The organism is Cellulomonas sp. URHD0024 (assembly GCF_000426185.1).
GTDB lineage: Bacteria > Actinomycetota > Actinomycetes > Actinomycetales > Cellulomonadaceae > Cellulomonas.
This window is the reverse complement of the sequence record NZ_AUEW01000009.1, coordinates 57,672-112,266: the sequence shown is the minus strand read 5'-3', so window position 1 is coordinate 112,266 and position 54,595 is coordinate 57,672. Positions and strand designations below refer to the sequence as shown.

Genomic DNA, 54,595 nt, shown 5'->3' with positions numbered 1-54,595 from the left:
TGCGCTACCGCGACGACAAGACCGCCGCCGAGGCCGACACGATCGAGACCGTGCGGTCGTACGTCACCTAGGTCCGCACCGTGCGCCACGACTGCCCCTCGGCGCAAGCACCCCGAGGCCCCGGGAGCAGCGCTCGAACCAAGGCCCCGGGGGCGTGATCCGACAGTCGCACATTGTGCGTTTCGTCCGGATTTCCTCGGCTCCGGTCGGCGGGGTCGTTCTCGCGATGTTCACCTTCGGGTGCGAGCGCTACCGTGCGGGGAGGACCGAAGGTGGGCTCGAGGAGGCACGGATGGTGGCATCGCCGAGCGGCCACGTGGTCCTGCAGAGCGCCGACAGCAGCGACTACGCGTCGTTGCGTCGGCGGCCCGCGACGCGTGAGGTGCGCTACGCGACGGGCCGCGCGCTGCGGGGGTCGGTGCCGCGGTCGGCACTCGGCGACTGGTCGCCCGCGGACCGTGACCCCGTCGCGCAGATCGAGGAGAGCCATCAGGGCCGGCTGGGCTGGCTGGTGCCGATCCGGGTCGGGCGCATGGCCGCGTCACCGTACGGGTTCCTGCGCGGGTCGGCCGTCGTCATGGCCGACGACCTGGCGACGCTTCCCGCGACGGGTATCACGCCGGTGGTCTGCGGGGACGCGCACCTCGGCAACTTCGGGTTCTACGCCTCGCCGGAGCGTGACCTGGTCATCGACCTCAACGACTTCGACGAGGCCCACCCCGGCGCCTGGGAGTGGGACCTGCGACGGCTCGTCGCGAGCATCTGGGTGGCGGGTCGGCAGAACAGCGCGTCCGAGGACGCGTGCCGTTCCGCGGCGCTCTCCTGCAGCGCCGCGTACCGCGACGAGATCCGCCGCCTCGCCGATCGCCCGCTGCTGGCCCGCTCGTTCGAGCGGCTGGACGTCGACCGCATCCACGAGCGCGCACCGCACGGCACGCTCGCCGCGGAGATCGACCGTGCGGTCAAGCGCGCCCGCACCCGCACCAGCGACCGCGCGCTGCCGAAGTTCACCACCTCGTCGGACGACGGCGCCCGGCGGATCGTCGAGCAGCCGCCGCTCCTGACGCGGCTGTCCGACGTCGAGGCGTCGCACGTCGCCCAGGGGCTCGACGACTACCTGGGCACGCTCGCACCGCACTGGCGGCGCGCGCTCGGTGGCTACACGCTCGTCGACGTCGCCAACAAGGTGGTCGGCGTCGGGTCGGTCGGTCTGCGCGCGTACATCGCGCTGCTCGAGGGCTCGAGTCCCGACGACGTCGTCTTCCTCCAGCTCAAGCAGGCCCGCCGGTCGGTGCTCGCCCCGCACGTGCACGGCGACAGCGCCTGGCACGCGCACCAGGGTCAGCGCGTCGTCGAGTACCAGCAGGCGCTGCAGACCGTCAGCGACCCGCTGCTCGGCTGGACGACCGTCGGCGGGCTGCAGTTCTACGTGCGCCAGTTCCGCAACATGAAGGGGACGGTCGCCCTCGACGCGATCGACCCTCCGGCGCTCGCGGACTACGCGGCCATCGTCGGCCGCCTGCTGGCCAAGGGGCACGCGCGGACCAGCGGCGCGTCGATGATCGCCGGCTACGCGGGCCGCTCCGACAAGCTCGACGTGGCGATGGCCCGGTTCGCCCTCGCCTACGCCGAGCAGACGGAGGCGGACCACGCCGCGTTGGTCCGGGCCGTCGCGTCCGGCCGGCTCCCCGTCGAGCGTGGGGTCTGACATGTTCCGACGACGCACCGAGTGGACTCTTGCCGACGGCGAGGAGCGGCACCGGCTCTCGCCGGAGTCGTTCCAGATCCCGAGCGAGGCCGCGCGCGCGGACGTCCGGGCCGGAGACCTGGTCAAGCTGATGTTCGAGCCCACCACGGGCATCGCGGAGCGGATGTGGGTGACGGTGACGACGGGCGGCGACCAGCTCGTCGGCACCCTGAACAGCGACCCTGCCGAGCTGCACGGCCTGCGCGCCGGCGACACCGTCCCCTTCGAGCGCCGGCACGTCATCGCGATCGGCCGCCGCCCCCACGACTGACGAGGACGACGAGATCGGCGGCGCGAAAATCCCCACCGCACCGGCGCGGATGTCGGCACAATTCGACCCGAGCCCGTCGAGAGGGGTTGTCGTGTACGAGACCAGGCCGGCGATGGTCCTCGGGCCCGGCCTTCGGGACGGGATGGCCCGGGCGATCCTGGTCCTGCTCGGCGTCTTCTGCCTCGCGTGGTTCGTCGGTTCGGCGTACTTCCTGGCCGTCGAGCTCACGACGGGGCGCCACGGCGTGGGTGAGCACTGGGGGATCCGTTTTCCCACCTGGATCGCCTTCGCGGTGAGCCTTCCGCTCTCGCTGATGATCGCGGCGGACTGCTTCCAGAAGTTTCAGCAGGCCGGTCGCCACCGCGGCATTCTCGACTACGTCGACGAGCCCATGGGGCTGCGGCTCGTGCACAACCGGCTCTGGCGCCGTCGCCAGACGCTGCTCGTCGAGCGCGGTGAGCGGCTGGAGATCGCCGCCACCCTGACCTACAGCCGACGTGGCGGGCTCGAACGCGAGTACCGGTACGTCGTCACGGCGCCCGGCGGGTCGTTCCGATTCGTGCGCGGCGGGTGGATCGAGAAGTTCTCGCTCGCACCGTTGGACGCCGCCGCGCGCCTGCTGAGCATCACGGTCGTGACGACCGGCGCCGCCCAGGCCATCCAGCGCGGGTCGGAGGTCAACACCGGCTAGCTCTCCTCTTCCCGCCACGCCGGCGGTCGAGAACAACTCCAGGCACGTTGTCGGCGTCCATGGCGCAACTCAGGTTGTTCTCGACGACCGATCCCCGGCTCTGGGCGTCGGGTACGTTCGGCCGATGCGCAGCAGCCAGGTCGGCCGATGAGCACGGCGACCGTCGTCGGCGGCGGACCTGCGGGCCTCGTCGCGGCCGAGGTGCTGGCGCGCGAGGGCGTCGCGGTGATCGTGTACGACCGGATGCCGTCGCCCGCGCGCAAGTTCCTGCTGGCGGGCCACGGCGGGCTGAACATCACGCACTCCGAGGACCGCGAGCCGTTCCTGGGCCGGTACGGCGGGTCCGCGGACCGGCTCGCGCCCATCGTCGACGCGTTCTCGCCGCAGGACCTGCGTGAGTGGTGCGCCGGGCTCGGGGAGCCGACGTTCGTCGGGTCGAGCGGGCGGGTGTTCCCGCGGTCGTTCCGGGCGACGCCGCTGGTCCGCGCCTGGCTCACCCGGCTGACCGAGCTGGGCGTGGTGGTCGAGCGTCGTCAGCGCTGGACGGGGTGGACCGAGCACGGCCTGCAGGTCACGGGTCCCGACGAGGCGACGCGGGAGGTCCGGGGCGACGTGACCGTGTTCGCGCTCGGTGGGGCGTCGTGGCCGCGGCTCGGTGCGGACGGGTCGTGGGTCGACCTGTTCGCCCGTCGCGGCGTGCTGGTCGCGCCGCTGCGCCCCGCGAACGTCGGGGTACGGGTCGGCTGGGCGGCGACGTTCGCGGACCGGTTCCAGGGCACGCCTCTGAAGCACGTCGCGCTGACCGTCGGCGGGCACACGGCCCGCGGTGACGCGATGGTGACCCGGACCGGGCTCGAGGGTGGGCCGGTGTACGCGATCGGAGCCGCTATTCGGGAGGCCCTGGACGCGGACGGGTTGTGCACGGTCGAGGTCGACCTACGACCGGCCCTGACCCTGGAGCAGCTCACCGAGAGGCTGCGTCGTCGTCGACCCAAGGACTCGGCGTCGAACTGGTTGCGCCGGGCGATCGCGCTGGACCCTGTCGGCATCTCCCTCCTCCGCGAGGCGAACGGCTCCGTGCCCACCGACCCGGCGGCTCTCGCCGCACTGGTGAAGGCGGTCCCCGTCGTCGTGACCGACACCATGCCGATCGGGAAGGCGATCTCGACGGCGGGCGGGATCGCGTGGTCAGAGGTGGACGAGTCGCTCATGCTGCGCCGGCTGCCCGGGACCTTCGTCGCGGGCGAGATGCTCGACTGGGAGGCGCCGACGGGCGGCTACCTGCTGCAGGCGTCGTTCAGCACAGGCGTCGTGGCCGCACGCGGAGCGCTGGCGGGGCTCGGGTCGTGATAGCGCGCCGACGGCGTGCCGTGCGGAGGCCCTGTCGTATGCGGCTTGTTACGTTCGGGGGATGGCCGAGACCAGGAGCACGAAGAGCGGGTTCAGCGCCGAGGAACGCGCCGCGATGAAGGCTGCCGCTGCCGAGCGGAAGGCCTCGCAGAAGCAGCAGGACCTCGACGAGGCCCTTGCGGAGGTGATCGCGAAGCTTCCCGACGACGAGCGGGCGATGGCGGAGGCGATCGACGCGATCGTCCGCGAGCACGCCCCGGGCCTCACCTCGAAGACGTACTACGGCATGCCGGGCTGGGCGCTCGACGGCAAGGTCTGCCTCTTCATGTCGCCGGCGAGCAAGTTCAAGGTGCGCTACAGCACGATCGGCTTCGAGCAGGTCGCGAACCTGGACGACGGCGACATGTGGCCGACGTCGTTCGCGATCCGCAGGATCGGGCGAGCCGAGTCCGAGACGATCACCGCCCTCGTGAAGAAGGCTGTCTCCTAGCCGCAGTCGTCGCAGATGCCCGTCGCCGGCAGCGTCATCAGGCACGTCGGGCAGATGGCGGCCGGAGCCTCCCGGGCGGCGGTGGAGCGGGTGGTCGTGGTGCGGGCGGCCGGCGTGCGCGTGCGCGTGGCCTTGACCGGCACCGGCCGCGGGGCGGAGGCCGGCACGGTGACCTCGAAGCCTCGTTTGCGCAGGATCATCACGGCGTCCTGCATCCCGCCGTGGAACTCCTCGGCGGTGGCGAGACGCCCCGTGGCGAACCGGTGCGCGACGCCCAGGACGGCCCGCGAGTCGTAGCTGTGGCCCTCGTGGACCAGCGCGTAGCCGAGCACCGGCTCGAAGCCGTACAGGTCGAGGAACTCCTCGCTGCCACGCTCGTCGTACTCGGCGATCGCCTGGAGGACGTTGTGTCTCGTCACGGAGGAGAAGGTGGCCACGAGCATCGAGCCTACGTCGAGCAAGCCGTGTGCCGTCACCCGTTCGAGCAGCCGACCGGGGGCAGCCGACGTACGTCGCCCCGAGGATCGGCGCCGGCCGACCGTTCCCGCCGCGGCACCGGGCAGCGTGACGTCGGCACGGTTGCTCGGACCGGGCTCGGTGACCGAGGAGCTACGACCGCCGGTCGTCACGCCGCTCGGCGCGCCGACGGTGGCGTCTCACCACGCCGAGCCCGAACCAGACCAGCGCCCCGAAGACGGCGACGACGATGGTGTACAGCCAGAGCGGCCAGGTGAACGTGATCCACAGGAACTGGAATCGCACGTCCTGGGTGTTCTGGAGGACGAAGGTCACGAGGACCGCAGCACCGACCAGGATCGCGATGAGACCACCGCTGCGGCGACCGCCGTCCGAGGCGGGTTGCTGCTGAGTCATCGGTGTCTCCGTCTTCTGCGTTCGGGACAGCTCTGTGCGGTTCCACCTCGGGGGCCACTGTGAAGCCTAGGGGTGTCGGGGCCCGCGTGACCCGTTCCGACGTCAGAGCCGCTTCTCGACGAGGATCACATCGCGCCACTGACCGGCGAGCGGTCCGTAGGTCATCCGGCCGAGTCGTTCGCGGGTGCCGACCACCCGGAACCCGGCGGCCGCGTGAACCGCGAGGCTCGACCGGTTCTCCGGGAAGATCCCCGACTGCACCGTCCAGAAGCCGCGACTCTCGGCGTTGGCCGCCAGGGCCTGCAGGAGAGCGCGACCGACACCCCGGCCCTGGGCCGACGGGTCCACGTAGACGGAGTGCTCGACGACTCCGGAGTACGCGCACCGGTCGGAGACGGCAGCGGCCGCGGCCCACCCGACGACCCGCCGGTGCTCGTCGAGAGCGACGAGTCGGTGGTCGGGGAGCTTGCCGGCGTCGAACGCCTCCCAGGTCGGGGGCTCGGCCTCGAACGTGGCGTGACCGGTGGCGATGCCGGCGGCGTAGATGCGCTCGACGTCCGGCCAGTGGTCGGCGGTGAGCGCGGTGATCGTGAAGGTGGACGACTCCTGCTCGGTCATGCGAGGGCTCCGGCCGTCAGGTGGGTGCCGAGCTGGTGGGTGATGGCGTCGAGGGCGCCAGGGATGAGCGAGTAGTAGGCCCAGACGCCTCGCTTCTCCCGAGCGAGCAGGCCGGTGTCGACGAGGTACTTGAGATGGTGCGAGACGGTCGGCTGCGAGAGTCCCACGGGCTCGATGAGGTCACAGACGCACGCCTCGCCGCCGTCGTGCGCCGCGATGAGGGACAGCAGCCGCAGCCGGGCCGGGTCGGCGAGGGCCTTCAGCTTCTGCGCGAGCTCACCTGCGTCCTGCTCGGTGATCGCGGCACGGGCGAGCGGGGTGCAGCACGCTGCGTCGTCGGGCGTCGAGATCACAGGGAGCAGGTCCAGGGGCACCGCTCCAGTGTCGCGCATGCATCGATCGCTGTCGATATTGACACATGTCGATGTCTCCGCCAGGTTAGACATCGACAAGTGTCGATACGTATGGAGATCGAGATGGACGAGGTGCGTGAGCAGGTCCGGCAGCGGTACGCGCTGGCGGCGGTACTGGGCGGCGACGCCGGTTGTTGCAGTGCGGGCGGGTGCGCTCCGGAGTCCATCGCGGTCGACGAGCGGTTCGGCGCCGGGCTCTACAGCGCGCAGGACGCGGTCAGCATCCCGGCCGAAGCGCTCGCGGCGTCGTTGGGCTGCGGGAACCCGATCGCCGTGGCCGAGCTGAACGCCGGCGAGCGGGTGCTCGACCTGGGCTCGGGTGGCGGCATCGACGTCCTCCTCTCGGCCCGGCGCGTCGGGCCGGACGGGTTCGCCTACGGCGTCGACATGACGGACGAGATGCTCGACCTGGCACGTGCGAACGCGACCAAGGCGGGCGCGACGAACGTCGAGTTCCTCAAGGGCACCATCGAGGACCTGCCGCTGGGCGACGCAGTGGTCGACGTCGTCATCTCGAACTGCGTCGTCAACCTGTCCACCGACAAGTCGGCGGTGCTGTCCGAGGCGTTCCGGGTGCTGGTTCCCGGTGGTCGGGTGGGGATCTCGGACGTCGTCGCCGAGGACCGCCTGACGCCCGACCAGCGCGCCGAGCGCGGCTCGTACGTCGGGTGCATCGCTGGCGCCTTGTCCCGTACCGAGTACCTGGACGGCCTGGTCCGCGCCGGCTTCACCGACGCGGAGGTCACCTTCACCCACGAGGTCGCCGACGGGATGCACGGCGCCGTCGTCCGCGCACGCAAGCCGCTCCCGCAGCCTCGGGGGACCTGACCTGATCTCGCGTGTCGAGGCGGGAAGCCCCGTCGTCGTCAGAGCCGCGCGGGCGCTACACCGAGCTCGTCGAGCAGCACGAGGATCCGCCGCTGGATCTCGTCGCGGATCGGTCGGACGGACTCGATGCCCTGGCCCGCCGGGTCCTCGAGCACCCAGTCCTCGTACCGCTTGCCGGGGAAGTAGGGGCACGCGTCACCGCAGCCCATCGTGATCACCACGTCGGAGGCCTGGACCGCTTCGGTGGTCAGCACCTTGGGCTGCTCGGCTCGGATGTCGATGCCGACCTCGGCCATCGCCTCGACCGCCACGACGTTGACCCTGTCCGCGGGCATCGAGCCCGCGGACAGGACGTCGACGGCGCCGCCGGACAGTGCGGCGAGGAAGCCGGCGGCCATCTGGGACCGACCGGCGTTGTGGACGCAGACGAACAGGACGCTGGGCTTGTCGGTGGTGGTGCTCACGGGTCTCCTTGGGTTACGCGTCGGCGAGGCGGGGGGCGAGGACGTCGACCCGGCGGGCGATCTCCTCGAAGGCGGCGTCGAAGGCTGCGTCGTCCGCTGCCGGGACGGGGTCGGGCACGGACCAGTGCAGGTCCGCGACGTCGCCGATCTCCTCGTGCGCGTGGTCGCACACGGTCACGACGAGGTCCCCGTCGCGACGCACGTCGCTGAACAGGCGGGGCCTCGCGTCGAGCAGCGGCACGTCGTGGCGTTGGGCGACGGCCACAGCGCCGGGTGCGACCGAGACGGCGGGATGAGTGCCCGCGGACGCCGTGGCGACAGGGCTGGTCCGGCGCCACAGGGCCGCGGCCAGGTGGGATCGCGCGGAGTTCGCCGTGCAGACGAACAGGACCCGCCGGGGCCGAGGCATCGTCCACCCGGCCGGGACGATCGCGGCGTCGGGGGTCAGGTGCAGGTAGGTGCGACGCCGGTCGCCCTCGGAGCGGCGGCGGGAGACCAGACCGTGCTCGACCAGGACGCCGACGTGGTGGGCGATCAGGTTGGAGGCCATGCCGAGCTCGGCCGACAGCTCGGACGGCGAGTGGTCGCCGAGCGACAGCAGCTCGACGACGGCCAGCCGCCCGGGGTCGGACAGCACCGCGTGCGTCGCCGCCCGACGCGCGATCTCGGCATGCCACTCAGTGTTCATTGAGACAATTTTGACTGAGTGACCGTGGACGGGTCAAGATGCCGACGTCCCGAGCCTGGCCCCTCTCCGAAGGAAGGTTCCGCATGACCACCTTCCTGTTCGTCTGCGTCCACAACGCCGGCCGGTCCCAGCTCGCCGCCGGCCTCGCCGCAGCGCGCGCCGGTTCCGACGTCACCGTCCTGTCCGCCGGTACCGAGCCGGACACCGCCGTCAGCGCGACGGTGCTCGCCTCGCTCGCCGAGATCGGGATCGACCGCAGCCGCGAGGTTCCCCGGCTCCTGACCGCTGGTCTCGCCGCACGGGCCGACGTCCTCGTCGCCCTCAAGCCGGGCCTCGACCTGCCCGCCCACCACCGCGTCGAGCTCTGGCCCCTGCCCGACCCGGCCGCCTGGGACGTCGACGGCATCCGCCCGCTCCGGGATCACCTCGACACCCTCGTCGCAGACCTGCTCGGCGAGACGTCCTCGTCGCACGTGGCTCCGTGCCGCGGCCGATCCGGGAACTCTGTCCCTCGTCAGGCAGCCCACCGGCGGCAGGACGCCAGCCCGGGCGACCAGTGTGCGGACACGACGAAGGGCCCGTGACCTGCATCTTCTGCAGTTCACGGGCCCTTCGACCGGCGGAGGATGGGGGATTCGAACCCCCGAGGGCTTTCACCCAACACGCTTTCCAAGCGTGCGCCATAGGCCACTAGGCGAATCCTCCCGGCCGACTGAGGATAGCGGAGGTCGGCGAGCGATCCGAATCCCGCCTCCTGACGGCCGCCGCCACGGCGGGATCGGCGTGCGTCGTACGGCGACAGGAACCGCCGGCGACGGCCGTGCAGGGATGTCGCGCCGTCCCTCGCGGTCCTAGGCTCGTGGGGTTTCCGGGCCTCGCCACCCCGTGAGGCCTCCGACGACATGCGAGGAGCGAGGCCATGGCGCACGGCGACATCACGCACATCGACATCCCGGCAGACGACCTCCAGCGGGCGACGAGGTTCTACTCGGAGCTGTTCGGCTGGGACATCAAGGAGTCGCCCGGCTACGAGGGCTACCCGATGTGGAGCGCCCCGAACGGCATCAGCGGCGGTGGGCTCGGGCTGCGCGAGGGCAACCTGCTGGTGCCCCGCAGCTACGTCGAGGTGGACTCGATCGACGACACGCTCCGGCGGGCGCAGGAGCTCGGTGGCCGCACGGTTCAGGAGAAGACGCAGATCTCCCCGACGAGCTGGTGGGCGTCGTTCGAGGACTCCGAGGGCAACCAGCTCGGCCTGTACGAGGGCACGACTGCCTGACCTCGGCTCGTCCGTCGGGTCCGACGTCGGTCCGGGCGCCTGCTCGGACGTCTGCTCGGGCGCCTGCTCGGACGTCTGCTCAGACGTCCCACGAGTACCAGAGCAGGTGCGCGCGCTCGTGGTCGATGTAGAGGTCGATGGTCAACGGTGCGGCGGACCCGTCGAACCGGGTGCCGACGCCGGAGCAGCTCATGACGAACTCCTCGGCCCCCGCAGCGGGGACCCGGATACCGTCGCGGCCGTCCCGGACGACGGCGGTGCGCGTGACCGACTCGAGCGGCTCGAGGCCCTTCTCGCCGCGGGCGAGCGTGATCACCTCGTCGGCCACCTCGTCGCAGGTCATCTTGGCGACCGGTGCCAGCATGGCGCGCTCGTGCTGCTCCCGGTACACCGGGACCGCGGCCGCCACGAGCATGCCGAGGACGACGACGGCCGCGGTCGCCCCGGTCGCGGCCAGGACCGTGGCGCGACGACGCGCCGGGCGCTGCACCGTGGGCGCGACCGGCGCATCTGGGGCCTGACGGTCGGTCCAGAATCGGCCGTCGAACCAGCGGACCGTCGACGGGTCCTTGGGGTCCGGGTACCAGCCGGCTGCGGCGTCATTCATGGTGCGTCCCGGGTCACTTGTCCCAGGCGTAGGCGACGAGCTTCTCCGGCGTCGAGTCGATGTAGAGGTTGGCCGTGACCGGCGCCGTGGTCCCGTCCGGCTTCGCGCCCGTGCCCGTGCAGCTCATGACGAAGGCGGGGTCCTCGCCCTCGGCCGGCGCCCGGACGGAGCTGCGGTTGTCCTGGGCCAGCGACACCCCCGTCATGGAGACGAGCGGACCGGCGTCCTGCGCCTTGCCGGCGGCCGAGATCTGGACGGCGTAGTCCGCCACCTGCTCGCAGGTCACCGCGTCGAGGCCGAGGCCGGCGGCCTCCGCCTTCGCGCGCTGGTTGAGGAACACCGGGATGGCGATCGCCGACAGGATCCCGACCAGCATCATCGCGCCCAGGGTGATGGCCAGGACGATCAGCACGGTCTTGCCGGTGCTCTTCTTGGCCGGAACGTCCCACTGCTGCGGGCCGCCCTGCCAACCGCCCGTCGGCTGCGGCATACCGGGCGCGGACGTGGGCGGTGGGTAGCCGGCGGGCTGGCCGAACGGCGACGGTGGCGGCCCGAAGGAGGCCGGGGGCTGCCCGAACGGTGCGGGGGACTGCCCGAACGGTGCCGAGGGCTGCCCGAACGCCGGGGACGGTTGCCCGAACGGCGCCTGGGCGGCGTACGGAGCCGCCTCCTGAGCCGGCGGCGCGTACTCGGAGCCGTACTGGTGGGGCGCCGGCGTCTGGGGAGCGAACGTTCCGGCGGCAGGCGCGAGCTGCTGCGGTGGGCTCGGCAGCGCGTACCCCTGGCCGAGGTGGGGATCAGCCTGTCCGAACGGCGGCTGTGCCGACGGCTGGCCGTACGGCGGCTGCGGTGCTTGTGCGCCGTAGGGCTGCTGCGGTGCTTGTGCGCCGAAGGGCTGCTGAGGTGCTTGTGTGCCGTAGGGCTGCTGCGCTGCCGGTGCACCGTAGGGCGGCTGCGGAACCGGCGGGCCGTACTGCGGTTCGGGCACGACGGGCGACTCGTCGACGGGCGGCTGAACCGGCTCGGAAGTCGGCTCGTCGACCACGTCGTACTCGTCGTACTCGTCGTCCTCGTCAGGCTCGAGCAGCGGGATGACGAGGGGCACGGACGCACGCGGCGTCGGCACGGACCCGGCGCGAGCGGGCCGCGTCGCCACAGCGGCGCGCGGTCGAGCCGCACCCGTGTCGGCAGCCGCCGGTGCAGAGGGCGCAGACGGCGCAGTCGTCGCAGTCGTCGCAGACGGCGCAGACGGCGCGGACGGCGCAGGCGGCGGAAGCGGCGCGGATCCGGGTTCGGGCGCGGGCTGGCTGTTCGCCGTCCACGTCTGGCCGTCGAACCATCGCACGCGTGTCTGGTCCGCGGGATCGCGGTACCAGCCCTGAGGAGTGGTGTTCATCGTATTTTGGGCATCGGCACCTGGGTGCCGCGGCTGAAGTGTGATCTTGTTGTCATCGCGACGGCTCGTCGGCGGACGCAGGGTCAGCGTCGGCGTCGGACTCCTGAGAGCCTTGTCGGAACGCTCGTCACTGGCTGAACCGCGCCACCTGCCGGATCTTGTTCGTCGCGTCCAGCGCCGCCACCTTGTACGCCTCCGAGAGCGTGGGGTAGTTCAGGACCGTGTCGACGAGGTAGTCCACCGTCCCGCCGCAGGCCATGATCGCCTGGCCGATGTGGACCAGGTCGGTCGCCGACGTCCCGAAGATGTGCACGCCCAGCAGCTCGCGGGTCTCGGTGTGCACGAGCAGCTTGAGCATCCCGTAGGAGTCGCCGACGATCTGGCCGCGCGCCAGCTCGCGGTAGCGCGCGATGCCGACCTCGTAGGGCACGGCGGCCGTCGTCAGCTCGTCCTCCGTCCGGCCGCAGTAGGAGATCTCCGGGATCGTGTAGATGCCGATGGGCTGCACCGACTGCAGCTCCCGGGCCGGTTCCCCGAACGCGTGGTACGCCGCGAGGCGGCCCTGGTTCATGCTCGTCGCCGCCAGGGCGGGGAAACCGATGACGTCGCCCACCGCGAAGATGTTGGGGACGACCGTGCGGTACTGGTCGTCGACCTTGATGCGTCCGCGCGAGTCGGCGGACAGGCCTGCCTTCTCCAGCTCCAGGGAGTCCGTCTGCCCCTGCCGGCCGGCGGAGTACATGACGGCGTCGGCCGCGATCGCCTTGCCCGAGGCCAGGCGTGTCACCGTCCCGTGCGTGTTGCTCTCGACGCCGGACACCTGCTCGCCGAACCGGAACGACACCGAGAGGTCGCGCAGGTGGAACTTCAGCGACTCCGTGACCTCGGGATCGCACATCTCGAGCATCGCGGGCCGCTGGTCGATGACGGTCACGCGTGAGCCCAGCGCAGCGAAGATCGACGCGTACTCGATGCCGATGATCCCGGCACCGACGACGACGATCGAGGCCGGCACCTTCTCGAGCGAGAGCACGCCGTCGGAGTCCAGGACCCGGCTCTCGTCGAACTGCACGGACTCGGGCCGGTGCGGCTTCGAGCCGGTCGAGATGACGACGAACTTGGCGGTGACCAGCGACGGATGGGACGCGCCGTCCTCGGCGACCGCGAGCGTGTGGGCGTCGACGAACGAGCCTGTGCCGTTGAGGATGTCGACGTGGTTGCGCAGCAGCTGGGCGCGGATGACCTCGATCTCGCGGCCGATCACGTGGTGCGTGCGCGCGAACAGGTCGTCCATGGTGATGTCGGACTTCACGCGGTAGCTGGCGCCGTACATCTCGCGCTGCGACATGCCGGTCAGGTACAGGACCGCCTCGCGCAGCGTCTTGCTGGGGATCGTCCCGGTGTTGACCGACACGCCGCCCATCATGTGCCGTCGTTCGATGACCGCGACCCGGTAGCCGAGCTTCGCCGCCGCGATCGCCGCCTTCTGACCGCCCGGCCCGGAGCCGACGACGACCAGGTCGTAGTCGAAGGGACCTTCGTCGGGATCAGGCACGTCCGGCACGTCCTCAGCGCTCATACACGCAGTCTGCCCACAATCGTGTCCACGCGTGAGTCCTGCGAATCACCGGCACGTGAACAGAGCGACCGGTCAGGCGTCGACGATCAGCACCTCGACGCCCGCTGCGACGATGCGCGCCAGCTCGTCGGGGTCGGCCGAGGTGTCGGTGACGAGGACGTGCACCTGGGACAGGTCAGCCATCTTGGCCAGCGTGACCCGCCCCACCTTCGATCCGTCGGTGACCACGACGACCCGCTGCGCGTGACACACCATGGCGTTGTTGGTCCTGGCCTCGGTCTCGTCGTGCGTCGTCGCGCCGCCGGCGGCGCTGATCCCGTCCGTCCCGAGGATCGCCGTGCTGACGTTGATCGCGTTGAAGGTGTTCTCGGCGATCACGCCGACGGCCTCGAAGGAGTTCGAGCGCACGACCCCGCCGGTCATGATCACCTTGAGGTTGGGGCGCGACGCGATCTCCATCGCCGTGGTCAGCGCGTTCGTCACGATGGCGAGGTCCGGGCGGCTGGCCAGCACCTTGGCGACCTCCGCGGTCGTGGTGCCGCCACTGATCGCCACGCTGTACGGGCCGTGCGGTATCAGCTCCGCCGCCCGCCGCGCGATCCGTCGTTTGGCCTCGCGGAACTGCGAGTCCCGCAGCCGGACGGGCACCTCGGCGCGCGGGGCGCTGGCGAGCGCACGCGCGCCGCCGTGGGTGCGCACCAGAAGGCTCTGGTCCTCCAGGTCGGCCAGGTCGCGACGGATGGTCGCCGGGGAGACGCCCAGAGAACGCGTGAGGTCCGCGAGGGTGACCTGATGGCCTCCGTCGAGCATGGCGAGGACGGCGAGCATCCGGTCGGACCGCTTGCGCGACGTCGCGCGGGGCACGTCGTGAGGGTCGGGCATCCGCGTGGTCCTCCGTGTCCGCTCAGCCAGAATGATCACTTTGAGTGATCGCCCCATGGATTCTTGCACGGATCGCTCAGCCCGACGATCATCCAGGCATGGCCAAGATCGCTTTCGTCGGCGCCGGGAGCGTCGTCTTCACCCGCCAGCTCGTCGCCGACCTGCTGCGGTACCAGGACCTGGAGCTCGAGCTCGCGCTGCACGACATCTCGGCGGACCGTCTCGCCGTCGCAGAGGGCACGGCGCGCCGTCTGGTGGAGCAGCTGGGGTACCCCGCTTCGATCACCGCGACGCTCGACCGCCGCGCGGCACTCGACGGTGCCTCGTTCGTCGTCAACATGGTCCAGGTCGGGGGCATCGACGCCACGATCACCGACCTGTCGATCCCCGCGCGGTACGGCCTGCGGCAGACGATCGGCGACACCACGGGCGTCGGCGGGGTGTTCCGCGCGCTGCGGACGTTCCCGGTGCTCACCGGCATCCTCGAGGACATGCGGGCCGTGTGCCCCGATGCCCTTCTGCTCAACTACACCAACCCGATGGCGATGAACGTCTGGTGGGCGTCCGTGGTGGCGCCCGACATCCGCACGTTCGGCCTGTGCCACTCGGTGTACTGGACCGCGCACGACCTGGCCGCGCTGCTGGGCCTCGAGGTGGACCAGACGCGGTACCGCGCGGCCGGGGTCAACCACCAGGCGTGGCTGCGCGAGTGGACGCTGGACGGCGAGGACCTCTACCCGCGCCTGCAGGCACGCATCGCGGCCGACCCCGAGCTCGAGCGGCGGGTGCGCGTCGAGATCTTCCGCCGCATCGGGTTCTACCCGACCGAGACGAGCGAGCACTCCGCCGAGTACCTGTCCTGGTTCCTGCGGTCCGACGAACAGGTCGAGCGGTTCCGTATCGAGCCGCTGCAGTACATCGGGATCAGCCGCGAGAACGTCGCCCAGTTCGAGCAGGCCAAGAAGCTGCTCGACGCGGGGGAGCCGCTGCCGCTGGAGGGCGGCGCGTCCGAGTACGCGCCCCAGGTGATCCACTCGATGCTCACCGGCACGCCGCGCGAGATCCACGTGAACGTCCCGAACCACGGGCTGATCGACAACCTCCCGCACGGCGCGGCCGTCGAGGTGCCGGCGCTGGTCGACTCCTCGGGCGTGACACCCATCCCGATGGGCGCCCTGCCGGTGCAGTGTGCCGCCCTCAACCGGACCTACCTGTCGGTCGCCGAGCTGACGGTCGAGGCGGCGCGCACCTCGGATCCGCGTCTGGTGCGCCAGGCGGTGCTCGTGGACAGCAACGCGAGCTCGACGCTCACCCCGGAGCAGATCTGGGAGCTGTGCGACGAGCTGGTCCTCGCGCACGGCGAGCTGCTGCCCGAGCCGCTGCGCGCCCTGCTGCCCCCGGGCACGTCGTGACCGCCGCCCGCACGCGTGACCTCGTCGACGACGCCGTCCGCAGGGGCACCGCCGTCCTGTGCTTCAACGTCATCACGCTCGAGCACGCCGAGGGCATCGTCGCGGGGCTCGAGCGGTCCGGGTCGCCCGGGCTGCTGCAGGTCAGCGAGAACGCCGTCCGGTACCGCTCCGGCCGCGCCGGGCCGCTGCTCGCGGCGTGCCACGAGCTCGCGGAGTCGGCGACGGTCCCGGTCGGGCTCCATCTCGACCACCTCCAGGACTCGGGTCTGCTGGCCGACGGCGTCGCGTCCGCTGCGCAGTACGGCGTCTCGTCGCTCATGGTGGACGCCGCGCACCTGGGCTACCAGCAGAACGTGGCGACCACCGCGGCGGTGGCCCGGTCGGCGCACGCGGCCCTCCTGTGGGTCGAGGCGGAGCTCGGCGAGGTGGGCGGCAAGGACGGTGCCCATGCCCCCGGGGTCCGCACCGACCCGGGGCAGGCGGTCGCGTTCGTCGCCGCGACCGGGGTCGACGGACTGGCGGTCGCGGTGGGCTCGTCGCACGCGATGACCAGCGCGACGGCACGCCTGGACCTGGACCTGATCGCGCGCCTCGCGGCCGTGGTCCCCGTCCCGCTCGTGCTGCACGGCTCCTCGGGGGTGCCGCCGTCGGTGCTGCAGGACGCCGTCCGGGCGGGCATCCGCAAGATCAACGTCGGCACCGCGCTGAACGCCGCCCTGACCGCGCAGGTCCGGCTCGCGCTGGCCGCCGACGATCGGCTGACCGACCCGCGCCGCTACCTCGCCCCCGCGCGGGAGGCCGTCGCCGACGTCGTGGCGGCGAGCTGCGCGACGATCCACGCGGCCTGACCGAGAGCGTGTTCAGAGCGCCAGGATGCGCTCCGCGTTGCCGGCGTAGACGGCCGCGAGCGCGGCCGCGGACAGGTGCAGGCCCGACACCGTCCAGCGACCCTGCGGGGGCACTGCCTCGCCGGGCGCGTAGTCGAACGCCTCGTCGGCGGACTCCAGGAACCGGAAGTGCGTGGTCAGGGCGTCGTCGTCGAGCGGGAACGCGTCGGTCCCGAACAGCACGCGGTCCGGGAACTGCTCGACGAGCCTGCGGGTCCGGCGCGGTTGCCGACCCAGCTCGGCCATGCGTCCTGCGATGTCGATGTGCCAGTTCGGGGCCGCCCGCAGCAGGCGTTCGACCCGGTCGAGGTCCTCCGCGACGCAACCGGCATGCGCGCCGATGTACGTGGTCCCCGGTGTCGCGAGCACCAGCGTCTCGAGGGCGTCCAGGAGCCGGTCGAACGTCGGGTGCACCGCTCGGTCGCCGAACCACCAGTCGGGGTTCGCCCGCAGCTCGTCGATGCGCTCGTTGTGGGCGTCGACGGGATCGAAGAACGCGACCGGATCGGCCACGTGGATCAGCACCGGGAGCCCGAGCGTGCCGGCGAGCGCGAGCGTGCGCACGACGCGCTCGTCGTCGGGCAGGACGAGGGCGCCCGAGGCGTCGCGGACGTCGAGCCCCAGGTTCTTCCAGACCTTCAGACCGCGCGCACCACGACGGGCGCTGTCCCGCAGCTGCTCCGCAAGGAGCGCCTCGCCGTCCGGACGGGCGAGCAGCGACCAGTCCAGCTGGCAGAAGGTGACGAACCGCGCCGGGAACGCGCGGTCGTAGCGCGACAGGTTGGCGTCCAGCTCGTCGCCGTGCATCCCGTCGAGGTTCACCACGGTCGCCACGTTGCGCCGGTCCATGAGTGCGAGAAGCGCGTCGACGTCGGGTGCGGTCCAGCCCGGTGGCGTGAGCCAGCGGCCGAGGTGGTTGTGCACGTCGACGCACGGGACGGCGCTGCGCTCGACGTCCGTGCGGACCGCGGCGAGCCTGCTGCGCGGGTGCCAGTCCGCCAGGGGAAGGTGGGCGGCGGCTGTCCAGTCGGCCATGCGGTGGTCCTCTCTGCGCTCACTCAGAGTGAGCGTTTGCCGCAGTTTCATTGCGGATCGATCACTCCGCTACGCAGTATTGCGCACACGGCGTCGCGGTCAAGCCCGGCTCCGGAGACGAGAGGGCAGCACAGTGAGCAGCAGCATCACGGCGCGAGAGATCGCCAGCCAGCCGTCCGTGTGGGCTCGGGCCCTGCAGGAGGCGGCGACCGCCGGAGCGATCTTCGGCCGGCCCGGCGAGAGCGTCCTCGTCCTCGGCTGCGGCACCAGCGCATTCGTCGCGGAGTCGATCGCGGTCCTGCGCGAGCAGGCAGGTCTGGGCCTCACCGATGCGGCGTACGCCTCGGAGTGGCGGCCGGGCCGACGCTACGACCGGGTGCTGGCGATCAGCCGTTCGGGCACCACGAGCGAGGTCCTCGCGGCGCTCGAGCTCGTCGAGCAAGGTACGCGGACGGCAGCCATCGTCGGCGTCTCGGACAGCCCCGTGGCGCAGCGCGTCGACGAGTTCCTGCTGCTCGACTACGCCGACGAGCACTCGGTCGTCCAGACGCGTTTCCCCACGACCGTTCTGGTGATCGCCCGGGAGACGTTCGGCGACGACACGTCCGACCTCGTCGACGCCGCGGCCCGTGCCCTCGCCGCGCCGCTGCCCGTGCCCGTCGACGGCATCGACCACGTCGTCTGCCTCGGCACGGGCTGGACCCACGGGCTCGCCCAGGAGGCGGCACTCAAGGTCCGCGAGGCCGCGCAGGCCTGGTCGGAGTCCTACCCCGTCCTCGACTTCCGCCACGGGCCGATCGCCGTCGCCCACCCGGGGTCGCTCGTGACCGTCTTCGGCGCCGCCGACCCCACACTGGTCGCCGACATCGAGGCCACCGGCGCCGCCGTGCTCACCAGCGACGAGGACCCGCTGATCCAGCTGCTGCAGGCTCAGCGGTTCGCCGTCGCGCTGGCAGAGAGCCGCGGGCTCAACCCCGACACCCCGCGCCACCTGACCCGCTCCGTCGTCCTGTCCTGACACGCCGCCCGCTGAACAGAGGAGAACGAGTTGTCCACCCAGCGCTCGCCCCGTACGCGACTCGCCGCACTCGCCGCGGCCACGGCCGCCGTCTCCCTGACCCTGGCCGCATGCTCGGGCGGCTCGCCGCAGGGCGCCGCGACCTTCGACCCCTCCGCCAAGACGACGATCACCTGGTGGACGGGCCAGGCCGACCAGGCCGAGACGATCCTGGAAGGGCTGGCCAAGGACTTCGAGAAGCTGCACCCGAACGTCACCGTCGACATCTCGTCGGGCGCCCCCTCGACCGACGAGCTCCTCCAGAAGCTCTCCGCGGGCTTCGCCGGCAAGACCTACCCGGACGTCTCGTACGCCTACGGCTCCTGGGCCAGCGAGCTGCAGGCCTCGAAGCGCACCCTCGACATCACGGACCAGGTCAGGGACGCGGACGTGGGCTGGGACGAGTTCCCCGCGTCCGCGCGCCAGACGGCACAGCCGGGCGGCACGACGACGATCGGTTTCCCTGCCGTCGTCGACAACCTCACGCTCATCTACAACAAGACGGTGTTCGACGACGCGGGCCTCGACTACCCGACGGACCAGTGGACGTGGGACGACTTCCGGACGGCGGCGAAGAAGCTCACCGACCCGAGCACCAACACCTACGGCTACGGGTACTCGGTGTCGGGGTCGGAGGAGACGACGTGGCAGTTCTGGCCGCACCTGTGGCAGAACGGCGGCGAGATCCTCTCGGCGGACCAGAAGACGGCCACGTTCGACTCCGACGAGGGCGTGCAGGCGCTGACGTTCCTGCGCGACATGGCGGTCGACGACAAGAGCGTCTACCTCGACCAGACGGACACCAAGGCGGCCCAGCTGTTCGCGAGCGACCGCATCGGCATGATCACCTCCGGTCCGTGGACGCTCTACGACCTGCAGACGGCCAAGACCTCCTACGGCGTCGTACCGCTGCCCGGCACCGACGGGAACCATGAGAGCGTCTCCGGCCCGGACCTGTGGGTGCTGTTCGACCACAAGGACGCCAACCGGGCGCACTGGTCGTACGAGCTGACCAAGTGGCTGACGTCCTCGGAGCAGGACATCACGTGGAACGTCGGGTACGGGAACCTGCCGCTGCGACCCTCCGAGGCGCAGTCTCCCGAGTTCCTCGCGCAGGTCCAGGCGCTCCCGGGCCTTGACGTGATGGCCGCCAACATGGCGAACTCCAAGCACGCGCGACCCACAGTCAAGGGGTACGTCAAGCTCTCCGAGGCGATCGGGTCCGCGATCTCGCAGGTGATGCAGGGACAGGGCGATCCGGCGGACGCCCTGAAGACGGCGGCGGCGACGGCGACGCAGGGGCTCGGAGGGTGACGATGGCGAGCACGGCGGCACCGGTCAGGCGGAAACCTGTGACCCGGCGTGGGGCGCTCATCCCGCGGGCGAACGGCCCGCATCCCAGCACGGTCGGCGCGGCGACGCGCCGGCCCGGCCGCCGCAAGGAGCGGCGTCGGCAGGCGCTGCAGGGCTGGGGTTTCGTGGCGCCCGCGATGCTGATCGTCCTCGGGCTGTCGATCTTCCCGGCGGTCTGGGCGTTCCTGCTGTCGCTGCAGAGCTGGGACGGGTTCTCGACGCCCACCCAGGTCGGCCTGGCCAACTACCGCCAGATGGTCACGGACGCAGCACTTCACGACGCGGTCGGCCACACCCTGCTGTACACCGCGCTCTTCGTCCCCGCGTCGGTGTTCCTCGGTCTCGGGCTCGCGTTGCTCCTCAACCGCACGCTCAGGTTCATGGGTGTGTACCGCACCGCGATCTTCGTGCCGTTCGTCGCGTCGGCGGCCGCGACGGGCATCCTCACCACGTACCTGTTCAACCCGCAGTTCGGGCTGGCCAACACCGTCCTGCGTGCGCTGCACCTGCCGCAGCAGGGCTGGCTCGAGGACCCGTCGCAGGCGATGGTGGTCATCACCCTCATGTCCCTGTGGGGGCAGGCCGCCTTCACCACGGTCATCTACCTGGCGGCCCTCCAGGACATCCCCGGCGAGCTCCTCGAGGCGGCGCGCATCGACGGCGCGAACCGCTGGCAGTCGTTCTGGCACGTCACGTTCCCCCAGCTCGCCCCCGTGACCGTCTTCATCACCGTGTGGCAGACGATCGAGGCGATCCAGCTGTTCGACCTCGTCTACACGACCACACGCGGCGGGCCGCTCGACGCGACCCAGACGATCGTCTACTACCTGTGGCAGACGGCGTTCAAGAACCTCGAGTTCGGGTACGCGTCGGCCGTCGCGTACGGGCTGTTCGCCGTCACGCTGGTCATCACCGGCGGCGTCGTCCTGTACTCGCGCCGGACGAAGGTCGAGGCGTTCTGATGGCGGTGCAGATGCTCTCGCGGACGCCGGTGCCGGACGCCTCGATCGTCGTCCCACGACGCAGGCGGAGCCGTCGGCACTGGTGGTGGCACCTCGTCCTGGCCCCCGTGGCGCTGCTGTTCGCGCTGCCGTTCCTCCAGATGTTCCTCACGGCGCTCACGCCTGCGTCCGAGATCAACAAGTTCCCGCCGCGGCTCATCCCGTCGTCGTTGACGCTCGACGGCTTCGGCAAGCTGTTCGCCCAGTCCGACATCCTGCGCTGGCTGCTCAACACCGTCATCGTCTCCGCGGTCGGCGTGACGGCGCACCTCGTGCTCTGCTCGCTCGCCGGCTACGGGTTCGCGCGGCTGAAGTTCCCCGGACGCACCTTCGGGTTCCTGGCCATCGTCGCGACGATCATGATCCCGACCCAGCTGCTCATGGTCCCGACGTACGTGATGTTCGCCCGGGTCGGGCTCATCGACACCCTGGGCGCGGCGATCGTGCCGTGGCTGGCGTCTGCGTTCGGCATCTTCCTCATGCGCCAGTTCTTCCTGTCGCTGCCTGCGGAGCTCGAGGAGGCCGCGGTGCTCGACGGCTGCTCGCGGCTGGCGGTCTTCTGGCGCATCGTGCTGCCGCTGGCCAAGCCCGCGCTGGCCACCCTGGCGATCTTCACGCTGCTCGGCTCCTGGAACGACCTGGTCTGGCCGCTCATCGCGATCAACGACCCGGCGAGCTTCACGGTGCAGCTCGGAATCACCAACTTCCAAGGCGACCGACGCACGGACTGGTCGCTGCTCATGGCGGGGAACGTCGTGGCCACGCTGCCGCTGATCGTGTTCTTCATGATCGCCCAGAAGCAGTTCATCGCCACGATGACCTTCTCGGGTCTCAAGGGATGAGCGCGCGGACGGTTCTGGTCGCCGGCGACGCGAACGTCGACCTGGTGCTCCGCGGCGACGTGGTGCCGCGGTTCGGGCAGGCCGAGCAGCTCGCCGACTCGGGCGACCTCGCGCTCGGCGGCAGCGCGTCGATCGCCGCGTGCGGTCTGGCCCGCCTGGGCGTCCCGACGTCGCTGGTGGCGCGCGTCGGGGACGACGCACTCGGCCGGTTCCAGCTCGACGCGCTGCGCGCTGCGGGCGTCGAGACGTCGGGCGTCGAGGTCGACCCGATCACGCCGACCGGCCTGTCCGTCATCCTCTCGACCGCCGACGACCGTGCCATCCTCACCGTGCCGGGCACGATCCCGACCCTGCGAGCCGGTGCGGTCCGGACCGCGCTGACAGCGACCGGGGCGCGGCACCTGCACCTCGCGTCGTACTTCCTGCAGCCGGCCCTGGCCGACGACCTGCCTGCGCTGCTCGCCGAGGTGCGTGCCGCCGGCGTCACCGTCAGCCTCGACACCAACTGGGACCCGGCGCAGAAGTGGGAGGGCGTGCTCGACCTCCTGCCACTCGTCGACGTCCTGCTGCCCAACCTCGCCGAGCTGCGCGCGATCGGCGCGGTGGCGGGCGCGGCCGGGCCGGATCTCGTCGTCGCGCGCCGGCTCGCCGCTCTCGGTCCGCGGATCGTCGTCAAGGCCGGCGCCGACGGTGGCTGGTCGGTCGGCTCCGACGACGCTCCGGTGCATGCCCACGGGCTCGTCGTGGAGGTCGTCGACACCACCGGTGCCGGTGACAGCTTCGACGCCGGCTACCTCGCGGCGCTCGCGCACGGCGTCGACGACGAGGGGGAGAGACTGCGGTGGGCCGCGACCGCGGGGTCGCTGTCGACCCTGGGCTCGGGCGGAACCGGTCGGCAGGCGACGCTCGAGGACCTGCGCCCGCGATGATCACGGCGGTCGCCATCAGCCCGTCCCTCGACGTCACGTACGAGGTCGCGGAGCTCGCCGGCATCCACCGACCCTCGGCCGTCCACCGCGTTGCCGGTGGCAAGGCGCTGAACGCCGCGCGGGCGGCGGCCTTGCTCGGGCCGTCCGTCGCGGCGGTGGCCGTGCTCGGGGGCGGCATCGGCGCGGTCGTCGCGGATGCGGCACGGGCGGACGGTCTGGACCTGCGGGTGGTCGACGGCGTCGAGCTCACGCGAACCTGCACGAGCATCCACTCCCGTTCGACGGGCGCCCTGACCGAGATCTACGAGCGCGCGACGCCGGTCTCGCGGACGGTCTTCGACGAGCTCCTGGGCGTCCTCGCCGAGCGGCTCGCCGTCCGACCCGGATGGTGCTTGGTCAGTGGCGGCTTCCCCCGGTCCTTGGGCGACGGCGCCCTGTGCGAGCTCGTCGGCGTCGCGACCCGCGCGGGAGTGCGCGTCGCGGTCGACAGCCACGGCCCGGCCCTCGGTGCGCTCCTCTCGGGCGGGCACGCTCCCGACCTGCTCAAGGTCAACCGGCTCGAGGCGTGCGCAGTCCTCGGTCTGTCCGACACGACACCGCTGGCCGACGTCGTCGCCGCCCTGCACGGCCGTGCGGGTGGGCTCGTCGTCGTGACCGACGGGGTCGCGGGCATGCGCGCCACCGACGGTGCGGCCACACGCGACGCCGTGCTCCCCGGCGTCGTGGGGCAGTTCCCGGTCGGAAGCGGCGACTCGGTGCTGGGGGCGTTCGTGCACGCCCTCGACGACGGCAGCGACTGGGAGGCCGCGCTGCGCCTTGCGGTGGCCGCCGGGTGTGCCAACGCACTCGTGCCGGGCGCGGCGCGATTCGATCCCGCCACCGTCCGCGCCCTGGCCAGGGACGTCGTCATCCGGTCGGTGGCGTGATGGGCGCGACCGTGGCGTCCGGGTGGAGCGCGAGCGCAGGTTCCGGGACGACCCTCGTCGTCGGCCGCGGCATGTGAGCGAAGACCCTTCCGGGCTGGGCTAGAATTGCCGTCGACCCCTCGTGCGGCGTCATCTCGCTGAACTCCCCCAGGGCCGGAAGGCAGCAAGGGCAGGTGAGCTCTGACGGGTGTGCGGGGGGTCCTCGCATGCCCAGAGGGCGCTGGCGCGCCCGCCGGCCCCCCACCGGCCCGCCGGCCCGCCCACCGGCCCGCCGGCCCGCCCACGCGCGACCGTCGAGAACAACCTGAGCGACGTCATCCAGCCGTTTGGCGTTCATGAGGTTGTTCTCGATCGAGCAGGAGCGCTTCGCGGACCGTCCGGCCGACGCTGCCGATGTCCTCGTGGGTGAAGCGCAACATGGTGATCGCGCCGCGTATCAGCAGCGTGTTCTGGCGGGCGCGGTCGCGAAGCAGCGCATCGGGTCGGTCGTGGAACTCGCGGCCATCGATCTCGGCGATGAGCCATCGTCCCCGGGGGAGTCGCCAGCCCATGTCGCCCCGGCCGAGGAAGGTGCCGTCCGGCGCCCTGATGACGACCTGCAGCTCGTCCGGCGGCACACCGGCGTCGATGCAGTCGATGCGGGCAAAGGTCTCGAGCGGCGACTCGGACCGGCCGTCGACGAGCGACATCCACGTGGGGACGTCGGCGCAGTCTCGTCCGCCGCGCAGCCTCGATCGCACGGCGTCCATCTGCCCGGGCGACAGCCGGCCGCGATGTGTGAGGTCGTCGAGCACCGCGACAGCGTGCTCGCGGCCCAGCGACGGCAGGGCGGTGAGCAGGGCGCACATCAACGTGGCGATCCGTCGTTCGCCGAACCGGGTCGACTCCACTGCGGAGAGCTGCCGGACGCGCATCCCGTCACGGCTCTTGCCGAAGGCGCCGCCGGGCAGCGCAACCTCCGGTCTGACGTCGGTGGGGAGCCCGCGCACGTCGTGCAGCGCCAGTGCGCACGCCCCGACGGCGATCGCATCCGGGCCGTACGCGAGCATCCCCAGCCACGCCGATCGTCGCCGCCGATGATCGACCTCGCCCCGCCGGTCGCGTGCAGGCTCGACGTCATAGACGCCCGTGGTCACCCGTGCCCAGCGCCGGTCGTCGACGAGTCGCCGCCGCATCCCCATCGTCACGCCGATGTGGTCGCACTGTCGCGACGACACCAGTCCCTCCTGACGGAATGCGAGCGACCGCAGTGACGTCGGAGGCTCGAACTTCGGTCTCATCACCCGATCCGACCAGCCACCCGTCCACCCGCGACCGCCTCGAGGGATGCGCGCCGGAGACCGGTGGCTGTGGTCGCGTCGCAACCCGCCCCGGCCGTCTCAGCAGCGCCCGCCACCGAGACCAACCCTACGAACGCCACACCGATCCATGACGACGTTCAGGTTGTTCTCGCCCAGTAGACACGGGGGAGGTCGGGGTCGAGGTGGCGTGGGTCGACGAGTGGGGGAGGTCGGGTCGACGTGGGTGGCTCGGCGGCGTCCGCCACCGAGAACAACCCCATGAACGCCAAACCAGTCCATGACGGCGATCAGGTTGTTCTCGCCGGGGTGGGTCGGGGTCGAGGTGGCGGCGGTCGACGAGTGGGGGAGGTCGGCTCGACGTGGGTGGCTCGGCAGTGTTCGCCACCGAGAACAACCCTGTGAACGCCGAACCGGTCCATGACGGCGATCAGGTTGTTCTCGCCGGGGTGGGGCGGGGGGAGGTGTGGTCGAGGTGGCGTGGGTCAACCAGTGGGGGTGGTCGGGGGGCGGGTCAGCTGCGGAGGGCCAGGCGGGTGAAGGTCTGGCTGGCGCCTGCCTCGCGTTTCAGGCGGCGGACCAGCCGGTCCAGGGCCTGGGGATCGGCGACGACCGCGTGGAGCAGGTAGTCGTAGGAGCCGGTGACGTGGACGGCGTCGAGCACCTGCGGGAAGCCGTGCGCGAGTGCGGCCGTGAAGTCCTCGTTCGTCGTCCCGTCGGCCATCCGCACCTCGATGAAGACCTCCAGGCCCGCGGGCAGCGACGATGCGGATCCCGTCAGGACGGTGAAGCCGCGGATCGTCCCGTTCTCGACGAGGCGTCGTACCCGGTTCGCCGCCGCGTTCGGGCTCAGGCCCACACGAGAGCCCAGGGCGCTGTACGGAATCCGCGCATCCGCGGTCAGTTCGCGCAGGATTGCCTCGTCCACGGGATCCATCCGGCGAGCATCGCAGTGTTCCGACGTTTTCGGCAGTATCGGCAGGACCGCATCGACGCGCGAAGCCACCCTTGGGCACGTGAACGCGTTCCTCCTCGGTGCACTCGCCGGACTCGCTGTCGCGATGCCGGTCGGTCCGGTGGGCGTGCTGCTCATGCGGGCCGGGCTCGTCGACGGCCTGCGGGTGGCGGTTGCCGCGGCGTGCGGGATCGCGACGGTCGACCTGGTGTACGGAGTCGTCGCGGTGGCGGTCGGTGCGCCGGTGAGCCGACTGGTCGAGCTGCACGAGGGCGTGATCCGGAGCGTGTGCGCGTCGGTGCTCGTGGCGGTCGGCGTGTACGGGCTGCTGCGGCGGCCGGGTCCCGACGACACCCGGGAGGTGACGTCGTCGCACGGCACGTACCTGCGGTTCGTCGGCCTCACGGCCGTCAACCCGCTGACGGCGGTCACCTTCACCACCGTCGCGATCGGCATGGCCGCCGGCGTCGGGGGGTCCTGGTCGGCGGCGGTGGCGTTCGTCGGCGGGGTCGGGCTCGCGTCGGTGGCGTGGCAGCTGCTCCTGGCGGCCACGAGCGCGTTGGTCGGGCTGCGGATCCCGCAGTCGGGCCGCCGGTGGGTCTCGATGACCGGCTCGGCGGTCGTCGTGCTGGTGGGCGTGGCTCTGTTCGTCTGAACCCTGAAGGGGACCGGCATCCACCCGTGGGGGCAGAACCCGGCGCCTGGAACGAGCCCCAGGGCCGACGACCGACGCGACGCGGCACCCGACGCTGGACGCATGAGCAACGCATCGCGCCTCTCGGGGCGAGGACTCGTCAAGACGTTCGGAAGCACCACCGCGCTCGCGGGCGTGGACGTGGACCTCGCGAACGGTGAGTCCCTCGCGGTCATGGGCCCGTCCGGCTCGGGCAAGTCGACCCTTCTGCACTGCCTCGCGGGAATCCTCGTGCCGGACGCGGGCTCGGTACAGCTGGAGGGTCGGGACGTCGGCGCTCTCGGCGACCGTGACCGCTCCCTGCTTCGACGCACGCACTACGGGTTCGTGTTCCAGTTCGGTCAGCTGCTCTCGGAGCTGCCCGCGGTCGAGAACGTCGCGCTGCCGGCGATGCTGCTGGGCGCGAGCCGCAGGGACGCGACCGCGAGCGCGATGCGGTGGCTGGGCTCGCTCGGGCTCGCCGGAATGGAGGGCCGGCGCCCGGGCGAGCTCTCTGGTGGGCAGGCGCAGCGGGTCGCGGTCGCGCGTGCCCTGATCACCGGACCGTCCGTCGTCTTCGCCGACGAGCCCACCGGGGCGCTCGACCAGTCCACCGGCCACGACGTCATGCGGATCCTGGTGGAGACGACGAGGGCCGCGGGGGCCTCGCTCGTCGTCGTGACGCACGAGCCGAAGGTCGCGGACTGGTGCGACCGACGGATCGAGGTTCGCGACGGGCGCGTCGTGGGATCGGCGGTACGTCGATGAACCCCGTCGTCGCGCTCGCGCCCCGGTTCCAGCGCGCAGGTGGCCGCGACTCGCGCGTCACCACCGCGCTCGCCATCACGGCGTTCACTGTGGCCACCGGTCTGACGCTCTGCGTGGTCGGGGGTCTGCTCGGCTTCATCACGCGTGCCAAGGAGCCCGTAGCGCCCGGCACGAGCGACGTGCGCGACCTGTACGTGATCCTGGCCGTCATCGCGCTCGTCCTGCTCGCCGTGCCGTTGGTGACGCTCGGCGGCAGCGCGGCCCGTCTCGGCGTCGCCCGGCGCGACGCACGGCTCGCGACATTGCGGCTGCTGGGGGTGACGTCGCGCGAGGTGGTCGCGCTCACGCTCGTCGAGACCGCCTGGCAGGGCGCGGTGGGCGCGGTGCTCGGCATCGTGCTGTACGGGCTGCTGCTCCCGGTGGTCGGGCTGCTCCCGTTCCAGGGCACCACGTTCACGGTCGCGGAGCTGTGGGTGGGCTGGCCGGGCCTGCTGGCCGCGATCGTGGTCGTCCCGCTGCTCGCGGCGGTGTCGGGCGCGATCTCGCTGCGCCGGGTCGCGATCTCCCCGCTCGGAGTCGCGCGACGGACCACACCCCGCGGCATGGGGTTCGCCCGGCTCCTCGTCGCCCTGGTCGCCATCGCCATGTTCATGGGTGTCAGCGCGGAGGCGGACGCGCTCGGCGCCTTCGCGGTGGGAGCGGTCGTCGCGACGTTGGCGATCGGATTCGCGACGCTCAACTTGGTCGGCCCGTGGGTGCTCGCACTCGTCGGCAAGGTGTCGCTCCGGCGCGCCACGACGCCGGCACGGTTGCTCACCGCCCGACGACTCCTCGACGATCCGCGTGCGGCGTGGCGGGTGGTCGGCGGGCTCGGGCTCGCCTGCTTCGTGGCGGGGGCCCTGACGGTGGTGCCGGTGCTCTGGACGGTGCGCGGGACGCAGGACCGGGACGACGCGATGCTGACCCAGGACCTGATGACCGGTGCGATGGTCACGCTGGTGGTCGCGTTCCTGCTGGCCGCCGTCTCCGCGGGGATCGCGCAGGCGTCCGCGGTGCTCGACCGTCGTCGCGAGATCGCGTTGCAGAACCTGGCCGGCATGCCGGTCGAGCTGCTGGACTCGGTGCGCAGGCGGTCGGTCCTGGTGCCGCTGCTGTTCGTCGCGGTGGGGTCGGCGGTGACCGCGCTCGTGATGCTGCTGCCGCTGCTGGGCATCCTCGTGTTCACCGACCCGAGCGGCGTCGTGGTGCTGGTCGGGGCCTTGACCGTCGGCTGCCTGCTGGTGTTCGCGGCGACGGAGACGTCGCGCCCGCTGCTGCGCTCGGTGCTCGCGGACACGGTGGTCCGCGCGGACTGAGTGGGATCGTCGGTGTCGGTGCGGGCGTCTAGGGTTCGTGGCGTGAGCACAGCCCTGTACCGGCGGTACCGGCCCGAGAACTTCGCCGAGGTCATCGGTCAGGACCACGTCACGGCGCCCTTGCGGCAGGCGCTGCGCAGTGGGCAGGTCAACCACGCGTACCTCTTCTCCGGCCCGCGTGGCTGCGGCAAGACGACGTCGGCACGCATCCTCGCCCGCATCCTGAACTGCGCGCAGAACACCGAGACCAGCCCGACCGACACGCCCTGCGACGTGTGCGAGTCGTGCGTCGAGCTCGCGCGGGGCGGTCCGGGCAGCCTGGACGTCGTCGAGATCGACGCGGCCAGCCACGGCGGTGTCGACGACGCGCGCGAGCTGCGCGAGCGCGCCACGTTCGCCCCCGCGCGCGACCGGTACAAGGTGTTCATCCTCGACGAGGCCCACATGGTGTCCAACCAGGGCTTCAACGCGCTCCTCAAGATCGTCGAGGAGCCGCCGCCGCACATCAAGTTCATCTTCGCGACGACGGAGCCGGACAAGGTCATCGGCACCATCCGCTCGCGGACGCACCACTATCCCTTCCGGCTCGTCCCGCCCGATGTGCTGGTCCCGTACCTGCAGCAGCTGTGCGACTCCGAGCACGTCGAGGTGGCCCCCGGCGTCCTGCCGCTCGTGGTTCGCGCGGGTGGCGGGTCGGTTCGCGACACCCTGTCGGTGCTCGACCAGCTGATCGCCGGGTCCGGTGGCGCCGAGCTCGCCTACGAAGGCGCAGCGGACCTCCTCGGGTACACGCAGGCCTCGCTCCTCGACGACGTGGTGGAAGCCGTCGCGGCGCGCGACGGTGCGTCCGCGTTCCGCGTGGTCGACCGGGTGATCTCGACCGGGCACGAGCCGCGCCGGTTCGTCGAGGACGTGCTCGAGCGCTTCCGCGACCTGATCGTCATCGCCGCCTCGGGTGACGCAGCCGACGCCGCCCTGCGCGACGTGCCGTCCGACCAGCTGACCCGCATGCGCCTGCAGGCGGGGCACCTCGGCGCGTCCGAGCTGTCACGGTCAGCCGACCTGGCCAACGCCGCCCTGACCGAGATGACGGGTGCGACCTCCCCGCGGCTGCACCTCGAGCTGCTCATGGCTCGCCTGCTGCTCCCCGCCGCCGAGGACACGCGTTCGTCGATCGGTGCGCGTCTCGACCGTCTCGAGCGCGGGTTGCCCGCCGAGGGGGTGCGCGTCCCGGTCGCGACGGCGGCACCTGCTCGGTCGGTCGTGGAGCCGGCGCCCGCGGCCGTCACAGGGTCGGTCGACGGGTCCGGACTCGTCGCATCGCCGGCGCCGGAGGTGGCGTCTGTCACGGAAGCGGTGCCCGTGGTCGCCCCCGAGCCTGCGCACGTCGTGGTGGAATCGCCAGAGCCCACGGCGGCGCCTGCCGGCTCGCTGCCGACCCCAGGACCCGCCCCGACGCCCTCGAACGCGGCACCTGCCGTGCCGCAGACCGCCGAGCAACCGGCCGGGACTCCGACCGCGGCGCCGCCCGTCGTCGCTCCGGCGACAACGGAACCTGTCGTCACGTCGCCCGCCACCGGACCTGTCGTCGCACCGGCTGTCGGGGTCGTCTCCCAGGGCCCCGGGCCGGAGACCGAGGTCATTCGTCGGCGGTGGCCCGAGGTCCTGGAGACCGTCAAGGGTCTGCGTCGCGTGACGTGGGCGCTCATCGACCCGCGCAACGCGCAGGTGGCCGACCTCGACGCGACGACGCTCCGCATCGCGTTCGACAACCCGGCGCTGGCGACGACGTTCCGCAACGGCGCCCACCCGGACGTCGTCGCGCGCGCGGTCCGGGAGACGCTCGGCTTCGAGGTCCGCGTCGAGGGAGTCCTGGCGGAGCAGGCGTCGGTGCCCGCACCGGTCAGCGCGGCGACCCGTCCGGTGAACGACCGCGAGAACCCGCGGGCGGTGACCCCGGCCGAGGCCGCGGCCTCCTGGGACGACGAGCCGCCGGCCCCCGAGCCCCCCGACGACGAGCAGGGCGAACCGGCGTCGGTCCCCGAACCGCCGGAGGACCTCGACAGGAGCGGTCCGCCGACCGTCGCGCAGGGATCGGCCCGCGAGCGGGGGATGGCCGCGGCACGGGAGTCGGCGGCCCGAGCCACACCGAGCGAGCCCGACGAACCGTCGCCGGACGACCCGGAGATCAGCGGCTCCTCGTTGATCGGCGCACCGCTGGTCGCCCAGATGCTCGGCGGCACGGTGATCGACGAACAGCTGGACGACGGCACGACCTGAGCGGCCGGCGATACCCAGCCACGTGACCGGTGAAACATCCGAGGTCCCTCGTGGCATGACGGGGTCGCAGGGGGATCCCGTCGGCCCGGCGCCCCGGGGGCACGGACTCGGCCGACTAGGCTGAGCGCGTGTACGAGGGTGCGGTCCAGGATCTGATCGACGAGCTCGGGCGGCTGCCCGGCGTCGGTCCCAAGAGCGCCCAGCGCATCGCGTTCCACCTGCTGGCGGCTGACCCCGCGGACGTTCGGCGGCTTGCCGACGCGCTCACGGAGGTCAAGCTCCGGGTGGTGTTCTGCGAGATCTGCGGGAACGTCGCGCAGGAGCCGCAGTGCCGCGTGTGCCGCGACCCGCGCCGCTCGCTGGCCACGATCTGCGTCGTCGAGGAGCCCAAGGACGTCGTCGCGATCGAGCGCACCCGCGAGTTCCGCGGCAGGTACCACGTGCTCGGTGGGGCCATCAACCCGATCGCCGGGGTAGGCCCGGACGACCTGCGGATCCAGTCGCTGCTCACACGGCTGGCGGACGGGACGGTCACCGAGGTCATCCTGGCGACGGACCCCAATGTCGAGGGCGAGGCGACAGCGACGTACCTGGCGCGCATGCTGGTACCGATGGGTCTGACCGTCAGTCGGCTCGCGTCGGGTCTGCCGGTGGGCGGAGACCTCGAGTACGCCGACGAGGTGACGCTCGGGCGGGCGTTCGAGGGCCGACGCCGGATCAGCGCGTAGTGAGGACGGGACGATGACACCGCACCAGACGACGATCGACGCCGACCTGCGGGACATCGCGGACTCGATGGCCGACGAGGCCCGCCGCTACCTGACCACCGTCACGGAGGTCGCCGCGGGCTCCGCACCGGACGCTGCGCTGCCGCTCCTCCTGCTGGCCGTCTCCGACATCCTCGCCGCCGGCGCCCGCCTGGGTGCGACGACGGACGTGGTGCCCGTCGAACGGTTCGAGCCGGACGTCGGCCCGGACGCGGACGTCGAGCCGTTGCGCGCCAACCTGGCCAACGTGTTCGACGGCATCGACGAGTACGCCGAGGTCGTCGACCCCCTGCTGGGTGTCGACGTCGAGCGCTCGATCGTCTCGGGTGACCTCGTCGGCATCGCCGGTGCGCTGTCCCAGGGCCTGCGGCACTACGAGAACGCGCACGTGCTCGAGGCCCTCTGGTGGTGGCAGTTCAGCTACCTGTCCGACTGGGGCGAGCGCGCGTCCAGCGTGCTGCGCACCCTGCAGGCGATCCTCGCCCACCTGCGCCTCGACGTGGAGGACGACGTCGCCGCCGAGGCGGAGTACGACGCGCTCCAGCCCTGACGCCGGGCCCGCCCGCGCCACGCGGGGTGCCCCTGGCCGGCTTGGGCGGTGACCGCGCCGGCCCGGGCGGTCAGGTCCACCCCGTCGAGGGCCTGCACGCGACCCGGACGCGCGGCGCAGGCCGCTGACGTGGATGCCGCCGTCGTCGTCCATGGGCGCAGAGCGCACCGGACGTCCGCGTACGTGACAAGCAGTCGGGGTCGATCCGGCATCTGAAACCGCGCGGCCCCTGCGTGGACACCGCCGTACACTCGCCCGGTCCCATCCCGAGCCCGCGAAAGAGCTCCCCCGTGGCCCTGATCGTGCAGAAGTACGGCGGTTCCTCCGTCGCCGACGCCGCCAGCATCAAGCGCGTCGCCAAGCGGGTCGCCGAGGCGAAGCGCGCCGGCCACGACGTCGTGGTGGTCGTCAGCGCGATGGGCGACACGACGGACGAGCTCATCGACCTCGCGCAGCAGGTGACGCCGCTGCCGCCGCAGCGCGAGATGGACATCCTGCTCACGGCCGGCGAGCGGATCTCGATGTCCCTGCTCGCCATGGCGATCCACAACCTCGGTGTCGACGCCAAGTCGTTCACCGGCCAGCAGGCGGGCGTGCTCACGGACGAGGCCTACGGCAAGGCCCGCATCATCGACGTGACGCCCAGCCGGATCCGCCAGACGATCGCGGAGGGGTCCGTGGCGATCGTCGCGGGGTTCCAGGGCGTCAACCCGTCCACCAACGACGTCACCACGTTGGGTCGGGGTGGCTCGGACACCACGGCGGTCGCACTCGCGGCGGCCCTCAAGGCGGACGTCTGCGAGATCTACACGGACGTCGACGGCGTGTTCAGCGCCGACCCGCGGATCGTGCCCAACGCCCGCAAGCTGGAGCGCGTCACCTACGACGAGATGCTCGACCTCGCGGCCAGCGGCGCCAAGGTGCTGGTCCTGCGCTGCGTCGAGTACGCGCGCCGGTACGGGGTACCGATCCACGTCCGTTCGTCGTTCAGTACTCATACCGGCACGCTGGTCACAGACGAGCCCGCCCCTGAAGGAGATTCCGTGGAGCAGCCGATCATCGCGGGCGTCGCGCACGACCGCAGCGAGGCCAAGATCACCGTGGTCGGCGTCCCGGACGTCCCCGGCAAGGCCGCGCGCATCTTCGAGGTCGTCGCCGGCGCCGGCGTCAACATCGACATGATCGTGCAGAACGTGTCCGCCGCGTCGACCGGCCTGACGGACATCTCCTTCACGCTCCCGGCGACGGACGGCGCCGCCGGAACAGCCGCCCTGACGGAGCACCAGCCGGAGATCGGCTTTGCGTCGCTGCAGTACGACGACACGATCGGCAAGCTCTCGCTCGTCGGCGCGGGCATGAAGTCGCACCCCGGCGTCTCGGCACGGTTCTTCGCCGCGCTGTCGTCCGCGGGCATCAACATCGAGATGATCTCGACGTCGGAGATCCGGATCTCCGTGGTCACCAGGGCGGACTCGCTGGACGAGGCCGTTCGTGCGGTGCACACGGCGTTCGATCTGGACTCGGCGTCGGACGAGGCCGTCGTGTACGGCGGAACGGGACGGTAGGCATCATGGGACTGAACATCGCGGTGGTCGGCGCGACCGGCCAGGTCGGTGGCGTCATGCGCCGCCTCCTCGAGGAGCGCGACTTCCCCGTCGACTCCATCCGGTACTTCGCCTCGTCCCGGTCGGCAGGCACGACGCTGCCCTGGAAGGGCACCGACGTCGTCGTCGAGGACGTCGAGACCGAGGACCTCTCGGGCATCGACGTCGCCCTGTTCTCCGCGGGGGGCGCGGCCTCCAAGGTGCACGCCCCGCGGTTCGCCGCTGCCGGTGCGCTGGTCATCGACAACTCCTCGGCCTGGCGCCGCGACCCTGAGGTCCCGCTCGTGGTCTCCGAGGTGAACCCGTCGGCGATCGACGACGCCGTCAAGGGCATCATCGCCAACCCGAACTGCACCACGATGGCCGCGATGCCGGTGCTCAAGGTCCTGCACGACGAGGCCGGCCTGACCCGCCTCGTCGTCTCGACCTACCAGGCCGTCTCCGGCTCGGGCCTCGCGGGTGCCGACGAGCTCGACAGCCAGATCCGCGCGGCGGTCACCCAGGACACGCTTGCGCTCGTGCACGACGGGTCCGCCGTGAACCTGCCGGACCCGGTCAAGTACGTCGCGCCGATCGCCTTCGACGTCATCCCGCTCGCCGGGTCCCTCGTCGACGACGGCTCGTTCGAGACCGACGAGGAGCAGAAGCTGCGGCACGAGTCGCGCAAGATCCTCGACATCCCCGGGCTGCTGGTCTCTGGAACCTGCGTGCGCGTCCCGGTGTTCACGGGGCACTCGCTCTCGATCAACGCCGAGTTCTCGTCGGCCATCACCCCCGAGCGGGCTCTCGAGCTCCTGGCGGATGCTCCCGGCGTCGTGGTGACCGACGTCCCGACGCCGCTGCACGCCGCCGGCAAGGACCCGTCCTTCGTCGGTCGGGTCCGTCAGGACCAGGGCGTCCCCGACGGTCGCGGCATCGCGCTGTTCGTCAGCAACGACAACCTGCGCAAGGGCGCCGCGCTCAACGCGGTCCAGATCGCGGAGCTCGTCGCCGCCCAGCGCCTGACCAGCGTCTAGCCAAGACTCGCAACGTCCGCACTCGTGAGGGGCATAGCCCCCACGAGTGCGGACGTTGCTGTCTTCCCGGCGAATCCCTCCCCCCACAGGGTTGTGGGGCGCGGGGTTCTGTGGTTAGTTGGTCAGGTAGGGAACCAACGAGGAGGCGATGCATGTTCGACGGACGCGATCCGCTGTACGTGCAGATCGCCGACCAGATCCGGGCCGACGTGCTCTCGGGCGCGTTGAAGGAGCATGAGCAGGTCATGTCGACCACGCAGTACGCGACGACGTTCCGGATCAACCCGGCGACGGCGGCCAAGGCGTTCACGGAGCTGGTCGACGAGGGCGTGCTCTACAAGCAGCGCGGCATCGGCATGTTCGTCGCACCGGGCGCCCGCGAGCAGCTGCTCACCGAGAAGCGGGCCGCGTTCTTCGCGAAGGTCGTCGACCCCGTCGCCGCACAGGCGAAGGTCCTCGGCATCCCGGTCGAGGACGTCATCGAGCACCTGAGGAACGGGGGACCGCGATGAGCGGCTTCGGTGTGCACGTCAGGGACCTCACGGTCCGGTTCGACGCGACGACGGCCCTGGACGCCGTGTCGTTCGACATCCGTCCCGGCGTCATCACGGGGCTGCTCGGGCGCAACGGATCGGGCAAGACGACCGCGCTCTCGGTGCTGGCCGCGTTCCTGCGCAAGACGAGCGGGACCGTGCTCGTCGACGGCGACGAGCCGTGGGAGAACGCGCGGACGATGGGTGCCACGACCCTGGTCCGCGAGAGCGGCGACATGACCCCGGAGCGGCCGATCGCGGAGTCGCTCCGCATGCTGGCCGACCGCCGCGAGACGTTCGACACGGACCTCGCGGAGAAGCTGCTCGACACGTTCGAGCTGGAAAGGACCAGCCGCCCGTACCGCCTCTCCCGCGGCAAGAAGTCGTCGTTCGGCATCGTCGTCGGGATCGCCAGCCGCTCGCCGCTGACCCTCCTGGACGAGGTGCACCTCGGCATGGACGCGCCGGCCCGGTACGCGTTCTACGACGCCCTGCTGGCCGACTGGCTCGAGCACCCGCGCACGATCGTCCTGTCCAGCCACCTGATCAACGAGGTCGAACGACTGCTCGAGGACGTCATCGTGCTGCACCGCGGCTCGGTGCTCACGCAGTCGAACGCGGACGCGCTGCGCTCGAGCGGCATGACCGTCACGGGTCCGTCGGACGCCGTCGAGGCGTTCGTCGTCGGACGTGACGTCGTGGCGCGCCAGCGTCTCGGCGGCACGGCCCAGGCGACGGTCGTCGGGACGCTTCCCGACGACGAGCAGAACGCGCGGCTGGGCGGCCTGGAGCTGGGGCCGGTGCCCCTGCAGGACCTGTTCGTCCACCTGACCGAACGCCGCCCGACGGAGGTTGCGCGATGAGCACCACCCTCACCGGAGACCGTCCCCGCGTCCGACGCGGACCGGTGGATCTCACGGCGCGCTGGTTCCTGGCGACGCAGCTCCGCGTCGCGCTCTGGTTCTGGGGCATCGCCGTGGTCGTCTCGACGATCGCCGTCGCGATCTACGCGACGGTCGCGGACGTCGTCGAGCGAGGCGTCGTGCAGTTCGGCATGCAGGCGCTGGTCTGGCTGCCGATGTCGTTCTTCATCGGGACGGCCCTCACCTCGGTGCCGGTCCAGGTGGCCTCCGGGCTCACGCGGCGGGCGCTGGCACGAGGTGCCCTGGTCGCCGCGATCGGTACCGGGATCGGGTACGGCGCCGCGTACGCCGTGCTGATGTCCGCCGAGCGGGCCGTGTACGGGGCGTTCGGGTGGCACTGGTCCGTCGGAGTCGACGGCGCGACGCCGGCGGCGTTCCTGATCGCCTGCGCGACGACCTTCGTCGCGTCGAACGTGTCAGGTCTCCTGGTGGGGATCGTGTACCTGCGCGGCGGTGGCTGGTGGGGGACCCTCACGCTCCCGCTCACCGTCGGGCCGGTCGTCGCGCTGACCGCCATGGTGGCGACCGCGGACGCACAGCTGCTGTTCCTGCTCTCCGGCATCGGGATCCTGGTCGCCATGCTCACGGCGATCGCCCTCGACCGGCTGGTGCGCGGAGCCGCGGTCCCGCCCAAGAAGTAGGGCTGACCCCACCACGCCTTCGTGGGTGGTCCTGGTGTCGACCGCGCGTCCGCACGCCCTAGCGTCTAGGTCATGAGCTCCGACGGATCGACCGGGACACCGCTGAACGGCTGCGTGTCGGAACGCGACGACCTGCGACTCGTCGCACCTGCGTTGACGGGATGGCGGCCCCTGCTCGCCGCCCCCGTCTCGGGTGCGACGTGGGTGGGCATCTCGCAGACCGTGGTCGGGTCGTTCCTCGTCGGGTTCGCCGCGATCGCGGTGTTCGTGGCGCTCGCTGTCGGGCTCAGCCTGGCCGTGCTGTTCGTCGGCATCCCGATGGTCGTCGTGACGCTGCTCGCGGTCCGACCGATCGCCCGGCTCGAACGCGCCCGGCTGCACGCGCAGCTCCGCGTCACCATCGACGCCCCTCGCTACAAGCAGCCGCGCAGGCCGGGATGGTGGGCAGCCTGGATGGCGGTGCTCGGCGACAGCCGCTCGTGGGCGCACGTGGCCTACCTGCTGGTCGGGAGCGTCATCCTGACCGCGTCGACCGTCGTCGTCTCGGTCGGCCTCGCCGGCGCCGTCGCGCTGCTGGCGTTCGTGATCTTCTACGGCGACTCGGTGACCATGCCGGCACCTGCGCCGCTCCTGGTCCTCGCGGCTGTGGTCGTGGCCTGGGTGGGTTCGCTCGGGGTGCAGGCGTCGTCGTTCGCGCTCGTCCGGGCGGCGCGGTCCATGCTCGGTGCATCGGCGCGCGCCGAGGCCGTCGAGGCGGCCCGGCACGCGCAGGCACAGCTTGCCGTTGCGGAGGACCGAGCGGTGCACCTGACAGAGACGCGCACGGCGGCGGTCGGTGCGGCCGACAGCGAACGGCGCAGGATCGAGCGCGACCTGCACGACGGCGCACAGCAGCGGCTCGTCGCGCTCGGTGTCGAGCTCGGAGCGGCCCGGCGCAAGGCCTCGAGCGACCCGGAGGCGGCCGCCGTGCTCGACCACGCGCACCGCGAGGTCAAGGAGACGCTCGCCGAGCTGCGCGACCTCGTACGCGGCATCCACCCGGCCGTCCTGACCGACCGCGGTCTCGATGCCGCGCTCTCTGCCCTGGCCGCCCGCAGTCCCGTGCCCGTCACCGTCGACGTCCCCGCGCCGCTCACGCCGGCCAGCACGTCCGCGCAGGCGGCGGCGTACTTCGTCGTCGCCGAGGCCCTGACCAACGTCGCCAAGTACGCGCAGGCCTCCAACGTCACGGTGACCGCCACGATCACGCCGTCGCAGCACCTGCGGCTCGTCATCGCCGACGACGGGGCGGGGGGCGCGGCACCGACGAGCGGCAGCGGCCTGGACGGCCTGCGCAGCCGCGTCGCCGCGCTGGACGGCACCTTCGACCTGGACAGCCCGGCCGGAGCCGGCACCCGACTCACCGTGGAGGTGCCGTGCGCATCGTGATCGCCGAGGACTCCGTCCTCCTGCTCGACGGCCTGAGCCGTCTGCTCGTGGCCGAGGGCCACGAGGTCACGGGCTACACGACGGCAGACCAGCTCGTCGCCGCCTTCGGGGCCGAGACCGAGCTGCCCGACATCGTCGTCACCGACGTCCGGATGCCCCCGACCCACACCGACGAGGGTCTGCGCGCCGCCGTGCACCTGCGCAGCCTGCACAAGAAGCTGCCGATCCTCGTCCTGTCGCAGTACGTCGAGCAGCGCTACGCCCGGGAGCTGTTCGCCGGTGACGTGCGCGGACTCGGGTACGTGCTGAAGGACCGGGTGGCCGATGTCGACGAGTTCCTCGACGCACTGAGCCGCGTCGCGTCCGGCGGCACCGTGATCGACCCGGACGTCGTCGCGCAGATCCTCGCCCGCACCCGGCGGTCGGGCCTCGAGACCCTCACGCCCCGCGAACGCGACGTGCTCGGCCTCATGGCGGAGGGCCGTTCCAACGCGGCCATCGCCGAACGGCTGGTGGTGGGCCTGCCCGCCGTCGAGAAGCACGTCACCTCGATCCTCACCAAGCTGGGCCTGGCCCAGGACGCCGACGACCACCGTCGTGTGCTGGCGGTGCTCCGCTGGCTCGAGCACGAACCGGGAGACCAGTCATGACCACCACCCTCGAACGTCCTCCCGCACCCCCGAAGCGGTCCGCCGGCGCGCGCGCCCTGGTGTGGGTCGGCGCCATCGTCGGCGCGCTGATGCTCGTCTCCGGCGCGTCCAGCCTGGTCGACCTGCTGGTCTACTCCAACGCCGACCCGGCGACGGTGTCCGGCTCGGCGACCTACGACGCGGCCCCGGTGGTCGAGCTGGTCGCGGACGGCGACGTCACGGTCGCGACCGGCGACGCGAGCATCCATGTCGAGCGGACGTCGCGCACCGCGTCCACGCACGCCTCCTACAAGGCGGCGATGAGCGGCAACCGCCTGGTGGTGAAGCACACGTGCGACTGGTGGCGTCCGGGCTTCTGCGAAGCCGGCCTGAACGTGACCGTCCCGCAGGGCACCGAGGTGGTGGTCCGGTCGTCGGACGGGTCCGTCGAGGCGACCTCCCTGACCGGGGCCGTCACGGTGCACACCAGCGACGGCGCGACGAGGATCGACGACGTCACGGGCGCCGTGTCCGTGCGTTCCGTCGACGGCGACGCGACGATCACCGACATCCGCGGCGACGTCAGCGCACGCTCCTCGGACGGCTCGGTCGACATCTCGCAGGTGACGGGCTCCGTCACCACGCACTCCAGCGACGGCCGCACGACGATCGCCGGGGTCGACGGGAACGTCGATGCCCGCGCCGCCGACGGCGACATCACGGTGTACGGCAACGGCGACCCGGTCGCGCTCACGGTCGCGACGAACGACGGCCGGCAGACCGTCGACGCCCCGACGGACCCGGACGCGTCCGTCAGCGTCGCCATCCACACCGTCGACGGCGACGCGTCGTACCTGGGCCCGCGTCCCTGACGCTCGTCGCCAGCGAGGACCTGGGCCGGGGACACCACTCGTCGCGACGAACTGTCCCCGTCCTCGCCGGTGTCGAGCGGTGTCTCCGGGGCCATCTCGTGAGCGCCGGCCCGGGTGTGGCCACTCCACGCGAAGGCGCTCGGCCGGGGCATGCAGAAGGCCCCTGTCAGCGTCTCCGCTGGCCAGGGGCCTTCTCCACAGTGTCGGGGTGGCGGGATTCGAACCCACGACCTCTTCGTCCCGAACGAAGCGCGCTACCAAGCTGCGCCACACCCCGTGGAGCCTGGCAAGGATAGCCGACGAGTGCCCTTGCAACGAAACCGAAAGCCGCCGAGCCCCGGTGGCCGCACGCGTGCAGCCGATCGGGCACGACTCACGGGGCGACGAGCGTGAGAAGCGTCGCCTCGGGTCGGCACGCGAACCGCACAGGTGCGTACGGCGAGGTGCCGAGACCGGCTGAGACGTGCATCCAGGTGGAGTCGGCGCCGCCGGGGCGGTCGGGCCGCGGGCCGGGCCAGCCGTGCAGGCCCTTGGCGCGGCTGGTGTCCAGGTCGCAGTTGGTGACGAGCGCACCCCAGAAGGGGAGTGCGAGCTGGCCGCCGTGCGTGTGGCCCGCGATCGCCAGGTCGACGTCGTCGGCGTGCATCGCGTCCAGGACGCGGCGGTACGGCGCATGCGTGACGCCGAGATGCAGGTCGATCGGCGTGGAGCCGGTGCGAGCATCGTCGGTCCCAGCCGCCGGCGGGTAGTGGTCGCGGTTCATGTGCGCGTCGTCGGTGCCGACGAGCGAGAGCACGCGACCATCGGCCTTGAGCACGTCACGGCGGTTGGTCAGGTCGATCCAGCCGGCCGACGCGAACCGTGCCGCGAGCTCGCGCCAGGGCAGCTCGACGGTCTTCTTCGGCGAATGTCTGCGGGCGTCGGGCAGAAGGTACCGCGCGGGGTTCTTGGGCACGGGAGCGACGTAGTCGTTCGAGCCGAGCACGAACGCGCCGGGGCCGGCGAGGTGCGGCTCGAGGGCGTGCAGCAGGTCCGGCATGGCGTCGAGGTGTGACCAGTTGTCGCCCGTGTCGACGACGAGGTGCGGCCGCAGGGAGGCCAGGTCGCGGACCCAGTCGACCTTGCGCCGCTGACCGGGAACCAGGTGCAGGTCCGACAGGTGCAGGATCCGCAACGGGTCCTGCCCCGCCGGCAGCACCGGCACGGTGACCTCCCGCAACGCGTACCAGCGCACCTCGACGAGCGCTGCGTACGCGAGTGCCGCGGCACCGGCGACCGCCAGACCGGCGCTCGCGCGGGCGCCTGCCCGCATCAGCCGCGGCCCTTGCCGCCGCCGTTGCCTGGAGGACCGCCCTGGTGACCACCGGGACCTGGACCCGGTCCCGGCCCCTGGGTCGGTTCCTGGGTGGCGTTCGGGTCGGGGGGTGCCTCGCCGTTCGAGAGGGTCAGCATGACGGCCGTGCCGCGCGTGGCGGAACGTGACGGGTTCTGCGAGGCGACCAGCCCGGCAGGAAGCGTCGACTGCACCTCATCGGGCGCGATCGTGGCGGTGAACCCGGCATCTTCGAGGATCTGCTCGGCTTCGTCCTGGGACTTGCCGACGACCGACGGCACCGGGATCTTCTCGCCGAACACGAGCTTCGGGTCGGCGCCGGCGAAGTCGGGGTTGGGCGCACCGGCGAGCGCCTGGACCATGAACCGCTTCCAGGTCGGTGCGGCGATCGTCGCACCGAAGATGCCCTTCGGGTGCCAGACGCCGGCGACCGTCATGTGGTAGACGGGCTTCGGCGCCTGTGAGAACCCCACCCACACGGCGGTCGAGAGCAGGGGGGTGTAGCCGACGAACCAGGTGTCCTGGTTCTGGCTCGTGGTACCCGTCTTGCCGGCGGACGGGAACGGCGGGGCGCCGACGCTCTTGGCCGTGCCCTTCCACACGTTGCTCAGGGCGTAGTTGATCGTGTTCGCGTACTTCGACTCGATCGGTTGGGTGCAGTTCGCGGGCGGCACGGAGAGCTGCTTGCCGTTCGTGTCCACGACGCTCAGGATCGCGATCGGGTCGCAGTGGATGCCGCCGGAGGCGAAGGTCGCGAACGCGGCGGCCATGGACAACGGCGCGACGGTGTCCGTCCCGATGATGTTCGAGGGGTTCAGTCCGGGTTCGATGGTCCCGGCCGCGCGGCCGTCCTTGGCGGCAGCGCGAGGGGCGGCCAGGTGCATCCCGAGGTCGGTGGCGCCCTGCATGATGTTGCACATGTCGAGCTGCGAGCCCATCGTCAGGTAGGCCAGGTTGACAGAGTTCCTCGTCGCGTCCAGGACAGTCATGTTGCCTGCGCCGAACTCGGCGTTGCCCGGGGTCCACACGAAGTCCCTGTTCCTGACGCCGCAGGTGGTGAACATCTTCTCGTTGAGCGGGCGAACGCTGCCGTTGACGACGTCGTAGAGGCTGTGCCCCTGCTTGAGCCACTCCAGCAGCGTGAACGGCTTGAACGTCGAGCCCGGCGCGAAGCCGCTCGACCCTCCGTAGGCCTTGTCCGTGTTGAAGTTGACCGACTCCGTGCGCTTGGTGGAATCACCGATGGCCGCGTAGTCCCGGTTCTGCGCCATCGCGAGGATCTTCCCGGTACCCGGCTGCACGGTCACGATCGAGCTGGCGACACCCGACGGGTCCTGCACCGGGATGCCCGCCTTGACCTCGGTGTCGGCCTCGGTCTGCAGCCTCGGGTCGAGCGTCGTCGTGATGGTCAGACCACCCTTGTACAGGAGGCTGGCACGGTCTTCCCTCGTCTTGCCGAAGGCGGGTTCGTTGACGATGACCTTGGTGACGAAGTCGCAGAAGTAGCCGGAGCCGGCGACGACCGTGCTGGCGACCGCGCACCCCTGCTTGAGCTCCTGCGGCTTGAGCGTGCTGGCGATCGGCGTGGCGACGCCGGCCGTGTAGTCGGCCTTCGTGATGTAGCCCTGTTCCTTCATGAGCCGCAGGACGGTGTTCCGACGGACCTCGGCGTCGTCGGGGTGCGCGACCGGGTCCCACTTGCTCGGGCTCTGCGTGATCCCGGCGATGGTCGCGGCCTCGAGGTAGTTGAGGTCGCTCGCACGCTTGCTGAAGTAGTACTCCGCGGCCGACTCGGCGCCGTAGACCTTGATCCCGAACTGCGCGATGTTCAGGTACTTCTCGAGGATCTGGTTCTTGGTGCTCGTCTTCTCGAGCGTGATGGCGAGCTTTGCCTCACGGAGCTTGCGTGCGACGCCCTCCTTGCCCTTGTGACCCTTGGCCGCTTCGAGGGCCGCCTGCCGCTCGGGTCCCTCGGGCTTGGCCAGCGCGGCCTCGATGAGCACGTTCTTGACGTACTGCTGCGTCAGGGTGGACGCACCCTGCTGACCGCCCGACGAGGTCTGGTTCTGGACGAAGGCCCGCAGCATGCCCGAGGGGTCGACCCCGGCGTGCTTGTAGAAGCGCTTGTCCTCGGTGGCGATGACCGCGTGCTGGAGCATCGGCGAGATCTCGGTCAGGGGGACCACGACGCGGTTCTGGTCGAAGAAGGTGGCCAGCAAGGTGCCGTCGGCTGCGAGGATCGTCGACTTCTCGGGCAGTCCGGGCTGGTCGAGCTCCGTCGGCAGCTCCTCGAACGCGGTCGCCGTCACCTCGGTCGTACGGTTGGCGATCGCGACGCCGGGCAGCACCAGTCCCGCGGCGAGCACGCCACCGACACCGGCGACGAGCACGAAGGACATCAAGAGGGCCAGCGCCTGGAAGGCGTTGACCTGGCGGCCGCGCGAGCGCGCAGGGTTCGGCATCCCGTCAGGGTAGTAGTCCCTCATGTACGTGCCGTCAGGATGAATGGGAGAAGGCGGGACCTCCACCGGACCCACACAAGAGGGAGACCCCCGAACGGGCGAACGTCGGCACGTGGTCGTTCCAGGAACGGGAAGCGATCCCGTACGTTCGGACACGGATGAACACGACCAGACATCCGGTCGAACACCACCCGAACGAGTGATTCGACACGCGAATGCACGCGTGCAGTGACCTGTTCGCGCGTCCAGCAGTCGAAATGACCCCTTTGGCGGCTCGCCAGAATGGTGCGCGTACCGCTAGTTTCCCGGGCAGGGACTGGGGTGCAGTCTCCGCTACGGTGCGGAAACCCCTCAGCAGGCAAGGGGGTTGGGTGACTACCGTCATGCAGGACGTCCATTGGACGGCGCTGGCCGAGTGCGGCAGCGGCAAGCTGGCCCCCGACGCGCTCTTCGTCGAGGGCGCCGCGCAGCGTGAGGCGCGCACCGTGTGCACCGGGTGCCCGGTCCGACTGGCCTGCCTGGCCGACGCCCTCGACAACCGGATGGACTTCGGGGTCTGGGGTGGCATGACGGAGCGCGAGCGTCGGGCGCTCCTGCGTCGCCGGCCCGAGGTGCGTTCGTGGCGCTCCGAGCTCGTCGGGACGGAGCCCTTGCTCCTGGCCTGAGCTGGTATCCCGACGCCACCGCCCTACTAGGGTTGTGCACATGGCTACGACGTGGGAATACGCGACGATTCCGCTCATCATTCACGCAACCAAGGCGATCCTCGACCAGTGGGGCGCCGACGGGTGGGAGCTCGTGCAGGTGGTCCAGGGGCCCGACGCCGGCCTGGTCGCCTACCTGAAGCGGCCGAAGGAGTCCTGATGGGCGCCGCCGCCAGGCTCGCCGCACTCGGCCTCGAGCTGCCGGCGGTGGCCCCCCCGGTGGCGGCGTACGTACCGGCCGTCCGGACCGGCGACCACGTCTACACGTCCGGACAGCTGCCGTTCGTCGCCGGGGCGCTGCCCGCGACCGGGAAGGTCGGCGGTTCGGTGACGCCGGAGGAGGCCACCGGTTACGCCCGGACCGCCGCACTGAACGCGCTCGCGGCGGTCGCGGGTCTGCTGGGCGGTGGTGCGGACGCCCTCGACTCGATCGTGCGCGTGGTCAAGGTCGTCGGGTTCGTCGCGAGCGACCCGTCCTTCACCGGGCAGCCGGGCGTGGTCAACGGCGCCAGCCTGCTCCTGCACGAGGTGCTCGGCGACGCCGGGATCCACGCGCGGTCCGCCGTCGGTGTCGCGGTGCTCCCCCTGGACGCGCCGGTAGAGGTGGAGATCGTCGTGGAGCTCGCGCCTACCGCCTAACGGGCGCGCCGCTCCAGCCGGTCGACGTCGAGCAGGACGACCGCACGACCCTCGCGCCGGACCCAACCCCGGGCGGCGAAGTCGGCCAGCGCCTTGTTCACGGTCTCCCGGGATGCGCCGACGAGTTGCGCGAGCTCTTCCTGCGTCAGGTCGTGCGCGACGCGGATGCCCTCGTCGACCCGCTCGCCGAAGCGTGTGGACAGGTCGAGCAGTGCCTTCGCGACGCGGCCGGGGACGTCCGAGAACACCAGGTCGGCGAGCGCCTCGTTGGTGCGACGCAGTCGGCGGGCCAGGGCCTGCAGCAGGTGCTGGGCGACGGTCGGCTTGTCGTGCAGCCACTTGATGAGGTCGCCGTGGCCGAGCTCGAGGACGACGGCGTCGGCGACGACGGTCGCGGTCGCGGTGCGGGGGCCGGGGTCGAACAGCGAGAGCTCACCGAACATCTCTCCCGGCCCGAGGACGGCCAGCAGGTTCTCGCGGCCGTCGTTCGAGCGCCGACCGAGCTTGATCTTGCCCTCGCGGACCACATAGAGCCGGTCACCGGGCTCACCCTCGTGGAAGAGGGTGTCCCCTCGAGCGACGTCGATCGCCTTCATCGTCGCGACGAGCGCCTCCGACGCCTCCGGTTCCAGACCGGCGAACAACGGGGCCGCGAGCACGATGTCGTCCACCACGGTGGCACCTCACCTCTCCTGCACAGTCATGCGCGGCGCCACACCCGTGGATCCGCGCAGACGAAGGTGGCCGCTGATCAGCGGCCTGATCCACGCTCAGTCTGCCCCATCGACGCGGTCAACCGCGGCCCAGCGGCTCCGGCAGGCCGGACAGTGTCGCGCGGGGCTCCTGAGCGAGCCGGGAGATCAGGCGCTCGGTGGCCCGTCCCAGGGCCGCCTCCACGCCTTCGCCGTACCGTGCGAGCTGGGCGTCCAGGGAGCGGAGCTCGTCGATGCGCAGGTCGCACGTCCCGTTGTCCGACTCCAGCACCGAGGCCAGGACGGCCGGCCGCGGCACCTCGACCCCGACCTCCGGGGGGAGCTGGAACGCCATGTCCTCACCGAGCGTCTGCGGCCGGGCCGCCTGTGCGACGGCGAGGTCGAGCCTGGCGCGGACCAGCCGGCGCCACCAGGTCACCCGGGCGTGCTCGGCGCGCAGTGCGCGGCGGTCGAGACGCAGGTCGCGCACACGGTGCTCGACGGCAGGGGTCATGGTGGGTGGTCCTCCTCGGGGTTCCGTGTCTGGTTTCGGCCCGATCGCGTGGCACCTTGAGCGCGCGCGCGTGGTGTGACCAACAGATCACTCCAAGGGAGCAACGTCGCAGGTCACCTAGGTGATCTGAGGCGCTTTCCGACGACCTGCGGCGGTTGTCGGTGGCCGGTCGTACGCTGCCACGGTGACCTCGCCGGACCTCGCTCGTGCCCCTGCCGCCGACCTCGAGTCGGACCTTGCTCGTACCCGTCGCGCTCGTCGGATCGACCGTGCGCTGGCCGTGCGGTACCCGGACGCGCACTGCGAGCTCGACTTCCGTTCGCCGTTCGAGCTGCTCGTCGCCACGGTGCTCTCGGCGCAGACCACGGACGTCCGCGTGAACCTGACGACGCCCGAGCTGTTCGCCCGGTATCCCGACGCCAGAGCTCTGGCAGCCGCGAACCCGGAGGAGGTCGAGGAGATCCTCAGGCCCACCGGGTTCTTCCGCGCCAAGACCAAGTCGGTGATGGGTCTGTCGGCCGCGCTCGTGGAGCGGTTCGGGGGCGAGGTCCCGCCACGGCTGAAGGACCTGGTGACGCTGCCCGGGGTCGGTCGCAAGACCGCCAACGTCGTGCTCGGCAACGCGTTCGGCATCCCCGGCATCACCACCGACACCCACGTCATGCGTCTGTCGCAGCGCCTGGGCTACACCACGAGCGACGACCCGGTGGTGGTCGAGAGGGAGCTGAACCGCCTGCTGCCCCGGGCGGACTGGACGATGGCGTCGCACCGGCTGATCTTCCACGGCCGGCGCACCTGCTTCGCCCGCAGGCCGGCGTGCGGTGCGTGCCCGATCGCGTCGTTGTGCCCGTCGTCGGGCATCGGGGAGCTCGACCCGGTCAAGGCCGCCGCGATGCTCAAGGGGTGACCGGGGCGACCAGCCCCTCGCCGGTCACGGCGGCGGCGCGTCAGGTGGTCGGGGCTACTTCGCGCAGCCAGCGCAGCAGCAGCTCGGTGACCTGGTCGGGGGCCTCCTCGGGCAGGAAGTGGCCTGCCTGGGAGAGGAGCTCGAACCTGTAGCCCGGTCCCACGAGCGCGGCCGTCTGGCTGGAGAGGGCGGCGTGGGCAGCGGGACGGATGCCGTCGCGACCGCCGTGGATCTGCAGCACCGGCAACCGGGGGGTGCTCGCGAGGGCCGCGTGGTAGCGCCGGCCGTCCAGACGTGGCATCGACCGCACCATCCACCGCAGCTGCTCCATCTGGCTGTGCGCCGCGAACGGCACGCGCGCCGCGGAGTGGTAGACCGCCGCGTCGTCGGGGGCGATCCAGTCGGGGCGGCCGCCCCACTCGTGCAGCAGGCGCGCGACCAGGTCGCCCTCGATGAGCGCGCGCTCAGGGAAGGAAGGCAGCTGGATGAACGCGAGCCGCTTGGCGGCGGCAGGGCGGATGGCGGCGCGCAGGCTGCCGCGGGTGTCGAGCGGGTGCGGGGCGCCGAGGGCCGCGACGGCGCGCGTGTGCCGCGGGTGCAGGCCGGCCATCGCCCACGCGATCTCGCCGCCGGTTCCCGTTCCCACCACCACGGCGTTCGCCGCGCCGAGCGACTGGATGACCCCGGCGACGTCGGCGGCCAGCGTCGGGACGTCGTAGCCGACGGGCGGTTTGTCGGAGCCACCCGTGCCTCGGACGTCCATCGCGGCAACCCGGTAGCCGGCGTCGGCCAGCGCCGGCAGCTGATGGCGCCACGCCCACCAGAACTCGGGGATCCCGTGCAGGAGCACGACAAGGGGAGCGTCGCGCTCGTCAGGCCCTGAGAGGGCCACGTGGAACCGAGCTCCGTTCGCGGGCACGAAGCGGTGCTCCCACGGACCCTCGATGAGGAGCGTGGCGGAGTCGACGGTGCTCATCGGAGCGAACCTACCCGCTCGTCGGTGCGGGAGCCGCGCGCGAGTGGTACCGGTCCCGATAGGCGAGCGCGAGCCCGCCGAGGAAGGCCGCCACGGCGGACGCCACGATGATCGCGACGACAGCGTGCTCGTCGTGGTCGCTGCCCGCGCCGAACGCGAGGCTGCTCACGAGCAGCGAGACGGTGAACCCGATGCCCCCGAGCACGCCGACCGCGCAGACGTCGCCCCAGCCCAGGCCCGGCGCCAGGCGCGCCTTCGTGAAGCGTGCGACGAGGTAGGTGGCACCGACGATGCCGAGCGGCTTGCCGACCACCAAGCCGAGGGCGACACCTTGCGCCACCGGGTCGGAGAAGGCGGTGGACAGCGCGCCCCAGGTCAGGGTGACGCCAGCCGCGAAGACGGCGAACACCGGGACGGCGACGCCCGCGGACAGCGGTCGCCACGCATGTTCCCAGCGCTCCGCCAGGGAGCTCTCGGGCTCGTCGGAAAGCCTCAGGGCCCGTTGTGTCGCGGCGGCCGTCCCCGGCACGACGAGGCCCAGGGCGACACCCGCGATCGTCGCGTGGACCCCGGACGCGTGGACGCACGCCCACGCGACCAGCCCGAGCGGTACGAGCAGGAAGCCGTTGACCCGGCCGAACCGGATCAGGACGGCGAACAGCGCCACGGCCGCCGCCGCCGCGCCCAGCCACAGGAACGACACCTCCTCCGTGTAGACCACGCCGATGACGGTGATCGCGAGCAGGTCGTCGACCACCGCCAGCGTCAGCAGGAACGCACGCAAGGCGTTCGGCAGGCTGCGTCCGACGACTGCGAGAACGGACACGGCGAACGCGATGTCCGTCGCCGTCGGCACCGCCCAGCCCTTGGGCACGCCACCGTCCGCGGTCAGGTTGACCGCCAGGTACAACCCGGCCGGCACCAGCATGCCGCCGATCGCGGCGACGACCGGCACGATCGCTGTCTGGAGGTGGTGCAGCTCGCCCGCGACGATCTCCCGTTTGAGCTCCAGGCCGACGACGAAGAAGAAGATCGCCAGGAGGCCGTCGGTCGCCCAGGTCGCCAGCGAGAGATCCAGGTGCAGCGCCGCCGGGCCGAGGACGAACGAGGAGACCGAGGCGTAGCTCTCCGGGAAGACGTTGGCCCAGACCAGCGCCACGACGGTGCCGAACAGCAGCAGCACGCCGCCGACGCGCTCGGAGCGCAGAGTGTCCCGGAGGTTGCTCTCGGAGCTGGGGGACAGGGACGAGAACAACCTGCTGGCCACTGTGCTCCTCAGAAGGGGTGCCGTCAGGCGTCGGCGGGCTCCGGGACTTCCGTGCGTCCGTCCACCGCTCCGCGGCGGTCCTTCGGCGGGTCGAACCGGTAGCCCACGTTACGCACCGTGCCGATGAGCTGCTCGTGCTCCGGGCCGAGCTTGGCCCGCAGGCGTCGGACGTGCACGTCGACCGTCCGGGTGCCTCCGTAGTAGTCGTAGCCCCAGACCTCCTGCAGCAGCTGCGCCCGGGTGAAGACGCGACCGGGGTGCTGCACGAGGTACTTCAGGAGCTCGAACTCCTTGTACGTGAGGTCGAGCGGGCGACCGCGCAGCCGGGCGGTGTAACCGCCGGCGTCGATGGTGAGCTCGCCGGACGAGATCTCCTGCGGCGCGTCGTCGTAGCCCGCGGTGGCCGCGCGCTCCATCACGAGACGGAAGCGCGTCTCGACCTCGGCGGGGTTGGCGGTCTCCAGGATGATGTCGTCGGCGCCCCACTCGGCGGTCACGACCGTCAGGCCGCCCTCCGTCAGGACCAGGATGAGCGGGACGGTCAGGCCGGTGGCGCGCAGCAGCCTGCACGTGGTCCTCGCGGTGACGAGGTCGCGGCGGGCATCGAGCACGACGATGTCGGCGTCCGGTGCGTCCACGAGTGCCGACGGTTCGACCGGCAGCACGCGAACACGGTGGGACAGCAGTCCGAGAGCCGGGAGGACCTGGGCGGAACCTCCGGACGCTGGAGTGAGCAGCAGAAGATCCGCCACGTCCTACCTCCCTGCGTGCGAGTGGGGCACACGGTATCGCGTGTTCCGGGGACGTTGCGTCCGTTTGTCGAGGGCTGACCAGGTGGCAAACGGGGACACCGACGTTAACTCTGGGGAAATCGGCGCGAGATGCGACAATCGGCGGCGTGCTCCCACGTCTGACGTCCTCGTACCCGTCCGTGGTGACCCCGGACGCAGGTCGGTAGGCGTGCAGCTCGCCAATCGCGCGGTCGTCACCGCCGCGCTCGCGGCCGCCGTCGCGGTCGCCGGATACCTCGGCGGTCTCGCGCTGGCCATCGCGGCTGTTCTCCTGGTCGTCGTGTTCGCCCTCGGCTGGCCGGCCCTGGTCGGACTGCCCTTCCGCGCGGGGTCGTCGGTCGTCGTCGGGGTCGGTGGGACCGGCGCCGTCGTCGTCGTGCACCTGACCGCCGCCCAGCCCTACCTGCGGTATCTCCCCCTCGTCTTCGCGGGGGCGGTCCTGCTCGCGTTCCTGAACGAGCTCCTGCGGCGCGACGGTCGCGAGCGGCTCGTCGAGTCCGTGTCGGGCACCGTCACCGGCACGCTCGTCGCCGTCGCCGCGGCCGGCTGGGTGGCCACCGGCCGCACGCCGGGCGGCGAACCGCTCGTCGTGGTCGGCGCACTGGCCCTCTCCGTGGGGTCGGTCGTCGTCGCGTTCCGGCTGGCGACCTGGCTCGGCGCACTTGTCACGAGCGTCGCTGCGGCGGCCGCAGGCGCCCTCGGGGGTGCGCTCCTGAAGGACATCGACGTCGGACCGGCGCTGCTGCTCGGCCTCGCCGTGGGTGTGCTCGTCGCCACACTGCACGCGCTCTTCGACGAGCTCCCTTCACTCGAACGGCGGTGGCCCTCGCTCGCGGCCGTCACCCTTCCGGTGACGGTCACCGGTACTCTTGTCTACGTCGTTGGTCGGGTTCTGGTGGGGTGACATGGGCAATGTGCTGCTCGTCGCGGCGCTCCTGGCCGTCTCGACAGGCCTGGGACTCTGGTGGCGAGCGCGCAACGGTCGCTACACCCCGGTCGACGCCCAGCTCCTGCGGCGGGCGGTCGACGAGCCCGACGTCGGTGACCACCAGCGGCTGACCGCCGCCGAGCTCGGTGTCCCGCTCGGGCGGCGCGCGACCTTCGCCCAGTTCTCCAGCGAGGTGTGCACGCCCTGCCGACGGACGGCCGCGGTGCTCGGGCAGCTGGTGACCGAGCACGACGACCTCTCACACGTCGAGATGGACGTGGTGGAGCACCTGGACCTCGTGCGACGCTTCTCCATCATGCGTACCCCGACGATCCTCCTGCTCGACGCCCGTGGCGTCGTCGTCGGACGCATGTCCGGTGCGACGGACCGTCGGCACGCGCTGGCCGCGCTCGAGGCGTGTCCGGGCGGGGTCACCGCTCCCTGACGCCCGCGAGGGGCGGCCGGGCGGCGTCGGCCCCGGCCCCGGCCCCCGACCTGCGTCCCCTGGAGCTCCCGATGTCCGAGTCCGCCCCTGAGCCTTCCCGACCTGCCCCGGCCGTCGCACCCGCCTCCCCGGCCGGTATCGATCCCCGCGGCCCGCGCTTCGGTGCGTGGATCAACCTCGTCCTGCTCGCCGGTGTCCTGTTGCTCGGCGCCTGGCCGGCCGCCGCGGCCGCGCTGCTCGCCCTGATCGTCGTCAGCTTCGCGATCGGGACGTTCCGCGGGGTCGGCCACACCTGGCAGGGCTGGGTGTTCCGCACGGTCGTCCGCCCCCGCCTGGCGCCGCCGACCGAGCTGGAGGACCCCCGGCCGCCGACCTTCGCGCAGCTCGTCGGGCTGGTCATCACCGGCGCCGGCCTCCTGCTGGGGTTGCTGGGTGTGCCCTACGCCATCCCGGTCGCCGCCGGCTTCGCCCTGGTCGCCGCGTTCCTCAACGCGGTCTTCGGCCTGTGCCTCGGCCGCGAGATGTACCTGCTGGGCCTCCGCCTCCGCGCGGGCCGCGCCGCCGCCTGACCGTTCCGGCCGCGGGCGGACGCGCCGACCCCGCGTCAGGATGCGGGCGGACCGCGCCGCTGCCGCCTCCGGACGCGGGCGGGCCTAGCGCCACCTGGTGCTCGTGGGGCGCGTGGAGGGCGGATTCGGCACTCCGGGCGCAACACGAGCAACTCCCGACCCAAGTGGCGCTAGGTCCGAACCCTGCGGCGGCCCGGCTACCTCACTGCGCGACGTACGGGACGCGCTCCCACCTGAGGACGTCGGACGCGCCGGGGCGGTTGATCGTGACCTTGAGCCAGTCCTTGTTGTTGCTGGAGCCGTCGACGGTGATCCGGCGGAGGTTGTCCGCCGAGCCGGTGACGCCGTAGGTCGTGAGCCAGGGCGAACCGGTCGCCAGCGGCTGGTCGGCGTTGTAGAGATGGCTGTCGCCGTTGACGAGGTAGACCTCGCCGTCGAACCGGCTCGACTCCGTCACGAGCGCCTGCACCAGCGGCTGGAACGCCGAGATGTCGTTCGGCGTGGCTGTGTAGGTCGGGTCGAACATGTCCGCCTGGAGCAGCACGGTGACGGCCCGGTCGTGCTTCTGGCGGGCCGTCGCGAAGGTCTCGTGGACCACCGTGAGCGCGTTCGCCATGCGGGCGTTCTCCGCGGCGACCTGCTCGGGCGTGGCGGTCGTGTTGCCGAGGCCGGCCCACGGCTGCAGGCCGTCGTTGCTGCCGACGACGTGCACCATGGCGAAGTCGACGCCCTGGCGCCGCAGCTGGACGTTCTCGGGGAACCCGCTGCGGGCCTGCGAGTCGACCTTGGTGGGGTGCTGGCCGAGCGACCAGCCCGGGTTCGTGAAGAAGATGGACCGGTCGTACGAGAGTCGTTCGAGCGGGTTGTAGGCGCCGTTGTTGGCACGGTGGCAGTCGGTCCACTCGTTGTCGCCGGGCGTGTAGACCAGCGGCTGCTCGAAGCGGTCGAAGTCCGACCTGATGAGCGAGTAGTAGGGGTCGTCGCACGTGGTCGAGCCGTTCTTGATGTCCCCGACGTGGAACGTCAGCTCCGGGTCGGCAGCGTTGATCTCGTCGATCCACGTCGGGAACAGCGCGATCTGGGCGGCGCCGTAGGGGATGTCGCCGATGATCGCGAACGAGTAGTGACCGGCGTCGTCGTGCTCTGGACCGTGCTCCGACGCGGCGGCAGCGGGCGACGCGAGGGCACCGGCGAGGCCGGCCGTGAGGGCGAGAGCGGTCAGTGCGGGGCGCCGAAGCTTCATCGATTCTCCTGTGGAATGCGTGGCAGCCCACGAGATGTGGACAACCCGCCCACGGTCACAGACTCGCGGGACGCATGGGTGACGAGCGGGCGAACACTGCTCGACGTTCGCGAGGCCCGCGGGTGGAGAACGAGGAGGACGACGACCGCGGATCGCGCGCCTACCCGAACGGCTTCGCGGTCGGGAGGCGAAGCGTCGAGGTCGGCTAGTAGACGAGCGCCTGCGCGTGCTCGGCGAGCGACTCCTCGACGAAGACCGCGGCGCCGGCGATGCGGATGCCGGGCAGGACGTCGTCGGCTCCGATGGAGCGGCGGGCGGCGCACTGGGTGCAGACGGTCACGGTGCCCTCCTCGAGGACGAGGGCCAGCAGCTCGGCGAGGGGAGTGGCGTGCTCGAGGACCAGGTCGGCGGCGCGTCCGGGCAGGGCGAACCACGCGGACTCGCCGGTGAGCCAGAGGCTCACGGACGCACCGGCGGCGACGGCGGCTGCGGCCACGGTGAAGGCCTGGTTGGTGGCTTCCGGGCGGTCGGTGCCGGACGTGGTCTTGATCACGAGGGGACGCGCGGGGGTGCTCACCGGAACAGGTTAGGGGGATGCGCTCGTTAGGATCGGTGCATGACTGCGCTGGAAGGACTCTTCATCGGCCTGCTGGTGCTGGCGACGCTGGCGATCGGCTCGATCTCTGCGCTCGTCGTCTTCCGGCTCTACAAGGGCCAGAGCTGACGCAGTCCTGCGTCCGACCGTGACCAGGAGGCTCTGACGATGCCGTTCGTGCTGCCCGACCCCGAGGGCATGGCCCCCGAGGTGTACCCGCTGGCCTGGTTGGTCGGCACGTGGCGCGGCGAGGGTGTCGTGGACTACCCGGGCATCGACGAGGCGACCTTCACGCAGGACATCGTCTTCGACCACGACGGCGGCCCGTACCTGTCGTACTCGTCGACGATCCGGCTCGTCGAGGCACCGGCCGATCCCGCACCGCTCGTGGATCCCGACGCCGAACAACCGCTGGGACCCGTCTGGCAGACCGAGTCCGGCTACTGGCGCGTCCCGCCGGAGCGCCCGACCGACCACGGCCTGACCGCCGAGCAGTTCCCGGTCGAGCTCCTCGTCGCGGACCCGTCGGGTCATGTCGGGCTGTTCGTCGGAGCTGTCGGCAAGGGCCGGATCGACCTGGTGAGCGACCTGATCGCGCGGGCGCCGAGCGGCGCGGACGT

General features: G+C 71.6%; 61 protein-coding genes, 2 tRNA genes, 1 other RNA gene and 1 pseudogene (2 of these 65 only partly in view). 40 read left to right on the top strand and 25 right to left on the bottom strand.

Translation table 11 applies throughout. The features are described 5' to 3' along the window. From I847_RS0110955 to I847_RS0110930, 6 genes are all read left to right on the top strand, one after another. On the top strand, positions 1-71 hold the end of the coding sequence (locus I847_RS0110955) for an ATP-dependent DNA ligase (RefSeq protein ID WP_028049727.1). The gene continues 1,438 nt to the left of window position 1, outside the view; 71 of the gene's 1,509 nt are visible here — the last part of the coding sequence; the start codon falls outside the window, past its left edge; it ends in the stop codon at positions 69-71. Positions 72-292: 221 nt separating this feature from the next. After that, positions 293-1,708 (top strand): DUF2252 domain-containing protein, encoded by a 1,416-nt coding sequence (locus I847_RS0110950; protein WP_028049726.1) that lies wholly within the window; start codon positions 293-295, stop codon positions 1,706-1,708. A 1-nt stretch (position 1,709) separates the two neighbouring features. After that, positions 1,710-2,018, top strand: coding sequence for a DUF2314 domain-containing protein (locus I847_RS0110945; protein ID WP_034609965.1), 309 nt, complete (start codon positions 1,710-1,712; stop codon positions 2,016-2,018). 91 nt (positions 2,019-2,109) lie between these two features. Then, positions 2,110-2,709, top strand: a complete 600-nt coding sequence (locus I847_RS0110940) for a hypothetical protein (protein WP_028049724.1) — start codon at positions 2,110-2,112, stop codon at positions 2,707-2,709. A gap of 147 nt (positions 2,710-2,856) precedes the next feature. Continuing rightward, on the top strand, positions 2,857-4,059 hold the full coding sequence (locus tag I847_RS0110935; RefSeq protein WP_028049723.1) for a TIGR03862 family flavoprotein: 1,203 nt from the start codon (positions 2,857-2,859) through the stop codon (positions 4,057-4,059). A gap of 61 nt (positions 4,060-4,120) precedes the next feature. Next, entirely contained in the window at positions 4,121-4,549 is a 429-nt protein-coding gene (locus I847_RS0110930; protein ID WP_028049722.1) for a DUF1801 domain-containing protein, read from the top strand. Here I847_RS0110930 and I847_RS0110925 read toward each other — a convergent pair. From I847_RS0110925 to I847_RS0110910, 4 genes are all read right to left on the bottom strand, one after another. Continuing rightward, entirely contained in the window at positions 4,546-4,968 is a 423-nt protein-coding gene (locus I847_RS0110925) for a hypothetical protein (RefSeq protein ID WP_231384177.1), read from the bottom strand. The two genes, I847_RS0110930 and I847_RS0110925, sit on opposite strands and share 4 nt — an antisense overlap. 190 nt (positions 4,969-5,158) lie before the next feature. Next, positions 5,159-5,422 carry a lipopolysaccharide assembly protein LapA domain-containing protein gene (locus I847_RS23245; RefSeq protein WP_034609963.1) on the bottom strand — a complete coding sequence of 88 codons (264 nt, stop codon included), beginning with the start codon at positions 5,420-5,422 and terminating at the stop codon, positions 5,159-5,161. 102 nt (positions 5,423-5,524) lie between these two features. Beyond that, complete coding sequence (locus tag I847_RS0110915) at positions 5,525-6,040, bottom strand: GNAT family N-acetyltransferase (RefSeq protein ID WP_034609962.1); 516 nt, start codon at positions 6,038-6,040, stop codon at positions 5,525-5,527. After that, a complete protein-coding gene (locus I847_RS0110910; RefSeq protein WP_081680788.1) occupies positions 6,037-6,432 on the bottom strand; it encodes a metalloregulator ArsR/SmtB family transcription factor in 396 nt (131 codons plus the stop codon). The genes I847_RS0110915 and I847_RS0110910 overlap by 4 nt, the downstream gene beginning before the upstream one ends. Positions 6,433-6,516: 84 nt before the next feature. Between I847_RS0110910 and arsM the strand changes: the two genes are divergently transcribed. Then, positions 6,517-7,281, top strand: a complete 765-nt coding sequence (gene arsM / locus I847_RS0110905; RefSeq protein WP_034610016.1) for an arsenite methyltransferase — start codon at positions 6,517-6,519, stop codon at positions 7,279-7,281. Between the two features lie 38 nt (positions 7,282-7,319). Here the strand turns inward: arsM and I847_RS0110900 are convergent, their stop codons facing one another. Both I847_RS0110900 and I847_RS0110895 read right to left on the bottom strand, forming a co-directional pair. Continuing rightward, a complete protein-coding gene (locus tag I847_RS0110900; protein WP_028049717.1) occupies positions 7,320-7,745 on the bottom strand; it encodes an arsenate reductase ArsC in 426 nt (141 codons plus the stop codon). Positions 7,746-7,758: 13 nt separating this feature from the next. Continuing rightward, on the bottom strand, positions 7,759-8,433 hold the full coding sequence (locus I847_RS0110895; protein WP_028049716.1) for a MarR family transcriptional regulator: 675 nt from the start codon (positions 8,431-8,433) through the stop codon (positions 7,759-7,761). 83 nt (positions 8,434-8,516) lie between these two features. On the opposite strand from I847_RS0110895, the gene I847_RS23240 reads away from it, so the two are divergent. Next, positions 8,517-9,017 carry a low molecular weight phosphatase family protein gene (locus I847_RS23240; RefSeq protein WP_155856120.1) on the top strand — a complete coding sequence of 167 codons (501 nt, stop codon included), beginning with the start codon at positions 8,517-8,519 and terminating at the stop codon, positions 9,015-9,017. A 36-nt stretch (positions 9,018-9,053) separates the two neighbouring features. Here the strand turns inward: I847_RS23240 and I847_RS0110885 are convergent. Then, positions 9,054-9,138, bottom strand: a tRNA-Ser gene (locus I847_RS0110885). Positions 9,139-9,352: 214 nt separating this feature from the next. Here I847_RS0110885 and I847_RS0110880 point away from each other — a divergent pair. Further along, on the top strand, positions 9,353-9,712 hold the full coding sequence (locus I847_RS0110880; protein ID WP_028049715.1) for a VOC family protein: 360 nt from the start codon (positions 9,353-9,355) through the stop codon (positions 9,710-9,712). A gap of 79 nt (positions 9,713-9,791) precedes the next feature. Here I847_RS0110880 and I847_RS26735 read toward each other — a convergent pair whose 3' ends face one another. The 5 genes and pseudogenes from I847_RS26735 to I847_RS0110855 form a co-directional block, all read right to left on the bottom strand. Continuing rightward, a complete protein-coding gene (locus I847_RS26735) occupies positions 9,792-10,319 on the bottom strand; it encodes a DUF2510 domain-containing protein (RefSeq protein WP_028049714.1) in 528 nt (175 codons plus the stop codon). 13 nt (positions 10,320-10,332) lie between these two features. Further along, the gene (locus I847_RS0110870) at positions 10,333-11,424 is read right to left on the bottom strand and encodes a hypothetical protein (protein ID WP_231384175.1); all 1,092 of its coding nucleotides are present in this window, start codon (positions 11,422-11,424) and stop codon (positions 10,333-10,335) included. A gap of 192 nt (positions 11,425-11,616) precedes the next feature. Further along, positions 11,617-11,715 (bottom strand): annotated as a pseudogene (locus tag I847_RS27690) (DUF2510 domain-containing protein); the annotation flags it as partial. A 127-nt stretch (positions 11,716-11,842) separates the two neighbouring features. After that, the gene (sthA, locus tag I847_RS0110860; RefSeq protein ID WP_051274801.1) at positions 11,843-13,294 is read right to left on the bottom strand and encodes a Si-specific NAD(P)(+) transhydrogenase; all 1,452 of its coding nucleotides are present in this window, start codon (positions 13,292-13,294) and stop codon (positions 11,843-11,845) included. A 72-nt stretch (positions 13,295-13,366) separates the two neighbouring features. Further along, entirely contained in the window at positions 13,367-14,176 is an 810-nt protein-coding gene (locus tag I847_RS0110855; protein WP_028049710.1) for a DeoR/GlpR family DNA-binding transcription regulator, read from the bottom strand. A 98-nt stretch (positions 14,177-14,274) separates the two neighbouring features. On the opposite strand from I847_RS0110855, the gene I847_RS0110850 reads away from it, so the two are divergent. Then, on the top strand, positions 14,275-15,588 hold the full coding sequence (locus tag I847_RS0110850; RefSeq protein ID WP_028049709.1) for an alpha-glucosidase/alpha-galactosidase: 1,314 nt from the start codon (positions 14,275-14,277) through the stop codon (positions 15,586-15,588). Continuing rightward, the gene (locus I847_RS0110845) at positions 15,585-16,436 is read left to right on the top strand and encodes a class II fructose-bisphosphate aldolase (protein ID WP_028049708.1); all 852 of its coding nucleotides are present in this window, start codon (positions 15,585-15,587) and stop codon (positions 16,434-16,436) included. The genes I847_RS0110850 and I847_RS0110845 overlap by 4 nt, the downstream gene beginning before the upstream one ends. Before the next feature lie 12 nt (positions 16,437-16,448). Here the strand turns inward: I847_RS0110845 and I847_RS0110840 are convergent, their stop codons facing one another. Continuing rightward, positions 16,449-17,510: an amidohydrolase family protein gene (locus I847_RS0110840; RefSeq protein ID WP_028049707.1), complete on the bottom strand. Its 1,062-nt coding sequence runs from the start codon at positions 17,508-17,510 to the stop codon at positions 16,449-16,451. Between the two features lie 133 nt (positions 17,511-17,643). On the opposite strand from I847_RS0110840, the gene I847_RS0110835 reads away from it, so the two are divergent. The 7 genes from I847_RS0110835 to ffs all read left to right on the top strand — a co-directional run bounded on the left by I847_RS0110835 (position 17,644) and on the right by ffs (position 23,825). Then, complete coding sequence (locus tag I847_RS0110835) at positions 17,644-18,528, top strand: SIS domain-containing protein (RefSeq protein ID WP_028049706.1); 885 nt, start codon at positions 17,644-17,646, stop codon at positions 18,526-18,528. A 30-nt stretch (positions 18,529-18,558) separates the two neighbouring features. After that, positions 18,559-19,881 (top strand): ABC transporter substrate-binding protein, encoded by a 1,323-nt coding sequence (locus I847_RS0110830; protein WP_028049705.1) that lies wholly within the window; start codon positions 18,559-18,561, stop codon positions 19,879-19,881. A gap of 38 nt (positions 19,882-19,919) precedes the next feature. Beyond that, the gene (locus I847_RS23230) at positions 19,920-20,882 is read left to right on the top strand and encodes a carbohydrate ABC transporter permease (protein ID WP_231384173.1); all 963 of its coding nucleotides are present in this window, start codon (positions 19,920-19,922) and stop codon (positions 20,880-20,882) included. Then, entirely contained in the window at positions 20,882-21,763 is an 882-nt protein-coding gene (locus I847_RS0110820) for a carbohydrate ABC transporter permease (RefSeq protein WP_081680779.1), read from the top strand. The genes I847_RS23230 and I847_RS0110820 overlap by 1 nt, the downstream gene beginning before the upstream one ends. Next, entirely contained in the window at positions 21,760-22,692 is a 933-nt protein-coding gene (locus I847_RS0110815) for a carbohydrate kinase family protein (RefSeq protein WP_028049703.1), read from the top strand. The genes I847_RS0110820 and I847_RS0110815 overlap by 4 nt, the downstream gene beginning before the upstream one ends. Then, positions 22,689-23,618 carry a 1-phosphofructokinase family hexose kinase gene (locus tag I847_RS0110810; RefSeq protein ID WP_155856119.1) on the top strand — a complete coding sequence of 310 codons (930 nt, stop codon included), beginning with the start codon at positions 22,689-22,691 and terminating at the stop codon, positions 23,616-23,618. The genes I847_RS0110815 and I847_RS0110810 overlap by 4 nt, the downstream gene beginning before the upstream one ends. Before the next feature lie 110 nt (positions 23,619-23,728). Continuing rightward, an RNA gene (gene ffs, locus I847_RS26180) (signal recognition particle sRNA small type) lies at positions 23,729-23,825 on the top strand. A gap of 107 nt (positions 23,826-23,932) precedes the next feature. Here ffs and I847_RS25655 read toward each other — a convergent pair. Continuing rightward, positions 23,933-24,835 carry a hypothetical protein gene (locus I847_RS25655; RefSeq protein WP_155856118.1) on the bottom strand — a complete coding sequence of 301 codons (903 nt, stop codon included), beginning with the start codon at positions 24,833-24,835 and terminating at the stop codon, positions 23,933-23,935. Positions 24,836-25,430: 595 nt separating this feature from the next. Next, positions 25,431-25,853 carry an Lrp/AsnC family transcriptional regulator gene (locus tag I847_RS0110795; protein WP_028049701.1) on the bottom strand — a complete coding sequence of 141 codons (423 nt, stop codon included), beginning with the start codon at positions 25,851-25,853 and terminating at the stop codon, positions 25,431-25,433. 79 nt (positions 25,854-25,932) lie between these two features. Here I847_RS0110795 and I847_RS0110790 point away from each other — a divergent pair, with 79 nt between their 5' ends. The 14 genes from I847_RS0110790 to I847_RS0110725 all read left to right on the top strand — a co-directional run bounded on the left by I847_RS0110790 (position 25,933) and on the right by I847_RS0110725 (position 39,910). Continuing rightward, positions 25,933-26,526: a LysE family transporter gene (locus I847_RS0110790; RefSeq protein ID WP_028049700.1), complete on the top strand. Its 594-nt coding sequence runs from the start codon at positions 25,933-25,935 to the stop codon at positions 26,524-26,526. 102 nt (positions 26,527-26,628) lie between these two features. Then, a complete protein-coding gene (locus tag I847_RS0110785; protein WP_028049699.1) occupies positions 26,629-27,312 on the top strand; it encodes an ABC transporter ATP-binding protein in 684 nt (227 codons plus the stop codon). Beyond that, complete coding sequence (locus tag I847_RS0110780) at positions 27,309-28,667, top strand: FtsX-like permease family protein (protein WP_028049698.1); 1,359 nt, start codon at positions 27,309-27,311, stop codon at positions 28,665-28,667. The genes I847_RS0110785 and I847_RS0110780 overlap by 4 nt, the downstream gene beginning before the upstream one ends. 42 nt (positions 28,668-28,709) lie before the next feature. Next, entirely contained in the window at positions 28,710-30,947 is a 2,238-nt protein-coding gene (locus I847_RS0110775; protein ID WP_028049697.1) for a DNA polymerase III subunit gamma and tau, read from the top strand. 128 nt (positions 30,948-31,075) lie between these two features. After that, the gene (recR, locus tag I847_RS0110770; protein ID WP_028049696.1) at positions 31,076-31,675 is read left to right on the top strand and encodes a recombination mediator RecR; all 600 of its coding nucleotides are present in this window, start codon (positions 31,076-31,078) and stop codon (positions 31,673-31,675) included. A gap of 13 nt (positions 31,676-31,688) precedes the next feature. Further along, positions 31,689-32,264 carry a DUF5063 domain-containing protein gene (locus tag I847_RS0110765; protein ID WP_028049695.1) on the top strand — a complete coding sequence of 192 codons (576 nt, stop codon included), beginning with the start codon at positions 31,689-31,691 and terminating at the stop codon, positions 32,262-32,264. A gap of 290 nt (positions 32,265-32,554) precedes the next feature. Further along, the gene (locus I847_RS0110760) at positions 32,555-33,829 is read left to right on the top strand and encodes an aspartate kinase (protein ID WP_028049694.1); all 1,275 of its coding nucleotides are present in this window, start codon (positions 32,555-32,557) and stop codon (positions 33,827-33,829) included. A 5-nt stretch (positions 33,830-33,834) separates the two neighbouring features. Next, positions 33,835-34,884 carry an aspartate-semialdehyde dehydrogenase gene (locus I847_RS0110755; RefSeq protein WP_034609958.1) on the top strand — a complete coding sequence of 350 codons (1,050 nt, stop codon included), beginning with the start codon at positions 33,835-33,837 and terminating at the stop codon, positions 34,882-34,884. Between the two features lie 152 nt (positions 34,885-35,036). Then, positions 35,037-35,396 carry a GntR family transcriptional regulator gene (locus tag I847_RS0110750; protein WP_028049692.1) on the top strand — a complete coding sequence of 120 codons (360 nt, stop codon included), beginning with the start codon at positions 35,037-35,039 and terminating at the stop codon, positions 35,394-35,396. After that, positions 35,393-36,280, top strand: coding sequence for an ATP-binding cassette domain-containing protein (locus I847_RS0110745; RefSeq protein WP_028049691.1), 888 nt, complete (start codon positions 35,393-35,395; stop codon positions 36,278-36,280). Before I847_RS0110750 ends, I847_RS0110745 begins: the two co-directional genes overlap by 4 nt. Continuing rightward, positions 36,277-36,981: a hypothetical protein gene (locus tag I847_RS0110740; RefSeq protein ID WP_028049690.1), complete on the top strand. Its 705-nt coding sequence runs from the start codon at positions 36,277-36,279 to the stop codon at positions 36,979-36,981. The genes I847_RS0110745 and I847_RS0110740 overlap by 4 nt, the downstream gene beginning before the upstream one ends. Positions 36,982-37,053: 72 nt before the next feature. Continuing rightward, positions 37,054-38,409, top strand: a complete 1,356-nt coding sequence (locus I847_RS0110735) for a sensor histidine kinase (RefSeq protein WP_051274799.1) — start codon at positions 37,054-37,056, stop codon at positions 38,407-38,409. Next, entirely contained in the window at positions 38,397-39,059 is a 663-nt protein-coding gene (locus I847_RS0110730; protein ID WP_028049688.1) for a response regulator transcription factor, read from the top strand. Before I847_RS0110735 ends, I847_RS0110730 begins: the two co-directional genes overlap by 13 nt. Beyond that, positions 39,056-39,910, top strand: coding sequence for a DUF4097 family beta strand repeat-containing protein (locus tag I847_RS0110725; RefSeq protein WP_028049687.1), 855 nt, complete (start codon positions 39,056-39,058; stop codon positions 39,908-39,910). Before I847_RS0110730 ends, I847_RS0110725 begins: the two co-directional genes overlap by 4 nt. A gap of 203 nt (positions 39,911-40,113) precedes the next feature. On the opposite strand, the gene I847_RS0110720 is transcribed toward I847_RS0110725, so the two are convergent. The 3 genes from I847_RS0110720 to I847_RS0110710 form a co-directional block, all read right to left on the bottom strand. Continuing rightward, a tRNA-Pro gene (locus tag I847_RS0110720) sits at positions 40,114-40,187 on the bottom strand. A 96-nt stretch (positions 40,188-40,283) separates the two neighbouring features. Next, a complete protein-coding gene (locus tag I847_RS0110715) occupies positions 40,284-41,222 on the bottom strand; it encodes a metallophosphoesterase (RefSeq protein ID WP_028049686.1) in 939 nt (312 codons plus the stop codon). Next, the gene (locus tag I847_RS0110710; protein WP_028049685.1) at positions 41,222-43,705 is read right to left on the bottom strand and encodes a transglycosylase domain-containing protein; all 2,484 of its coding nucleotides are present in this window, start codon (positions 43,703-43,705) and stop codon (positions 41,222-41,224) included. The genes I847_RS0110715 and I847_RS0110710 overlap by 1 nt, the downstream gene beginning before the upstream one ends. 383 nt (positions 43,706-44,088) lie before the next feature. On the opposite strand from I847_RS0110710, the gene I847_RS0110705 reads away from it, so the two are divergent. Genes I847_RS0110705 through I847_RS0110695 form a run of 3 tightly spaced genes read left to right on the top strand, consistent with a single transcriptional unit; the run spans position 44,089 to position 45,048 of the window. After that, positions 44,089-44,370, top strand: coding sequence for a WhiB family transcriptional regulator (locus I847_RS0110705; protein ID WP_028049684.1), 282 nt, complete (start codon positions 44,089-44,091; stop codon positions 44,368-44,370). Between the two features lie 40 nt (positions 44,371-44,410). Then, positions 44,411-44,569 carry a DUF4177 domain-containing protein gene (locus I847_RS26730; protein WP_155856117.1) on the top strand — a complete coding sequence of 53 codons (159 nt, stop codon included), beginning with the start codon at positions 44,411-44,413 and terminating at the stop codon, positions 44,567-44,569. Then, positions 44,569-45,048, top strand: coding sequence for a RidA family protein (locus tag I847_RS0110695; RefSeq protein WP_028049683.1), 480 nt, complete (start codon positions 44,569-44,571; stop codon positions 45,046-45,048). The genes I847_RS26730 and I847_RS0110695 overlap by 1 nt, the downstream gene beginning before the upstream one ends. On the opposite strand, the gene I847_RS0110690 is transcribed toward I847_RS0110695, so the two are convergent. Both I847_RS0110690 and I847_RS0110685 read right to left on the bottom strand, forming a co-directional pair. After that, entirely contained in the window at positions 45,045-45,722 is a 678-nt protein-coding gene (locus I847_RS0110690) for a Crp/Fnr family transcriptional regulator (protein WP_028049682.1), read from the bottom strand. The genes I847_RS0110695 and I847_RS0110690 overlap by 4 nt on opposite strands. A gap of 118 nt (positions 45,723-45,840) precedes the next feature. Continuing rightward, the gene (locus tag I847_RS0110685) at positions 45,841-46,254 is read right to left on the bottom strand and encodes a hypothetical protein (RefSeq protein ID WP_028049681.1); all 414 of its coding nucleotides are present in this window, start codon (positions 46,252-46,254) and stop codon (positions 45,841-45,843) included. A 184-nt stretch (positions 46,255-46,438) separates the two neighbouring features. Between I847_RS0110685 and nth the strand changes: the two genes are divergently transcribed. Beyond that, positions 46,439-47,161 (top strand): endonuclease III, encoded by a 723-nt coding sequence (gene nth, locus I847_RS0110680; RefSeq protein ID WP_028049680.1) that lies wholly within the window; start codon positions 46,439-46,441, stop codon positions 47,159-47,161. A gap of 40 nt (positions 47,162-47,201) precedes the next feature. On the opposite strand, the gene I847_RS0110675 is transcribed toward nth, so the two are convergent. Genes I847_RS0110675 through I847_RS0110665 form a run of 3 tightly spaced genes read right to left on the bottom strand, consistent with a single transcriptional unit; the run spans position 47,202 to position 50,156 of the window. Beyond that, entirely contained in the window at positions 47,202-48,137 is a 936-nt protein-coding gene (locus I847_RS0110675; protein WP_028049679.1) for an alpha/beta fold hydrolase, read from the bottom strand. A gap of 10 nt (positions 48,138-48,147) precedes the next feature. Then, positions 48,148-49,404: a Na+/H+ antiporter NhaA gene (gene nhaA, locus I847_RS0110670; RefSeq protein ID WP_196804532.1), complete on the bottom strand. Its 1,257-nt coding sequence runs from the start codon at positions 49,402-49,404 to the stop codon at positions 48,148-48,150. A 23-nt stretch (positions 49,405-49,427) separates the two neighbouring features. Continuing rightward, positions 49,428-50,156 (bottom strand): response regulator transcription factor, encoded by a 729-nt coding sequence (locus tag I847_RS0110665; RefSeq protein WP_028049677.1) that lies wholly within the window; start codon positions 50,154-50,156, stop codon positions 49,428-49,430. Between the two features lie 208 nt (positions 50,157-50,364). Between I847_RS0110665 and I847_RS0110660 the strand changes: the two genes are divergently transcribed. The 3 genes from I847_RS0110660 (at position 50,365) to I847_RS23220 (ending at position 52,137) form a co-directional block, all read left to right on the top strand. Next, positions 50,365-51,099 (top strand): hypothetical protein, encoded by a 735-nt coding sequence (locus tag I847_RS0110660; RefSeq protein WP_028049676.1) that lies wholly within the window; start codon positions 50,365-50,367, stop codon positions 51,097-51,099. Between the two features lies 1 nt (position 51,100). Beyond that, positions 51,101-51,568 carry a thioredoxin family protein gene (locus tag I847_RS0110655; RefSeq protein WP_028049675.1) on the top strand — a complete coding sequence of 156 codons (468 nt, stop codon included), beginning with the start codon at positions 51,101-51,103 and terminating at the stop codon, positions 51,566-51,568. A 71-nt stretch (positions 51,569-51,639) separates the two neighbouring features. Continuing rightward, positions 51,640-52,137, top strand: a complete 498-nt coding sequence (locus I847_RS23220) for a DUF4395 domain-containing protein (protein WP_034610004.1) — start codon at positions 51,640-51,642, stop codon at positions 52,135-52,137. A 202-nt stretch (positions 52,138-52,339) separates the two neighbouring features. On the opposite strand, the gene I847_RS0110645 is transcribed toward I847_RS23220, so the two are convergent. After that, positions 52,340-53,380, bottom strand: a complete 1,041-nt coding sequence (locus I847_RS0110645; RefSeq protein ID WP_028049674.1) for a hypothetical protein — start codon at positions 53,378-53,380, stop codon at positions 52,340-52,342. A gap of 205 nt (positions 53,381-53,585) precedes the next feature. Beyond that, the gene (locus I847_RS0110635; RefSeq protein WP_028049673.1) at positions 53,586-53,957 is read right to left on the bottom strand and encodes a DsrE family protein; all 372 of its coding nucleotides are present in this window, start codon (positions 53,955-53,957) and stop codon (positions 53,586-53,588) included. Positions 53,958-54,143: 186 nt separating this feature from the next. Here I847_RS0110635 and I847_RS0110625 point away from each other — a divergent pair, with 186 nt between their 5' ends. Further along, on the top strand, positions 54,144-54,595 hold the 5' portion of the coding sequence (locus I847_RS0110625; RefSeq protein WP_028049672.1) for an FABP family protein. It continues 139 nt past the right edge of the window; only the first 452 of its 591 coding nucleotides appear in the window; its start codon is at positions 54,144-54,146; its stop codon lies off the right edge, out of view.

Excerpts from the sequence above, each read along its gene's own strand:
- I847_RS0110645 (WP_028049674.1), bottom strand. The coding sequence starts at position 53,380 with ATGAAGCTTCGGCGCCCCGCACTGACCGCTCTCGCCCTCACGGCCGGC.
- I847_RS0110780 (WP_028049698.1), top strand. The coding sequence starts at position 27,309 with ATGAACCCCGTCGTCGCGCTCGCGCCCCGGTTCCAGCGCGCAGGTGGC.
- I847_RS0110685 (WP_028049681.1), bottom strand. The coding sequence starts at position 46,254 with ATGACCCCTGCCGTCGAGCACCGTGTGCGCGACCTGCGTCTCGACCGC.
- I847_RS0110950 (WP_028049726.1), top strand. The coding sequence starts at position 293 with ATGGTGGCATCGCCGAGCGGCCACGTGGTCCTGCAGAGCGCCGACAGC.
- I847_RS0110755 (WP_034609958.1), top strand. The coding sequence starts at position 33,835 with ATGGGACTGAACATCGCGGTGGTCGGCGCGACCGGCCAGGTCGGTGGC.
- I847_RS0110935 (WP_028049723.1), top strand. The coding sequence starts at position 2,857 with ATGAGCACGGCGACCGTCGTCGGCGGCGGACCTGCGGGCCTCGTCGCG.
- I847_RS0110715 (WP_028049686.1), bottom strand. The coding sequence starts at position 41,222 with ATGCGGGCAGGCGCCCGCGCGAGCGCCGGTCTGGCGGTCGCCGGTGCC.
- I847_RS23245 (WP_034609963.1), bottom strand. The coding sequence starts at position 5,422 with ATGACTCAGCAGCAACCCGCCTCGGACGGCGGTCGCCGCAGCGGTGGT.
- I847_RS0110725 (WP_028049687.1), top strand. The coding sequence starts at position 39,056 with ATGACCACCACCCTCGAACGTCCTCCCGCACCCCCGAAGCGGTCCGCC.
- I847_RS0110695 (WP_028049683.1), top strand. The coding sequence starts at position 44,569 with ATGGGCGCCGCCGCCAGGCTCGCCGCACTCGGCCTCGAGCTGCCGGCG.
- I847_RS23240 (WP_155856120.1), top strand. The coding sequence starts at position 8,517 with ATGACCACCTTCCTGTTCGTCTGCGTCCACAACGCCGGCCGGTCCCAG.
- I847_RS0110785 (WP_028049699.1), top strand. The coding sequence starts at position 26,629 with ATGAGCAACGCATCGCGCCTCTCGGGGCGAGGACTCGTCAAGACGTTC.
- I847_RS0110930 (WP_028049722.1), top strand. The coding sequence starts at position 4,121 with ATGGCCGAGACCAGGAGCACGAAGAGCGGGTTCAGCGCCGAGGAACGC.
- I847_RS0110850 (WP_028049709.1), top strand. The coding sequence starts at position 14,275 with ATGGCCAAGATCGCTTTCGTCGGCGCCGGGAGCGTCGTCTTCACCCGC.
- I847_RS0110795 (WP_028049701.1), bottom strand. The coding sequence starts at position 25,853 with ATGGATCCCGTGGACGAGGCAATCCTGCGCGAACTGACCGCGGATGCG.
- I847_RS0110895 (WP_028049716.1), bottom strand. The coding sequence starts at position 8,433 with ATGAACACTGAGTGGCATGCCGAGATCGCGCGTCGGGCGGCGACGCAC.
- I847_RS0110820 (WP_081680779.1), top strand. The coding sequence starts at position 20,882 with ATGGCGGTGCAGATGCTCTCGCGGACGCCGGTGCCGGACGCCTCGATC.
- I847_RS0110745 (WP_028049691.1), top strand. The coding sequence starts at position 35,393 with ATGAGCGGCTTCGGTGTGCACGTCAGGGACCTCACGGTCCGGTTCGAC.
- I847_RS0110945 (WP_034609965.1), top strand. The coding sequence starts at position 1,710 with ATGTTCCGACGACGCACCGAGTGGACTCTTGCCGACGGCGAGGAGCGG.
- arsM (WP_034610016.1), top strand. The coding sequence starts at position 6,517 with ATGGACGAGGTGCGTGAGCAGGTCCGGCAGCGGTACGCGCTGGCGGCG.
- I847_RS0110880 (WP_028049715.1), top strand. The coding sequence starts at position 9,353 with ATGGCGCACGGCGACATCACGCACATCGACATCCCGGCAGACGACCTC.
- I847_RS0110910 (WP_081680788.1), bottom strand. The coding sequence starts at position 6,432 with ATGCGCGACACTGGAGCGGTGCCCCTGGACCTGCTCCCTGTGATCTCG.
- I847_RS0110740 (WP_028049690.1), top strand. The coding sequence starts at position 36,277 with ATGAGCACCACCCTCACCGGAGACCGTCCCCGCGTCCGACGCGGACCG.
- I847_RS0110710 (WP_028049685.1), bottom strand. The coding sequence starts at position 43,705 with ATGCCGAACCCTGCGCGCTCGCGCGGCCGCCAGGTCAACGCCTTCCAG.
- I847_RS0110675 (WP_028049679.1), bottom strand. The coding sequence starts at position 48,137 with ATGAGCACCGTCGACTCCGCCACGCTCCTCATCGAGGGTCCGTGGGAG.
- I847_RS0110855 (WP_028049710.1), bottom strand. The coding sequence starts at position 14,176 with ATGCCCGACCCTCACGACGTGCCCCGCGCGACGTCGCGCAAGCGGTCC.
- I847_RS0110655 (WP_028049675.1), top strand. The coding sequence starts at position 51,101 with ATGGGCAATGTGCTGCTCGTCGCGGCGCTCCTGGCCGTCTCGACAGGC.
- I847_RS0110750 (WP_028049692.1), top strand. The coding sequence starts at position 35,037 with ATGTTCGACGGACGCGATCCGCTGTACGTGCAGATCGCCGACCAGATC.
- I847_RS26735 (WP_028049714.1), bottom strand. The coding sequence starts at position 10,319 with ATGAATGACGCCGCAGCCGGCTGGTACCCGGACCCCAAGGACCCGTCG.
- I847_RS0110765 (WP_028049695.1), top strand. The coding sequence starts at position 31,689 with ATGACACCGCACCAGACGACGATCGACGCCGACCTGCGGGACATCGCG.
- I847_RS0110735 (WP_051274799.1), top strand. The coding sequence starts at position 37,054 with ATGAGCTCCGACGGATCGACCGGGACACCGCTGAACGGCTGCGTGTCG.
- I847_RS26730 (WP_155856117.1), top strand. The coding sequence starts at position 44,411 with ATGGCTACGACGTGGGAATACGCGACGATTCCGCTCATCATTCACGCA.
- I847_RS0110815 (WP_028049703.1), top strand. The coding sequence starts at position 21,760 with ATGAGCGCGCGGACGGTTCTGGTCGCCGGCGACGCGAACGTCGACCTG.
- I847_RS0110840 (WP_028049707.1), bottom strand. The coding sequence starts at position 17,510 with ATGGCCGACTGGACAGCCGCCGCCCACCTTCCCCTGGCGGACTGGCAC.
- I847_RS0110810 (WP_155856119.1), top strand. The coding sequence starts at position 22,689 with ATGATCACGGCGGTCGCCATCAGCCCGTCCCTCGACGTCACGTACGAG.
- I847_RS0110915 (WP_034609962.1), bottom strand. The coding sequence starts at position 6,040 with ATGACCGAGCAGGAGTCGTCCACCTTCACGATCACCGCGCTCACCGCC.
- I847_RS0110705 (WP_028049684.1), top strand. The coding sequence starts at position 44,089 with ATGCAGGACGTCCATTGGACGGCGCTGGCCGAGTGCGGCAGCGGCAAG.
- sthA (WP_051274801.1), bottom strand. The coding sequence starts at position 13,294 with ATGAGCGCTGAGGACGTGCCGGACGTGCCTGATCCCGACGAAGGTCCC.
- I847_RS23220 (WP_034610004.1), top strand. The coding sequence starts at position 51,640 with ATGTCCGAGTCCGCCCCTGAGCCTTCCCGACCTGCCCCGGCCGTCGCA.